50 protein-coding genes, 4 pseudogenes and 1 riboswitch (1 of these 55 only partly in view) are annotated in these 57033 nt (G+C 69.8%); of the genes and pseudogenes, 34 read left to right on the top strand and 20 right to left on the bottom strand.

What is annotated here, in order from left to right:
• Nucleotides 1–1201, top strand: partial view of a sensor histidine kinase gene (locus ACIQAC_RS39455; protein WP_402200340.1) — the 3' portion only. The gene continues 56 nt to the left of window position 1, outside the view; 1201 of the gene's 1257 nt are visible here — the last part of the coding sequence; the start codon falls outside the window, past its left edge; it ends in the stop codon at nucleotides 1199–1201.
• Nucleotides 1191–1826: a response regulator gene (locus ACIQAC_RS39450; RefSeq protein WP_402200339.1), complete on the top strand. Its 636-nt coding sequence runs from the start codon at nucleotides 1191–1193 to the stop codon at nucleotides 1824–1826. The genes ACIQAC_RS39455 and ACIQAC_RS39450 overlap by 11 nt, the downstream gene beginning before the upstream one ends.
• A 39-nt stretch (nucleotides 1827–1865) precedes the next feature.
• Here ACIQAC_RS39450 and glgX read toward each other — a convergent pair whose 3' ends face one another.
• Nucleotides 1866–4112, bottom strand: a complete 2247-nt coding sequence (gene glgX / locus ACIQAC_RS39445) for a glycogen debranching protein GlgX (protein WP_402200337.1) — start codon at nucleotides 4110–4112, stop codon at nucleotides 1866–1868.
• Between the two features lie 154 nt (nucleotides 4113–4266).
• Here glgX and ACIQAC_RS39440 point away from each other — a divergent pair, with 154 nt between their 5' ends.
• From ACIQAC_RS39440 to ACIQAC_RS39420, 5 genes are all read left to right on the top strand, one after another.
• Nucleotides 4267–5511 (top strand): Ig-like domain-containing protein, encoded by a 1245-nt coding sequence (locus ACIQAC_RS39440; RefSeq protein WP_402200334.1) that lies wholly within the window; start codon nucleotides 4267–4269, stop codon nucleotides 5509–5511.
• Between the two features lie 226 nt (nucleotides 5512–5737).
• On the top strand, nucleotides 5738–6991 hold the full coding sequence (locus tag ACIQAC_RS39435; RefSeq protein ID WP_402200333.1) for an Ig-like domain-containing protein: 1254 nt from the start codon (nucleotides 5738–5740) through the stop codon (nucleotides 6989–6991).
• A gap of 81 nt (nucleotides 6992–7072) precedes the next feature.
• Nucleotides 7073–7840 (top strand): enoyl-CoA hydratase/isomerase family protein, encoded by a 768-nt coding sequence (locus tag ACIQAC_RS39430; RefSeq protein ID WP_402200332.1) that lies wholly within the window; start codon nucleotides 7073–7075, stop codon nucleotides 7838–7840.
• Between the two features lie 168 nt (nucleotides 7841–8008).
• A complete protein-coding gene (locus tag ACIQAC_RS39425) occupies nucleotides 8009–8617 on the top strand; it encodes an ATP-binding protein (RefSeq protein ID WP_402200373.1) in 609 nt (202 codons plus the stop codon).
• Between the two features lie 95 nt (nucleotides 8618–8712).
• On the top strand, nucleotides 8713–9345 hold the full coding sequence (locus ACIQAC_RS39420; protein ID WP_402200329.1) for an ADP-ribosyltransferase: 633 nt from the start codon (nucleotides 8713–8715) through the stop codon (nucleotides 9343–9345).
• A gap of 13 nt (nucleotides 9346–9358) precedes the next feature.
• On the opposite strand, the gene ACIQAC_RS39415 is transcribed toward ACIQAC_RS39420, so the two are convergent.
• Nucleotides 9359–10000, bottom strand: a complete 642-nt coding sequence (locus ACIQAC_RS39415) for a GNAT family N-acetyltransferase (RefSeq protein ID WP_402200327.1) — start codon at nucleotides 9998–10000, stop codon at nucleotides 9359–9361.
• 128 nt (nucleotides 10001–10128) lie between these two features.
• On the opposite strand from ACIQAC_RS39415, the gene ACIQAC_RS39410 reads away from it, so the two are divergent.
• On the top strand, nucleotides 10129–10341 hold the full coding sequence (locus ACIQAC_RS39410) for an EF-hand domain-containing protein (RefSeq protein ID WP_402200324.1): 213 nt from the start codon (nucleotides 10129–10131) through the stop codon (nucleotides 10339–10341).
• A 65-nt stretch (nucleotides 10342–10406) separates the two neighbouring features.
• Nucleotides 10407–10853 (top strand): hypothetical protein, encoded by a 447-nt coding sequence (locus tag ACIQAC_RS39405; RefSeq protein WP_402200323.1) that lies wholly within the window; start codon nucleotides 10407–10409, stop codon nucleotides 10851–10853.
• Between the two features lie 21 nt (nucleotides 10854–10874).
• On the opposite strand, the gene ACIQAC_RS39400 is transcribed toward ACIQAC_RS39405, so the two are convergent.
• From ACIQAC_RS39400 to gcvT, 5 genes are all read right to left on the bottom strand, one after another.
• The gene (locus ACIQAC_RS39400) at nucleotides 10875–11432 is read right to left on the bottom strand and encodes a glycoside hydrolase family 25 protein (protein ID WP_402200321.1); all 558 of its coding nucleotides are present in this window, start codon (nucleotides 11430–11432) and stop codon (nucleotides 10875–10877) included.
• A gap of 93 nt (nucleotides 11433–11525) precedes the next feature.
• Nucleotides 11526–12893, bottom strand: coding sequence for an L-serine ammonia-lyase (locus tag ACIQAC_RS39395; protein ID WP_402200319.1), 1368 nt, complete (start codon nucleotides 12891–12893; stop codon nucleotides 11526–11528).
• Nucleotides 12894–13009: 116 nt separating this feature from the next.
• Entirely contained in the window at nucleotides 13010–14269 is a 1260-nt protein-coding gene (gene glyA / locus ACIQAC_RS39390; protein WP_402200317.1) for a serine hydroxymethyltransferase, read from the bottom strand.
• A 12-nt stretch (nucleotides 14270–14281) separates the two neighbouring features.
• Nucleotides 14282–14659: a glycine cleavage system protein GcvH gene (gcvH, locus tag ACIQAC_RS39385; protein WP_402200314.1), complete on the bottom strand. Its 378-nt coding sequence runs from the start codon at nucleotides 14657–14659 to the stop codon at nucleotides 14282–14284.
• 98 nt (nucleotides 14660–14757) lie between these two features.
• The gene (gene gcvT / locus ACIQAC_RS39380) at nucleotides 14758–15876 is read right to left on the bottom strand and encodes a glycine cleavage system aminomethyltransferase GcvT (protein WP_402200312.1); all 1119 of its coding nucleotides are present in this window, start codon (nucleotides 15874–15876) and stop codon (nucleotides 14758–14760) included.
• 146 nt (nucleotides 15877–16022) lie between these two features.
• Nucleotides 16023–16134: riboswitch (glycine riboswitch) on the bottom strand.
• A gap of 221 nt (nucleotides 16135–16355) precedes the next feature.
• Between gcvT and ACIQAC_RS39375 the strand changes: the two genes are divergently transcribed.
• From ACIQAC_RS39375 to ACIQAC_RS39365, 3 genes are all read left to right on the top strand, one after another.
• Nucleotides 16356–17024 (top strand): AAA family ATPase, encoded by a 669-nt coding sequence (locus ACIQAC_RS39375; RefSeq protein WP_402200310.1) that lies wholly within the window; start codon nucleotides 16356–16358, stop codon nucleotides 17022–17024.
• An 80-nt stretch (nucleotides 17025–17104) separates the two neighbouring features.
• A complete protein-coding gene (locus tag ACIQAC_RS39370; protein ID WP_402200308.1) occupies nucleotides 17105–17896 on the top strand; it encodes an enhanced serine sensitivity protein SseB in 792 nt (263 codons plus the stop codon).
• Between the two features lie 216 nt (nucleotides 17897–18112).
• On the top strand, nucleotides 18113–18949 hold the full coding sequence (locus tag ACIQAC_RS39365) for a class I SAM-dependent methyltransferase (RefSeq protein WP_402200306.1): 837 nt from the start codon (nucleotides 18113–18115) through the stop codon (nucleotides 18947–18949).
• 334 nt (nucleotides 18950–19283) lie between these two features.
• Here the strand turns inward: ACIQAC_RS39365 and ACIQAC_RS39360 are convergent, their stop codons facing one another.
• The 7 genes from ACIQAC_RS39360 to ACIQAC_RS39330 are packed head-to-tail and all read right to left on the bottom strand — an operon-like array spanning nucleotide 19284 to nucleotide 26425.
• Nucleotides 19284–20189 carry an aldo/keto reductase gene (locus ACIQAC_RS39360; protein WP_402200371.1) on the bottom strand — a complete coding sequence of 302 codons (906 nt, stop codon included), beginning with the start codon at nucleotides 20187–20189 and terminating at the stop codon, nucleotides 19284–19286.
• Between the two features lie 58 nt (nucleotides 20190–20247).
• The gene (locus ACIQAC_RS39355; protein WP_402200303.1) at nucleotides 20248–22065 is read right to left on the bottom strand and encodes an HAD-IIIC family phosphatase; all 1818 of its coding nucleotides are present in this window, start codon (nucleotides 22063–22065) and stop codon (nucleotides 20248–20250) included.
• Nucleotides 22066–22108: 43 nt separating this feature from the next.
• A complete protein-coding gene (locus tag ACIQAC_RS39350) occupies nucleotides 22109–22393 on the bottom strand; it encodes a MoaD/ThiS family protein (RefSeq protein ID WP_402200301.1) in 285 nt (94 codons plus the stop codon).
• Nucleotides 22383–23294: a formylglycine-generating enzyme family protein gene (locus ACIQAC_RS39345; RefSeq protein WP_402200298.1), complete on the bottom strand. Its 912-nt coding sequence runs from the start codon at nucleotides 23292–23294 to the stop codon at nucleotides 22383–22385. The genes ACIQAC_RS39350 and ACIQAC_RS39345 overlap by 11 nt, the downstream gene beginning before the upstream one ends.
• On the bottom strand, nucleotides 23285–23803 hold the full coding sequence (locus ACIQAC_RS39340; protein WP_402200296.1) for a hypothetical protein: 519 nt from the start codon (nucleotides 23801–23803) through the stop codon (nucleotides 23285–23287). Before ACIQAC_RS39340 ends, ACIQAC_RS39345 begins: the two co-directional genes overlap by 10 nt.
• The gene (locus ACIQAC_RS39335) at nucleotides 23800–25743 is read right to left on the bottom strand and encodes an alpha/beta hydrolase family protein (RefSeq protein WP_402200293.1); all 1944 of its coding nucleotides are present in this window, start codon (nucleotides 25741–25743) and stop codon (nucleotides 23800–23802) included. The genes ACIQAC_RS39340 and ACIQAC_RS39335 overlap by 4 nt, the downstream gene beginning before the upstream one ends.
• Nucleotides 25733–26425, bottom strand: a complete 693-nt coding sequence (locus ACIQAC_RS39330; protein ID WP_402200292.1) for a 2OG-Fe(II) oxygenase — start codon at nucleotides 26423–26425, stop codon at nucleotides 25733–25735. The genes ACIQAC_RS39335 and ACIQAC_RS39330 overlap by 11 nt, the downstream gene beginning before the upstream one ends.
• A gap of 208 nt (nucleotides 26426–26633) precedes the next feature.
• Between ACIQAC_RS39330 and lxmK the strand changes: the two genes are divergently transcribed.
• The 11 genes from lxmK to ACIQAC_RS39275 all read left to right on the top strand — a co-directional run bounded on the left by lxmK (nucleotide 26634) and on the right by ACIQAC_RS39275 (nucleotide 38830).
• A complete protein-coding gene (lxmK, locus tag ACIQAC_RS39325; protein WP_402200289.1) occupies nucleotides 26634–27743 on the top strand; it encodes a class V lanthionine synthetase subunit LxmK in 1110 nt (369 codons plus the stop codon).
• Complete coding sequence (locus ACIQAC_RS39320) at nucleotides 27727–28716, top strand: T3SS effector HopA1 family protein (RefSeq protein WP_402200287.1); 990 nt, start codon at nucleotides 27727–27729, stop codon at nucleotides 28714–28716. Before lxmK ends, ACIQAC_RS39320 begins: the two co-directional genes overlap by 17 nt.
• A gap of 34 nt (nucleotides 28717–28750) precedes the next feature.
• Nucleotides 28751–30025 (top strand): YcaO-like family protein, encoded by a 1275-nt coding sequence (locus ACIQAC_RS39315; RefSeq protein WP_402200286.1) that lies wholly within the window; start codon nucleotides 28751–28753, stop codon nucleotides 30023–30025.
• On the top strand, nucleotides 30004–30645 hold the full coding sequence (locus ACIQAC_RS39310) for a TOMM precursor leader peptide-binding protein (protein WP_402200284.1): 642 nt from the start codon (nucleotides 30004–30006) through the stop codon (nucleotides 30643–30645). Before ACIQAC_RS39315 ends, ACIQAC_RS39310 begins: the two co-directional genes overlap by 22 nt.
• Before the next feature lie 125 nt (nucleotides 30646–30770).
• Entirely contained in the window at nucleotides 30771–32291 is a 1521-nt protein-coding gene (locus tag ACIQAC_RS39305; protein WP_402200281.1) for a hypothetical protein, read from the top strand.
• Nucleotides 32288–32869 (top strand): hypothetical protein, encoded by a 582-nt coding sequence (locus ACIQAC_RS39300; protein WP_402200279.1) that lies wholly within the window; start codon nucleotides 32288–32290, stop codon nucleotides 32867–32869. The genes ACIQAC_RS39305 and ACIQAC_RS39300 overlap by 4 nt, the downstream gene beginning before the upstream one ends.
• Nucleotides 32866–33816: a sulfotransferase family protein gene (locus tag ACIQAC_RS39295; protein WP_402200276.1), complete on the top strand. Its 951-nt coding sequence runs from the start codon at nucleotides 32866–32868 to the stop codon at nucleotides 33814–33816. The genes ACIQAC_RS39300 and ACIQAC_RS39295 overlap by 4 nt, the downstream gene beginning before the upstream one ends.
• 120 nt (nucleotides 33817–33936) lie before the next feature.
• Nucleotides 33937–34107, top strand: a complete 171-nt coding sequence (locus ACIQAC_RS39290; protein WP_402200273.1) for a hypothetical protein — start codon at nucleotides 33937–33939, stop codon at nucleotides 34105–34107.
• Nucleotides 34108–34331: 224 nt separating this feature from the next.
• A complete protein-coding gene (locus ACIQAC_RS39285; RefSeq protein WP_402200271.1) occupies nucleotides 34332–35135 on the top strand; it encodes a BTAD domain-containing putative transcriptional regulator in 804 nt (267 codons plus the stop codon).
• Nucleotides 35136–35159: 24 nt separating this feature from the next.
• Entirely contained in the window at nucleotides 35160–36986 is a 1827-nt protein-coding gene (locus tag ACIQAC_RS39280) for an ABC transporter ATP-binding protein (RefSeq protein WP_402200268.1), read from the top strand.
• On the top strand, nucleotides 36986–38830 hold the full coding sequence (locus tag ACIQAC_RS39275) for an ABC transporter ATP-binding protein (RefSeq protein ID WP_402200265.1): 1845 nt from the start codon (nucleotides 36986–36988) through the stop codon (nucleotides 38828–38830). The genes ACIQAC_RS39280 and ACIQAC_RS39275 overlap by 1 nt, the downstream gene beginning before the upstream one ends.
• Here the strand turns inward: ACIQAC_RS39275 and ACIQAC_RS39270 are convergent.
• The gene (locus ACIQAC_RS39270; protein WP_402200262.1) at nucleotides 38793–40013 is read right to left on the bottom strand and encodes a cytochrome P450; all 1221 of its coding nucleotides are present in this window, start codon (nucleotides 40011–40013) and stop codon (nucleotides 38793–38795) included. The genes ACIQAC_RS39275 and ACIQAC_RS39270 overlap by 38 nt on opposite strands.
• Before the next feature lie 217 nt (nucleotides 40014–40230).
• On the opposite strand from ACIQAC_RS39270, the gene ACIQAC_RS39265 reads away from it, so the two are divergent.
• Nucleotides 40231–42015 carry a carbamoyltransferase gene (locus ACIQAC_RS39265; RefSeq protein ID WP_402200259.1) on the top strand — a complete coding sequence of 595 codons (1785 nt, stop codon included), beginning with the start codon at nucleotides 40231–40233 and terminating at the stop codon, nucleotides 42013–42015.
• Between the two features lie 452 nt (nucleotides 42016–42467).
• On the opposite strand, the gene ACIQAC_RS39260 is transcribed toward ACIQAC_RS39265, so the two are convergent.
• On the bottom strand, nucleotides 42468–44324 hold the full coding sequence (locus ACIQAC_RS39260) for a BTAD domain-containing putative transcriptional regulator (RefSeq protein WP_402200256.1): 1857 nt from the start codon (nucleotides 44322–44324) through the stop codon (nucleotides 42468–42470).
• 510 nt (nucleotides 44325–44834) lie between these two features.
• Here ACIQAC_RS39260 and ACIQAC_RS39255 point away from each other — a divergent pair.
• Nucleotides 44835–46521, top strand: a pseudogene (locus tag ACIQAC_RS39255) (ISAzo13 family transposase).
• A gap of 113 nt (nucleotides 46522–46634) precedes the next feature.
• On the opposite strand, the gene ACIQAC_RS39250 reads toward ACIQAC_RS39255, so the two are convergent.
• A complete protein-coding gene (locus ACIQAC_RS39250; RefSeq protein ID WP_402200254.1) occupies nucleotides 46635–47951 on the bottom strand; it encodes an MFS transporter in 1317 nt (438 codons plus the stop codon).
• A gap of 89 nt (nucleotides 47952–48040) precedes the next feature.
• On the opposite strand from ACIQAC_RS39250, the gene ACIQAC_RS39245 reads away from it, so the two are divergent.
• Entirely contained in the window at nucleotides 48041–49021 is a 981-nt protein-coding gene (locus ACIQAC_RS39245; RefSeq protein WP_402200252.1) for a winged helix-turn-helix domain-containing protein, read from the top strand.
• A 19-nt stretch (nucleotides 49022–49040) separates the two neighbouring features.
• Here the strand turns inward: ACIQAC_RS39245 and ACIQAC_RS39240 are convergent.
• Both ACIQAC_RS39240 and ACIQAC_RS39235 read right to left on the bottom strand, forming a co-directional pair.
• A pseudogene (locus tag ACIQAC_RS39240) lies at nucleotides 49041–49746 on the bottom strand (IS5 family transposase); the annotation flags it as partial.
• Nucleotides 49737–50141, bottom strand: a pseudogene (locus ACIQAC_RS39235) (transposase); the annotation flags it as partial. The pseudogenes ACIQAC_RS39235 and ACIQAC_RS39240, both read right to left, overlap by 10 nt.
• A 353-nt stretch (nucleotides 50142–50494) precedes the next feature.
• Between ACIQAC_RS39235 and ACIQAC_RS39230 the strand changes: the two are divergent.
• The 7 genes and pseudogenes from ACIQAC_RS39230 to ACIQAC_RS39200 form a co-directional block, all read left to right on the top strand.
• Entirely contained in the window at nucleotides 50495–50731 is a 237-nt protein-coding gene (locus ACIQAC_RS39230; RefSeq protein ID WP_402200249.1) for a hypothetical protein, read from the top strand.
• Nucleotides 50732–50956: 225 nt separating this feature from the next.
• Nucleotides 50957–51346, top strand: a complete 390-nt coding sequence (locus tag ACIQAC_RS39225) for a hypothetical protein (RefSeq protein WP_402200246.1) — start codon at nucleotides 50957–50959, stop codon at nucleotides 51344–51346.
• A 332-nt stretch (nucleotides 51347–51678) separates the two neighbouring features.
• On the top strand, nucleotides 51679–52146 hold the full coding sequence (locus tag ACIQAC_RS39220) for a hypothetical protein (RefSeq protein ID WP_402200243.1): 468 nt from the start codon (nucleotides 51679–51681) through the stop codon (nucleotides 52144–52146).
• A 149-nt stretch (nucleotides 52147–52295) separates the two neighbouring features.
• Nucleotides 52296–52802: a hypothetical protein gene (locus ACIQAC_RS39215; RefSeq protein ID WP_402200241.1), complete on the top strand. Its 507-nt coding sequence runs from the start codon at nucleotides 52296–52298 to the stop codon at nucleotides 52800–52802.
• Nucleotides 52803–52973: 171 nt separating this feature from the next.
• Nucleotides 52974–53129, top strand: a complete 156-nt coding sequence (locus tag ACIQAC_RS39210; RefSeq protein WP_402200238.1) for a hypothetical protein — start codon at nucleotides 52974–52976, stop codon at nucleotides 53127–53129.
• A gap of 145 nt (nucleotides 53130–53274) precedes the next feature.
• Nucleotides 53275–54387: a hypothetical protein gene (locus ACIQAC_RS39205; RefSeq protein ID WP_402200237.1), complete on the top strand. Its 1113-nt coding sequence runs from the start codon at nucleotides 53275–53277 to the stop codon at nucleotides 54385–54387.
• Nucleotides 54388–54477: 90 nt separating this feature from the next.
• Nucleotides 54478–55597: pseudogene (locus tag ACIQAC_RS39200) on the top strand (transposase); the annotation flags it as partial.
• Here ACIQAC_RS39200 and ACIQAC_RS39195 read toward each other — a convergent pair.
• Complete coding sequence (locus tag ACIQAC_RS39195) at nucleotides 55484–55777, bottom strand: hypothetical protein (protein WP_402200377.1); 294 nt, start codon at nucleotides 55775–55777, stop codon at nucleotides 55484–55486. The pseudogene ACIQAC_RS39200 and the gene ACIQAC_RS39195 sit on opposite strands and share 114 nt — an antisense overlap.
• A gap of 364 nt (nucleotides 55778–56141) precedes the next feature.
• On the opposite strand from ACIQAC_RS39195, the gene ACIQAC_RS39190 reads away from it, so the two are divergent.
• Nucleotides 56142–56942 (top strand): enhanced serine sensitivity protein SseB C-terminal domain-containing protein, encoded by an 801-nt coding sequence (locus ACIQAC_RS39190; RefSeq protein WP_402200236.1) that lies wholly within the window; start codon nucleotides 56142–56144, stop codon nucleotides 56940–56942.
• Nucleotides 56943–57033: the final 91 nt, after the last annotated feature.

Raw genomic sequence — 57033 nt, 5'->3', positions numbered from 1 at the left:
GCCCTACGGCCTCCTCGCCGTGGCCGCACTGCTGTCCGCCGCCACCGCCGGACTGACGCCGGGCACCACGGAACGGATCACGGCCCTCGCGCTGGTCGCCGCGGGACTCGTCCTCCAGCTGTGGTGGGGCCTGGCGAGCCGCAGCCGCCCCGGCCCGTCCACCGCCGGCACGGTGTACTACTTCGTCCGGTGGGCCATCGGCTTCGCCCTCACCTGGCTCAACCCGTTCTTCGCGTTCTACGCGGTTACCGGCTACTTCGACTCCGACGAGCTGATCCCCGGCCGGCGGCTGCGGCTGATCGGGCCGTTCGCCTGCTCGCTGGCCGTCTCCGGCGCGCAGGCCGGCGGGCTGCCCTTCACGGACCCGGTGCAGTGGGTGGTGTTCGGCGCCCTGGTCGTGGTCAACAACGTGATCCTCACGGTGGTCGGCCACCTCACCTCCCAGCAGGAGGAACGCTCCCGCGCGCGGGCCGAGACCATCGCCGAACTCGAACGCACCAACGCCGCGTTGCAGCGCGCCCTCGACGAGAACGCCGCCCTGCACGCCCAGTTGCTGGTCCAGGCCCGCGAGGCGGGCGTCGCCGACGAGCGGCGCCGCCTCGCCGCCGAGATCCACGACACCCTCGCCCAGGGCCTGACCGGCATCATCGCCCAGCTCCAGGTCGTCGCCAACGCCCCCGACCTCGACCTCGCCCGTACCCACCTGGGCCGCGCCGCCGACCTGGCCCGGCACAGCCTCGGCGAGGCCCGCCGCTCCGTCCACAACCTCGCCCCGGTCGCGCTCACCGACAACGGGCTGCCGGAGGCGCTGAAGAAGACCGTCGCCGAATGGGGCGAACGGACCGGCGTACGCGCCGGGTTCACCGTCACCGGCACCACCGAGCACCTGCACGACGAGGTCTCGGCGACCCTGCTGCGCATCGCCCAGGAGGCCCTCTCCAACGCCGCCCGGCACGCGGCGGCCACCCGGGTCGGCGTCACCCTGTCCTTCATGGGCGACGAGGTCGTCCTCGACATCCGCGACGACGGCCGCGGCTTCGACCCGGCGGAGCCACGCACCCGCACCCGCGCGGGCGGCTTCGGTCTCGACGGCATGCGCGCCCGCGCCGAACGCCTCGCCGGCTCGCTCGCCGTGGAGTCCGAGCCGGGACACGGCACGGCCCTGTCGGCTCGCGTACCGTTGGTCCGCCATGAGCGATGACCCCGCCATCACCCTGCTCGTCGCCGACGACCATCCCGTCGTACGGGACGGGCTGCGCGGCATGTTCGAGTCCGCGCCCGGCTTCACCGTCCTCGGCGAGGCCGCCGACGGTGTGGAGGCCGTTGAAAAGGCCCTCGCCCTCGACCCGGACGTCGTCCTCATGGACCTGCGGATGCCGGGCGGCAGCGGTGTCGACGCCATCGCCGAACTCACCCGGCGCGGCGCCCGCGCCAAGGTGCTGGTCCTGACGACGTACGACACCGACTCCGACACCCTGCCCGCGATCGAGGCCGGCGCGACCGGCTACCTCCTCAAGGACGCGCCCCGCGACGAGCTGTTCACCGCGGTCCGCGCGGCGGCCGAGGGCCGTACGGTCCTCTCCCCGGCCGTCGCCACCCGGCTGGTCTCCGCGGTCCGCGCCCCCGGCAACGAGCCGCTCTCCGCCCGCGAGCGCGAGGTCCTCGCCCTGGTCGCCAAGGGCACCCCCAACCGCGAGATCGCCCGCGTCCTGTTCATCAGCGAGGCCACCGTCAAGACCCACCTCACCCACCTCTACGCCAAGCTCGGCGTCAAGGACCGCGCGGCCGCGGTGGCGGTGGCCTACGACCGCGGGATCCTCGGCTAGGACCTGCCGCCGGACAGGCCCTGGTGCCCGCCGGTTCCGTCACCCCGCCACCCGCAGCAGCAGCACCGCCCGTTCCGGTACCGTCACCGCCGCCCCCGCCGGATGGACCACGCCCGGCGCGGCCGACTGCTCCTCGCGCGAGGTGTCCACCACCACCTCGTACCGCTCCGCCCACGGCGGCCCCGGCAGCACAAAGCTCACCGGCTTCTCCCCGGCGTGCAGCACGGCGAGGAAGCTGTCGTCGACGATCGGCGCCCCCCGCTCGTCCCGGCCCGGGATGTCCCGCCCGGACAGATACATACCGACCGTCGCGGCCGGCGCGTACCAGTCGTCCTCCGTCATCTCCGCACCCCGCGAGGTGAACCAGGCCAGGTCCCGCAGCCCGTCCGCCGAGTGCGCCCGGCCCGAGAAGAACGCCCGCCGGCGCAGCACCGGATGCCGGTGGCGCAGCGCGATCAGCCGCGAGGTCAGCTCGTACAGCGCCGTCCAGCCGGGATCCTCCAGCAGGCTCCAGTCCAGCCAGCTGATCTCGTTGTCCTGGCAGTACGCGTTGTTGCTGCCGCGCTGGGTCCGCCCCAGCTCGTCGCCCGCGACCAGCATCGGCACACCCGTCGAGAGCAGCAGTGTCGTCAGGAGGTTGCGCAGCTGGCGGCGGCGCAGCGCCCGTACCGCCTCGTCGTCGCTCTCGCCCTCCGTGCCGCAGTTCCACGACCGGTTGTCGTCGGTGCCGTCCCGGTTGTTCTCGCCGTTGGCCTCGTTGTGCTTGCGGTCGTACGACACCAGGTCCCGCAGGGTGAAACCGTCGTGCGCGGTGACGAAGTTGACCGACGCGTACGGCCGCCGCCCGCCCCACGCGTACAGGTCGCTCGACCCCGACAGCCGGTAGCCCATCTCCCGCACGTCCGGCAGCGCGTGGCGCCAGAAGTCCCGTACGGCGTTGCGGTAGCGGTCGTTCCACTCCGTCCACAGCGGCGGGAACGCGCCCACCTGGTAGCCGCCCGACCCCACGTCCCACGGCTCGGCGATCAGCTTCACCCGGCGCAGCACCGGGTCCTGGGCGATCACCGCGAGGAACGGCGAGAGCATGTCGACGTCGTGCATCGAGCGGGCCAGCGCCGCCGCGAGGTCGAAACGGAAGCCGTCGACGCCCATCTCGGTCACCCAGTACCGCAGCGAGTCGGTGATCAGGCGGAGCACGTGCGGCTGCACGACGTGCAGGGTGTTGCCGCAGCCGGTGTAGTCGGCGTAGCGGCGCGCGTCCGACTGGAGCCGGTAGTAGCCCCGGTTGTCGATGCCCTTCAGCGACAGCGTCGGACCCAGCTCGCCCGCCTCCGCCGTGTGGTTGTAGACCACGTCGAGGATGACCTCGATACCGGCCGCGTGCAGCGCCCGCACCATCCGCTTGAACTCGCCGACCTGCGCGCCCCGGGTGCCGCTCGCCGCATAGCCCGCGTGCGGGGCGAAGTAGCCGATGGAGTTGTAGCCCCAGTAGTTCTTCAGGCCCCGGCGCAGCAGATGGTCCTCGTGCGCGAACTGGTGCACCGGCAGCAGCTCCACCGCCGTCACGCCCAGGCCGGTGAGGTGCTCGATCGCCGCCGGGTGCGCGAGCCCCGCGTACGTGCCGCGCAGCTCCTCGGGGATCCCCGGGTGCAGCCGGGTGAAGCCGCGCACATGCAACTCGTAGATCACCGAGTCCGCCCACGGCGTCTTCGGACGGTGGTCGTCGGCCCAGTCGTCGTCATCGTGGACGACGACCCCCTTCGGGACGTACGGCGCCGAGTCCCGGTCGTCGCGGACCGTGTCGGCGACCTGCTGCTGCGGCCAGTCGCGGACATGCCCGTACACCTCCGGCGGCAGCCCGAAGTCGCCGTCCACCGCGCGGGCGTACGGGTCGAGCAGCAGCTTCGCCGGGTTCCAGCGGGCGCCGGTCCACGGGTCCCAGCGGCCGTGCACCCGGAAGCCGTACCGCTGACCGGGCATCACCCCCGGCACGAAGCCGTGCCAGATCTCGTGCGTCAGCTCGCTCAGCCGGGCCCGGGTCTCGCGCCCCTGCTCGTCGAAGAGGCACAGCTCGACCGCCTCCGCCCCGCCCGCCCACAGCGCGAAGTTGGTGCCCGCGACCCCGTCGGGGCCGACCCGGTAGCGGGCCCCCAGCGGGGTCGGCGCACCGGGGCGCACCGGCACGCCCGGCGGGCGGTGCCGGGTGCCGTTGACGGCGGCGGCCGGCCGTCCCTCGGCGGCGGCGCGCCGCTCCGCCACCGCCTCCTGCTCGGCTGCGCTGGACACCTGGGCGCCTCCCGCGGCTCATGGCACGACGTGGGCAGCAGGGGGTGCGGCGTCCCGACCGCGGTTCCCGTCACGTCGTCCTCCCCCCTGTTCTGCCCAGAGCTTGCCTCGCACTCACGTTTCCCCAGGGCGGGGCCGGTCGTTGGGCACGTTTGTGAGGCATCGACAAGGGCGCGCGCGGCGCGCGGGGGCCGCACTGGCGGCTCTACTGACATGGGCAGGACTACTGGCCGCGGCCGCCGGCTGCACCGGCGACGGCGCCGCCGGCATGGACCGGATGCTCGGCAAACCACCCGCACCCGAGGACGTCATCCGGATCGTCCCGGACGACCGGACCAGAAACGTCCGCCCCGACGGGGAGCTCTCGGTGCGGGTGCCGAGCGGCCGCCTGGAGTCGGTCCGGGTCGTCAGGTCGCAGGACGCGCAGGAGACCGAGGTCCCGGGCCGGGTCTCGGCCGACGGGCTGCGCTGGGAGCCGGCCGAGGACCGGCTCGCGCTCGCCGCGAAGTACACCGTGGACGCGGTCGCCCTCGACGAGCACGGCCGCCGCTCGGCCCGCCACACCACCTTCACCACCTACGTCCCCGAGGAACGCTTCATCGGCTACGTCGCCCCCGAGAACCGCTCCACGGTCGGCACCGGCATGATCGTCTCCCTGGAGTTCAGCCGCGAGATCGCCCACCGCGCGGCGGTCGAGCGGGCCGTCCGGGTGACCGCGGAACCGGCCGTCGCGATCGAACCGCACTGGTTCGGCTCGACCCGCCTCGACTTCCGGCCCGAGCGGTACTGGAAGCCCGGCACCCGTGTCACCGTCGACCTGCGGCTGCGGGACGTCGAGGGCGCGCCCGGCGTCTACGGCCTCCAGTACAAGACGTTCACCTTCACCGTCGGCCGCAGCCAGGTCTCCCTCGTCGACGCCGCCGAACACACCATGGAGGTCCGGCGCGACGGCGCACTCCTCGCCACCGTCCCGGTCACCGCGGGCGCCCCCAAGTCGACGACGTACAACGGCAAGATGGTCGTCACCGAGATGCTCGAACTGACCCGGATGAACGGCGCGACCGTCGGCTTCCGCAAGTCCGACGGCAAGAGCGAGTACGACATCCCGGACGTCCCGCACGCCATGCGCCTCACCGACTCCGGCACCTTCCTGCACGGCAACTACTGGGCCGACGACTCGATTTTCGGGCGGAGCAACGTCAGCCACGGCTGTGTCGGCCTGCGCGACGTGAAGGGCGGCGGCGCGGACACCCCGGCCGGCTGGTTCTTCGACCGCAGTCTCGTCGGCGACGTTGTGGAAGTGGTGCGGAGCAACGACAAGAAGGTCGCTCCCGACAACGGGCTCGGGGGATGGAACATGGGATGGAAGGAGTGGAGGGCCGGCAGCGCCGTGAAGTGACCCGCCGGGCGGGCGGGCCGGGCGGGCCGGACGGGGACGGTCGCGTGGGTCCGGCCGGGATCGTCGCCCGGGTTCGGTCGGGATCGTCGCCCGGGATCGGTTGGGACCGAACGGTGACAATCTCGTCGCGTCAACCGGCCTGACCATGCGGTTAATATGCGCCAAGCGCGCGTGGGACGCGCCGGCTCGTGGGCCCCGCGGGGCTCCGGGGAGGGGAGAAGGAAACGTGAACGTGCGACCGATATCGGGGGCGTCGGTTGACGCGCGCGGCAGGCGTGGCCGCAGGCGGACGGGGGCCCTCTTCGCGGGCGTCGTCCTGCTGGCCGTCACCGCCTGCGGCGGCGGGGGATCGGAGCCCGGACCAGGCTCCGACGAAGGCAAGGGCAAGGGCCAGGACTCGTCGGCGGCGCAGAGCGGCCAGTCGGAGGCGGTCGTCTCGATCGCCCCGAAGGACGGCGCCAAGTCCGTCGACACCAAGGGGGATCTGAAGGTCACCGCGGACCGCGGCAAGCTGACCGAGGTCGTCGTCAAGGACGGCAAGGGCGCGAAGGTCGACGGCAGGATATCCGCCGACGGGGGCACCTGGACGCCGTCCGCCCATCTGGCCGCGTCCACCAAGTACCAGGTGCACGCGGTCGCGAAGGACGCCGAGGGCCGTACGGCCGCGGAGGACGCGAGCTTCACCACGCTGACCCCGGAGAACTCGTTCATCGGGACGTTCACTCCCGAGGACGGTTCGAAGGTCGGCGTCGGTATGCCGTTCTCGATCCGCTTCGACCGGGGCATCACCAACCCCGCCGACGTCGAGAAGGCCATCAGGATCAAGACCGAGCCGGCCGTCGACGTCGAGGGCCACTGGTTCGGCAACGACCGCCTCGACTTCCGGCCCGAGAACTACTGGAAGGCCGGCACCAAGGTCACGGTGGAACTCGGCCTCGACGGTGTGGAGGGCCGGCCCGGTGTCTACGGCAACCAGGCCAAGACCGTGTCCTTCACGATCGGCCGCAGCCAGGTCTCCACGGTCGACGTCAAGACCAAGACGATGACCGTGAAGCGGGACGGCAGGACCATCAAGACCATCCCGGTGACCACCGGCAAGCCCGGCTACGACACCTGGAACGGCCAGATGGTCATCACCGACCGTCTCGAAGTGACCCGGATGAACGGCGAGACGGTCGGCTACGCGGGCGAGTACGACATCAAGGACGTACCGCACGCCCAGCGTCTGACCACCTCCGGCACCTTCATCCACGGCAACTACTGGGGCGGCGACGCCTTCGGCAACTACAACGCCAGCCACGGCTGCATCGGCCTGAAGGACGTCCGCGGCGGTTACGACGGCAAGGTGGCCGCGGCCTGGTTCTTCAACCAGTCGATGGCCGGTGACGTGGTGGTCGTCAAGAACTCCAACGACCGCGTCGTCGACCCGGACAACGGCCTCAACGGCTGGAACATGTCCTGGGAGAAGTGGAAGGCGTAACCGCCTCCTCGGACGCGGGCCCGGTGCGACTGTGACTCACAGCACCGGGCCCGCACCCGTCCGCCCCCTTAATCTGCTGCCATGACCGTGAATCTCGAAGTCGCCGAAGGCGTCGGCACACTCCGCCTCGACCGTCCGCCGATGAACGCGCTGAACGTCGCCACCCAGGACCGGCTCAGGGAACTCGCCGAGGAGGCCACCCGCCGCGACGACGTCCGTGCCGTGGTGATCTACGGCGGCGAGAAGGTGTTCGCGGCCGGCGCGGACATCAAGGAGATGCAGGACATGGACCACACGGCCATGGTCCTGCGCTCACGCGCCCTCCAGGACTCGTTCACCGCGGTCGCCCGCATCCCCAAGCCGGTCGTCGCGGCCGTCACCGGATACGCGCTCGGCGGCGGCTGCGAACTCGCCCTGTGTGCCGACTACCGGATCGCCGCCGAGGACGCCAAGCTCGGCCAGCCGGAGATCCTGCTCGGGCTGATCCCGGGCGCGGGCGGCACCCAGCGCCTCGCCCGGCTGATCGGCCCCTCCCGCGCCAAGGACCTGATCTTCACCGGCCGGATGGTCAGGGCCGACGAGGCGCTGACCCTCGGTCTGGTCGACCGGGTGGTGCCGGCCGCCGAGGTGTACGAGCAGGCACACGCCTGGGCCACGAAGCTCGCCCAGGGCCCGGCGCTGGCGCTGCGCGCGGCGAAGGAGTCGGTCGACACGGGCCTGGAGACGGACATCGAGACCGGCCTCGCCGTCGAACGCAACTGGTTCGCGGGCCTGTTCGCAACGGAGGACCGGGCGCGAGGGATGCGCAGCTTCGTGGAAGAGGGCCCCGGCAAGGCGAAGTTCCTCTGAACATCCCGCGCAGGGCTTGCAATTGACGCGATGTCTGATCCGGGTCCCTCGATGGGTTGGTTTATGGCAGCCTTAAACCAACCTTAAGTCTGCTGCGTCGAGGGAGCCGGTCCTTTGCCAACTTCCGAGCCTACTCCGCAGGTCAGACAGGGTACGGAGGCACCCGAACTGCCTTTGGCATATGCCGACGGAGCTGCCCGGAATGGTTGCTTCCGGGGGGCGTATTCCGCGGGAACGGCCCCGGAGGCTGCGGTGGGCGGCCATGATGGGGGCATGGCGGGGCTGGAGGGCACGGAACAGCCGCGGGGACACGGCCGTGTGACGGCGGCGCGCTGGTCGCCCGCGGTCGAGGACGAACGGGCGCTGAAGGCCCTGGAGTTGTACGGAAACCCCACGGAGGCGGAGGTCGCGCTTCCGTCCCTCCCCGAGTCCGCCGCCATCGCGAGACGCCTGGCGCAGGTCGTCGTCCTGCGCCACTGGGGATTAACCCCGAAGATGACCGAGGACGCCGTGTTACTCGTGTCGGAGCTGGTGGGGAACGCGGTGCGGCACACCGGGGCACGGGTCTTCGGCCTGCGGATGCGCAGACGGCGCGGCTGGATCCGGATCGAGGTGCGCGACCCCTCACGGGGGCTGCCCTGTCTGATGCCCGTCCAGGAGACCGACATCAGCGGCCGGGGTCTCTTCCTCGTCGACAAACTCGCCGACCGCTGGGGCGTGGACCTGCTGCCCCGCGGCAAGACCACCTGGTTCGAGATGCGCGTGGCCGACCGCTAGGTCATCTCCCCGCCCGGTAAAGCGAGTTGGGCAACACGCCGCCGTACGAGTGATGATCCACGACCATCCTCCGGCGAGCCGCGATCGTAGAGCGCATGATCACAACTTCCCTCCGGCGCCGGGCCGCTGCCGCCGTACTCTCCCTGGCGGCCGTCCTCGCCACCACCGCCGCCACGGCCCCCGCCCAGCCCGCCGCCGCACGGGCCACGGCCTTCGCGAAGGCCGCCGCACCGGCCCCGGCCGACTGCCCGGTCCAGTTCTACGACCCCCTCGTCGCCGCCGCCGACCGCCGCGTCGAGGTCGACAGGATCACCCCCGAACCCGTGTGGCGCACCTCCTGCGGCACCCTCTACCGCAGCGACGGCCGCGGCCCCGCGATCGTCTTCGAGGAGGGCTTCCACCCCCGGGACGTTGTCAACGGGCAGTACGACATCGAGCAGTACGTCCTCGTCAACCAGCCCTCGCCGTACGTGTCCACGACCTACGACCACGACCTGTACAAGAACTGGTGGAAGTCCGGCTACAACTACTACATCGACGCCCCCGGCGGCATCGACGTCAACAAGACCATCGGCGACACCCACCGCTGGGCCGACCAGGTCGAGGTCGCCTTCCCCGGCGGCATCGACCGCAGGTACGTCATCGGCGTCTGCCCCGTCGACAAGGCCACCAAGACCGAGAAGATGAGCGACTGCGAGAGCAACCCGCATTACGAGCCCTGGCACTGAGGCCCACCGCGGCTCATCGGCCGGCGACGAACAGCGCCTCCGAACCCACCGCACGATAGCCGGCCGCCTGGAACGCCCGCAGACTGCGCGCGTTCCCGGCCGAGATCTGCGCCCACACCGGCTCACCCCCGGCCAACTGCCGTGCCGCCGAGGCGAGTCGACGCCCGAGCCCTCGGTGCCGTACCCCCTCCGTCACCTCCACGGCCGCCTCCAGCCGCCCGCCGATCCCACGCCCCAGCACCAGCACACCGCCCTCGGCCGCCGTCCACGCGCGCACCTCGTCACGGCGCCGCATCGAACTCGCCACCCGCGGATGGGTGAGGTCCTCGATCCGCGTCAGCTCCGGGCCCGGCTCGCCCGGCAGCGGCCCGGCCACGGTCATCACGTCCACGGTGTCCGTACGCCGGCCGGTCCGCTCCATGAACGCGTGCAGGAAGTACGGGTTCATGGACGCGGCCAGCGGATCACTCGGGGTCGCGGCCAGCGTCTCGTACACCCACTCCGGATCCTCGTCCGTGAAGACCACGGTGTGCGCGGTGAAGGCGAGGACACCGGCGTCACGCGGACCGTCCTGCGGTACGACGGTGGTCGTGCCGTCCGGCGGCGGGAAGACCCCCCGGGCCGCCCCCTCCAGAATCTCCCGCAGGCTCTCCATCACGCTCCCCGCATCCGCGCCCCACCGAGAGGCCAAGAGTCACACGGACTCCGCCGGGCCGTCCCGCCGGGGCGCCGGATAATGTGACTCCCGCACACACGGAACATGTATGACGAAGGGGCGGATCGGTGGCGGACATCGAGGAAGCGCGCAAGCACTTCGACCGGATCGACACGGACGGCGACGGACAGATCAGCGCTGCCGAGTTCAAGCGCGCGCTGGCCCAGGGCGGTGACTGGAACGTCACCGAGGCCGTCGCCGAGGCCATCATCGCGAGCCGCGACCTCAACGAGGACAAGCTCCTGTCGTTCGACGAGTTCTGGGCACACCTGAACAAGTGACGACCGCGGAGGGGCGCCGGTCCACCACGGGCGGGCGCCTCCTCCCCTCTCCGGGCGGTGACAGCATGACCACGCGCCACCCCTTCGTGGACGAGCACGTGACGACCGTCGGTGCTTCCCCGGACGCCGTGTGGCAGGCGCTGACCGCCACCGTCGAAGCCGCGTACACCAGTGGCCGCGCCGTCCGCTACGCCCGCCTCGTGGGCTGCGACCCCGCGACGGCCTCCGGCCCGCGCCCCCTCGCCGAGGGCTCCACACTCCCCGGCTTCCGCGTGCTCACGGCCGAGCCTCCCGGGGCGCTGGTCCTGGAAGGCAGGCACCGCTTCTCGGCCTACACGCTCGCCTTCCGCATCGACGAACTGACTCCGAACCGCTGCCACGTACGCGCCGAGTCCCGGGCCCTGTTCCCCGGCCCGTCCGGCACCCTCTACCGCCGCCTGGTCATCGGCACCAGCACCCACTCGTACCTGATGCGCCGCATGCTCGCGACGATCCGCAGCCGCGCGGAGTGACCGGGGTCCGGCAGGCGCTGCTCAGGCGCCGTCGGCCCACTTGCGCAGCGCCGCCTTCGACGCGAAGTCACCGACGTTCTTGTCGAGGGGGTTGTCGGTGTACTGGTGGAAGCGCCACGCGGCCTGGATCCGGGGCTTGCCCGCACCGACGTAGTCGGCGATCCACAGACCGTCGCCCGCGTAGGACGTGGTGTCGATGTTGAGCCAAAAGTTCCTGTTGCAGTAGAGAATGACCCGGTTGTCCGGCCTCAGGGACTTCACCTTCTTGATGAAGGTGTCCTTCTCCGCGTTGGAGGCATGGGTGCCGCTGCCCGTGGTTTCCCAGTCGACGGCGAGGATGTCGCCGGGGCGGTCGGGGGCCTTGCTGACGAAGTACTCGGCCTGGGCCGTGAGGTTGCCCGGCCACAGGAAGTGGTAGAAGCCGACGACCAGGCCCGCGTCGCGGCCCCGCTTCGTCTGCGCGCTGAGTTTCGGGTTGACGTAGGAGCGGCCCTCCGTCGCCTTGACGAAGACGAACGAGAGGCCGTCGGTGTCGTAGGAGGACGTCTGGTACGAACTGACGTCGATGCCGTGCAGCACGGGGGACTCCCTGAGTGTCCATGGGGGGAGGGGGAGTTGACGGGACTGGGGGTGCTTATGCCCCGCAATCCCCGTGCTGACTCGGGCCGCCCGTCAGCATTCGATGATGTTCACTGCCAGCCCGCCCCGGGCTGTCTCCTTGTACTTGACCGACATGTCGGCGCCGGTCTCCTTCATGGTCTTGATGACCTTGTCGAGAGACACCTTGTGGCTGCCGTCGCCGCGCATCGCCATCCGGGCCGCCGTGACGGCCTTGACCGCGGCCATGCCGTTCCGTTCGATGCAGGGGATCTGGACGAGGCCGCCGACCGGGTCGCAGGTGAGGCCGAGGTTGTGCTCCATGCCGATCTCCGCGGCGTTCTCCACCTGCTCCGGGCTGCCGCCCAGCACCTCGGCCAGCGCGCCCGCGGCCATCGAGCAGGCCGAGCCGACCTCGCCCTGGCAGCCGACCTCGGCGCCCGAGATGGAGGCGTTCTCCTTGAACAGCATGCCGATCGCGCCGGCCGCGAGCAGGAACCGCACCACGTCGTCCTCGTCGGCGCCGGGCACGAAGTTGACGTAGTAGTGCAGGACCGCCGGGATGATGCCCGCGGCGCCGTTCGTGGGGGCGGTCACGACCCGGCCGCCGGCCGCGTTCTCCTCGTTCACGGCCATCGCGTAGAGGGTGATCCACTCCATCGCGAGGGCCTTCGGGTCGCCCTCGGAGCGCAGCTTGCGGGCCGTGTTCGCCGCCCGGCGGCGGACCTTGAGGCCGCCCGGCAGGATGCCCTCGCGGGCCATGCCGCGCGCGACGCAGCCCTGCATGACCCGCCAGATCTCCAGCAGGCCCGCGCGGATCTCGTCCTCGGTGCGCCAGGCGCGCTCGTTCTCCAGCATCAGGGCGGAGATCGACAGGCCCGTCTCCTGGGTGAGGCGGAGCAGCTCGTCGCCGGTGCGGAAGGGGTATTTGAGGGCCGTGTCGTCGAGTTTGATCCGGTCGGCGCCGACCGCGTCCTCGTCGACGACGAATCCGCCGCCGACCGAGTAGTACGTCTTGGTCAGCAGCTCGGCGCCGGAGGCGTCGTACGCCCACAGGGTCATGCCGTTGGCGTGGTAGGGCAGTGTCTTGCGGCGGTGCAGGATCATGTCGGCGTCGAAGTCGAACGGGATCTCGTGCTCGTCGAGGAGCCGGATCCGGCCCGAGTCCTTGATCGACGCCACCCGGTCGTCCGCCGTCTCGACGTCCACCGAGCGCGGTGAGTCCCCGGCCAGGCCGAGCAGCACCGCCTTGGGGGTGCCGTGGCCGTGGCCGGTGGCGCCGAGGGAGCCGTACAGCTCGCTGCGGACGGCCGCGACCGACTCCAGCAGGCCCTCGTTGCGCAGTCGGCGGACGAAGAGTCCGGCGGCGCGCATCGGGCCGACGGTGTGGGAGCTGGACGGGCCGATGCCGATCGAGAACAGGTCGAAGACCGAGATGGCCACGGGAACTCCTCAGTGCGGGGTGGTGCGAGGGGGTACGGGCGGTGGGGCACCGCGCTCTCGGAAAAAGGGGTGTGTCTTCCAGTGTGCGCGGTGCCCCGGGAAACCCGGGTCCGGGGTTACAGACCGGGGTAGAGGGGGTGCTTGTCGGCCAGGGCCGTGATCCTGGCCTTCAGGGCATCGGCGTCGAAGGCGGGCTTGAGGGCCTGCGCGATCACGTCGGCGACCTCGGCGAAGTCCTCGGCGGTGAAGCCGCGGGTGGCGAGCGCCGGCGTGCCGATGCGCAGGCCGGAGGTGACCATCGGCGGGCGCGGGTCGTTCGGGACGGCGTTGCGGTTGACGGTGATGCCGACCTGGTGGAGGCGGTCCTCGGCCTGCTGGCCGTCCAGCTCGGACTCGCGCAGGTCGACGAGGACGAGGTGGACGTCGGTGCCGCCGCTGGCCACGTTCACCCCGGCCTCGCGGGCGTCCGGCGCGGTGAGCCGCTCGGCGAGGATGCGGGCGCCGTCGATGGTGCGCTGCTGGCGCTCCCTGAACTCCTCGGACGCGGCGACCTTGAAGGAGACCGCCTTGGCCGCGATCACATGCTCCAGGGGGCCGCCCTGGAAGCCGGGGAAGACGGCGGAGTTCAGCTTCTTCGCGAAGGTCTTGTCACGGGACAGGATGATGCCGCCGCGCGGACCGCCGAGCGTCTTGTGCGTGGTGGAGGTGACGACGTCCGCGAAGGGTACGGGGTTCGGGTGCAGCCCCGCCGCGACCAGCCCGGCGAAGTGCGCCATGTCGACCCAGAGCAGTGCCTCGACCTCGTCGGCGATCCGGCGGAACTCGGCGAAGTCCAGCTGCCGCGGGTACGCCGACCAGCCGGCGATGATCACCTTGGGCCGGTGTTCCTTGGCGAGCCGCTCGACCTCGGCCATGTCGACCAGTCCGGCGTTGTCGACGTGGTAGGCGACCACGTTGAACTGCTTGCCGGAGAAGTTGAGGCGCATGCCGTGGGTGAGGTGGCCGCCGTGGGCCAGGTCCAGGCCGAGGATGGTGTCCCCGGGCTGGGCGACGGCGAAGAGCGCGGCCTGGTTGGCGGAGGCGCCCGAGTGCGGCTGGACGTTGGCGTACTCGGCGCCGAACAGCTCCTTGACCCGGTCGATGGCGAGCTGCTCGGTGACGTCGACGTACTCGCAGCCGCCGTAGTAGCGGCGGCCGGGGTAGCCCTCGGCGTACTTGTTGGTCAGGACCGAGCCCTGGGCCTCCATGACCGCGACCGGCGCGAAGTTCTCGGAGGCGATCATCTCCAGCGTGGACTGCTGGCGGCGCAGCTCGGCGTCGACCGCGGCGGCGACCTCGGGGTCGAGGTCGTGCAGGGGGGCGTTGAAGTCGGACATCTGGAGGGCTCCTCAGCCGGCGGAAAAGGCGGTGTACTCGTCGGCGGAGAGCAGGTCGGCCGGCTCGTCACCGACGCGTACCTTGAACAGCCAGCCACCCTCGAAGGGGGCGGAGTTCACCAGCGACGGGTCGTTGACCACGTCCTCGTTGACCTCGGTGATCTCGCCGGAGACCGGGGAGTACAGATCGCTGACCGACTTGGTCGACTCCAGTTCGCCGCAGGTCTCGCCCGCGGTCACGGTGTCACCGACGGCCGGGAGGTCGACGAAGACGACATCGCCGAGCGCGTTGGCCGCGTGCTCCGTGATGCCGACCGTCGAGACGCCCTCCTCGGCGGCCGACAGCCACTCGTGCTCCTTGCTGTAGCGCAGCTGCTGGGGGTTGCTCATGGCCTGAATTCTCCTGTACGCGGGGAGTGCTGGTGAAAGGGGGACTGCGGAAGACGGTCGTGACCTGGGCAGATGTGCCCGACGTCACAGCCCAGTCTCTACTTCTGCCGCTTGTAGAACGGCAGCGCCACGACCTCGTACGGCTCCTGGCTGCCGCGGATGTCGACCGCGATCCCGGAGGTGCCCGGCGTCGCGTGCGCGGCGTCGACGTACGCGATGGCGACCGGCTTTCCCAGGGTGGGGGAGGGGGCGCCGGAGGTGACCTCGCCGATCTCGGTGCCGGCGGCGGTCACCTTGTACCCGGCGCGCGGGACGCGGCGGCCCTCGGCGATCAGGCCGACCAGGACGCGCGGCGGGTTCGACTCGGCCTTCGCGGCGGCCGCGGTGAGCGCCTCGCGCCCCACGAAGTCGCCGTCCTTGTCGAACTTCACGACCCGGCCGAGCCCGGCGTCGAAGGGGGTGAGGGCGGCGGTCAGCTCGTGCCCGTACAGCGGCATGCCCGCCTCCAGGCGCAGGGTGTCGCGGCAGGACAGCCCGCAGGGGACGAGCCCGGCGCCGGCGCCGGCCTCGGTGAGCGCCTGCCACACGGTGACGGCGTGCTCGGGCTTCACGAACAGCTCGAAGCCGTCCTCGCCGGTGTAGCCGGTGCGGGCGATCAGGGCGGGGACGCCGGCGACGGTGCCGGGCAGCCCGGCGTAGTACTTGAGCCCGTCGAGGTCGGCGTCGGTGACCGACTTCAGGATGTCCGGGGACTCCGGGCCCTGGACCGCGATCAGCGCGTAGGCGTCGCGGTCGTCGCGGACCTGGGCGTCGAAGCCGGCGGCCCGCTCGGTGAGGGCGTCCAGGACGACCTGGGCGTTGGAGGCGTTGGCGACGACCATGAACTCGGTCGCGGCGAGCCGGTAGACGATCAGGTCGTCGAGGATGCCGCCGTCGGCCTGGCAGATCATGGTGTAGCGGGCGCGGCCGACACCGACGGCGGCGATGTTGCCGACGAGGGCGAAGTTCAGCAGGGCGGCGGCGTCCGGGCCGGTCACGGTGATCTCGCCCATGTGCGAGAGGTCGAACAGGCCGGCCCGGGTGCGTACGGCGGTGTGCTCGTCGCGCTCGGAGCCGTAGCGCAGGGGCATGTCCCAGCCGGCGAAGTCGGTCATGGTCGCGCCCAGCGAGCGATGCAGGGCATCGAGGGCGGTATGCCGGAGTTCGGCACTGCTCATCGGTCGGTCTCCCAAGGCGTGGGGAAGGGCGAGGTCGTTCCTCCCCATCTGTCATCGGAACCTGAGAGGTTCACCCTGACCGGAGACGATCACGGCTTGCACCTTGGGTGGGGCCACTGCGACAGCGGCCCGCTTTTCAGATGTGCCTCGCCCGCGCGGTACGGGGCCTGAGAGATTCAAGGGAGGGACTTGCTCCTTCGGCGCCCCTGTACCGCGGTCGTTCGACTGCGGCGCCGGGGACTCTCCCGCGCGGATTCAAGCGGCCGGTATGCAGTTGGCGCGGCCATCATTGCACGCATCGGTTCGGCGCGGCAGGGGGAGTCTCTTCGCCGAGGGGGTAGACGTAACGGACATCGGCAGCGCTCTGTAGCGAGCTTGTTGCGCGATGCGAACAGAAAGGCGGGAGACCGCGGATTACCTTCTCTTTACACTCGACGGGGAGGGGACGACGTGAACCGCCCCAGGGGAGGACGATCACGGTGAACAGGACCACGGCGTACGCGACCACCACGGGCCTCGCGCTGCCCGAGCAGCCGGCCGCCCAGGCCAGGGAGGCATGCGGCCCGGTGCCGTCCCCCGTCCTCCGCGATCTGCGCGACCGGGGCGGCCGCAGCCCGCACGCCCTGCTCTTCGGGCCCCGTGACCTGGTCGTGGTGACCGGTCTGCCGGGCAGCGGCAAGTCCACCCTGATGCGGCGCACGGTCAAGGCCGCCCGGATCGACTCGCAGGACACCCGTGACCGCTTCGACCGCCTGGTGCCGGGCTTCCTGCCGTACGCGGTCTACCGCCCGCTCGTCCGTCTCGCGCACTACGTCGGACTGCGCCGCGCGCTGCGCCGGGGCAAGGGCGTGGTGGTGCACGACTGCGGCACCCAGGCCTGGGTGCGCGCCTGGCTGGCCCGCGAGGCCCGCAGGCGCGGCGGCAAGCTGCACGTGCTGCTGCTGGACGTCACCCCGCAGCAGGCCCTGGAGGGACAGCGCGAGCGCGGCCGGGGTGTGTCCCGGTTCGCGTTCCGCCGCCACCGCGGGGTCGCCGCGCGGCTGCTGCGCCGGGTGGAGAAGGGCGACCTGCCGAGCGGCTGCGGTTCGGCGGTGCTGCTGGACCGGGACGCGGCGGACACCCTGCGGCGGATCGGCTTCACCGGTTAGTCACAGGTCGCAGGCGGCTCAAGGGGCGTACCGGTTAGCCTTTTCAGCCACAGCAGAGGTACTCGGCAGGCGGTAGGCAGATGGACTTCCCGGCGGACCTTCCCGCGAACTTTCCGGCGCAGGCGCACCCCCACCCGCACGGTGGCTGGCCCGGCAACGAACTGGAGGAGGTGCTCTCCGCCGCCCTCGGCGTACCGTCGGCCGGCCCGCGCGTCGTCGAGGTGCTGGGCCGCAGCTTCCTGTGGGTGCCGCTGCCCAACGGCGGCGGCCCGCACAGCGGTCCGCTGGACCTGCCCAGCACGGAGATCGACGGCCAGGCGTACGTCCCGGTGTTCAGCTCCGAGGAGCAGCTGCGCCAGGTCGCCGGGCCGCACATGTCGTACACGATCGCGCCCGCCGTGGAGTTCGCGCGCGGGCTGCCGCCGATGGCGGGGCTGGTGCTCAACCCCGGTGGTGTGGTGGGCATGCCGCTGCCGCCGCCGGCGGTCGCCGAGCTGTGCCGGGCGGGGCGCACCCCGCTGGACGGGCCCGCGGGCGGCGGCCGGGTGCGGCTGTTCGAACCCGACTGGCAGGACGACCCGGTGGAGTTCCTGGCCGCCGCGGCCGCCGAATTCGAGGCGCTGGGTGTGGTCCTGACGGCCCGCCGCTGCCTCGCCGCCATCGAGACGGCCGCCCCGGTCATGTTCGTCGGTGTCGAACTCTCCCAGTGGGAGGGCGACTTCAGGGCCCAGCCGCTGGAGGCGCTGGGCCGCGCCCTGGGCTGCATGCCGGTCCAGTGGCCGGTCAACCTGGTACTGCTGGGCGCGGCCCAGGACCCTTTGATCGACTGGATGCGACAGGAGGTCCGTCCCTTCTACCAGCGGCACTTCTGAGTGGTCCCGGCGAAGCCCGGTGCGGTACCGCGCCCGCAAAAGGGCGCGGGGAACCGCGCGACCGGTTCCCACCGGCCCGCGGTTCGGCACAGGCGATCGACCACACACCGTGCCTGCCGGCCCCCGTCGTACGCGACGCGTATGTGCCCTGTATCCGAGCCCTGCAATATTGGCGAGGGTTCATCGGTTTGTGTGCGCTGGTGCAGAGGAGAGCCCGTGACGACGCATGGTTCTCCGGGCCCGCGGATCGGCGACGCGTTCGGACTGCAGCTCTCGGACGCGGTGCGCCTGCGGCGGCCCGTGACCGCGTTCGTCGAGCGCTCGGACGGGCTGATCGTGCCGTCCGGCTCGGCCCAGTGGCTCAGCGGAGAGAACGAGTGGCCCTCTGCGGTCCGGGAGGCGCTGGCGAGAGCCCGGGGCCCTGTGCTCGACGTGGGTGCCGGCAGTGGCAGGCACAGTGCGTATCTTGCCCGCAAGCCGATGCAGGTGACGGCGATGGACACCTCGGAACTGGCCCTGGGCATCTGTCGGGACGCCGGGGTGCAGGAGACCTTGTGCGCGGACGTGACGGAGCTGGAGCGTCGACTGCGGGGGAAGCCGCTGTTCCGGACCGTGCTGTTCCTCGGCAACAACGTCGGGCTGCTCGGTTCCGTCACCCGCGGCACCGAGATCCTTCGGCAGGTGCACGCGGTCACCTCGGACGACGCACTGATCATCGCGGAGGGCAGGCGTCCCGTGGCCGGCACCGCGGAGAACCGCGCCTATGTCGAGGGCAACCTTTCTCGGGGCAGGCTGCCGGGCGCGTTGCTGATGCGGCTGCGCTACGGCACGACGGCAACCCACTGGTTCCCATACCTGTTCTGTGGGCCGGAGGAACTGGAGCGCATCGCGAAGGCCGCCGGCTGGAGCCTGTGCGACGTCCAGGACTTCCACTACCCGGGCGCTCCGTCCGACGCGGCCCCGCTGTCGTACACGGCGGTGCTGGGCAAGCAGGACGGGCGAGACGGATCAGCGCTGGGCGCCGAGGGCATGCCCGGGGGCGGGTACCGGTGAGGGAGACTCGTCGGCCGTGGTGCCCGCGGGGGAAGCAGTCCCAGACGGCATGGTGTTGGACCCAGCGGTTGTCCAGAACACCGGTGTGATTGGCTGCCGGCGGACCCGGTATTGCAGCACGGGAGTGAGAAGGTGTGTTTGACCTCCCCGCTCTCTTCGGGCATCTGTTCCTTGAACACGTCGAGGCCCGATATCTCGGCGCCGAGCGAGGGGCCGGCGGTTAGACGACGATGGCGTCGGAGACATGCCGCGTTCGTGTGGTGACGTGCTGTGGCGTCCGGTGCGGACTGTTCCATGAGTCCTCCACAAGAGAGTGAATGGTCTCGTCGGAATGTCAGTACCGTGGCGCGGACGGCGTCGGAATCGCGTCCAGTGCCTCGACCTCGGCAGGCGTGAGGGTGATGTCCGCCGCGGCGGCATTCTCGACCAAGTGCGTCCGCCGTCTGGTGCCGGCGATGGGCACGATGTGCTCACCCTTGGAAAGGACCCAGGCCAACGCGGCCTGTCCCGGGGTGGCTCCGTGGCGCGCGGCCACGGCTCGCAGCGGTTCGAGGGCCCGCAGCTCCTCCCGCATGGCCGCTTCGGTGAAGCGGGGCAGCCGGAGGCGGCGGTCGTCTTCCTTGAACTGGCTGCGCGACCGGTGCGTACCCGTCAGGAAGCCACGGCCGAGGGGTGCGTAGGCGATGAAGCCGCAACCGTGAGCGGCGCACCACGGCACAATGTCCCGCAGGGCTTCACGGGTCCACAGGGACAATTCACTCTGCACTGACGACACAGGGTGGATGGCATGGGCCCGCCGCAGTTCCCCGACACCGACCTCCGACAGCCCGATGTGCTTCATCAGGCCATCGCCGACCAACTCGGCCAGAGCGCCCCACGACTCGTCCAGGGGGATCCTCGCGTCCACACGGTGCAGCTGATAAAGGTCCAGGTAGTCCGTGCCCAGCCGCTGGAGCGAAGCCTTGGCCGCGGCTTTGAGCCGCTCGGGTCGGCCGTCCGGTACGAGTCCGCCCCTCTCTCCCGCGACGAGGCCACCCTTACTGGCCAGGAACGCCTCGTGCCGACGTCCGCGCAGGGCCTGCCCGATCAGGACTTCGTTGGCGTACGGCCCGTACACGTCCGCTGTGTCGACGAGCGTCACCCCGAGATCGAGGGCGGTGCGCACGACATCCAGGGAAGCCGCGTCGTCCCAGCCCCCCGTCGTGTAGGCGAAGCTCATGCCCATACAGCCGAGTCCCACCGAGCCGACAAGCGACCCGCCGAGTGTGCGCTCATGCACGAAGTCCCCTCCCCGCTGTTCAGGATGTCCGGCAGAGCTGGACCTTGACGAAGTTCCTGCTGCGGGGCTCGTCGACCGCGGGGTCGAACACCACGGTTACGGCCCCGTCGGTCTCCGCCGCCGCTCTCGTCACTGTCGAGAATCCGTGCCCGTGCAGCGCCTCCAGGACCGTGTCATTGCGGCCCGTCGGACACCACGTGACGTGAAGAGGACGCCGGGACCTGCCGATCAGCCAGCCGAACACGGCGGCCTCCAGCGTCCGGTTGAGGACCCGGCAGCTCATCGCGAACTCCCGCAGCCGCACCCGGTCCTTCGCGGTTTCGGTGACGATGACGGCGCAGATACCGTGATCGCCGAACGTGTCGACGAGCCGGGCGGTGAAGACCTGCCTGTCGGGGTCGTCGACAAGCTGCAGCCAGGACGCGTCGTCGAACCGGTGGCCGGTGAGGTGGAAGCGGTTGGCACGGTTGAGGAGCTGCAGACAGCGGTCCGGGGCCTGTTCGGGGCCGACCGGGGCGAGTTCGAGGCGCATGCCCAGCGAGGCGAGGAAGTCGTCGACGGACGTGGCCTTTGCACGGGCGGCCTCCGACCGGTAGCGGAGCCCGTAGTAGTGGGCACGCTCGCGGTCCTCATGGGTCAGCTGGCTGTCACCCACGGCGGTGAGGTCCTGGAGTGTCCGGCACAGCCCCGACCAGTCCTCACCAGGGCCCGGGAAACGGAGTGTGGTGACGTCCGGGTGTGTGGCGGCGACTTCGGCCAGTTCGACCGGGTTGTCGTCCACCAGGACGAACACGTCCGTGGGCAGGTCCAGCGCCTTCGCCATCGCGGCGAGCTGTTCGCTCTTGGGCGCCCAGCTGGTACTGACGGCGGCGAAACCCGCGGGCGGGACGAGCAGTCCGACGTGCTCGCGCAGCGCGGCATCGGTGAACGCCTCCAGTGCGTTTGGGGAGTTCTTGCTGCACACGGCGATGATGAAGCCCTGCCCCCGTGCGCACAGCAGCATCCGCTGCCACCAGCGGTGCGCCGCCTCTCCCGCGACGGCGTGCGAGCGAACGCCCGCCGGGCCGTCCTCGGAGAGGATGCCGCGCCACAGCGTCCCGTCCAGGTCGGTCACCAGCACTTTGGGCTGCCAGACCAGGCGTAGTCGCGTCGCCAGAACGCGAGCGATGAGCGACGCCGCCTCCTCCGACAGGACGGGACCGGGGGTTTGGGGCGCGGTGCCGTCTGCCCAGGCGGCCCGAGCCAGTGTTTCCAGCGCTCGGTCGGTGTCGAGAACGGAGCCGTGGGGGAGGTCCGTGAGGGTCTCCACCAGGGCATCGGTGATGCGCCCGGCCAGCCGGGCCAGTCGGAGTGCCACCGAGCGCTCGGCCACGGGCAGGGGCAGGGGCGGGAAAACGGGCGGCACGACCACGTACCGAGTGGCGTGCAGGGCCAGTTGCCCGCGCAGTCGTGCCGCGAAGTCCGCGATACGACGATCGGCGCCGGCGAGCAGCTCCTGCAGCGCCGCGGCATCCAGCGGTGTGGAGGAGTCCCAGCGGAGTTCGCCGAAGACATCCTCCACGCAGACCGCCGTGACCACGGGACCGGGTTCGCCCGTGAGTTTCCGCAACTCGGCCTCGAGCGTGTCGGCGACGGGTGCGGGGATGCCCACGGGATGCCCCGTGGAGGCGGCGTACGCTCTGACGAACAGAGCCAGGCGACCGGTCCAGGCCGTTCCGAGCAGTCGTACCTGTTCGGCGGACGCGGGTGAGAGGGAGGTATGTTCGGCGGCCTCGCGCAGGGAGAGCGGTGCCGGTGCGGCGGCGTGCGGGAGTTGGTCGACGGCTCCGGCTGTCATGAAGCGGCGTCCTTTCCGGGAAGCGAGAGGGCCCCGGCGGCGGTCAGCCGCCGGCGAACTGGAGCAGGAACTCGATCTCGTCCCCGTCGTCGAAGCTCAGGGCGCCGTACTCCGCCCGTGGTACCAGTTCTCCATTGCGTACGACGATTACGTTGCGGCGCACCGTGCCGCTCTCGTCCCACAGCTGTGCCGCGGTGGGGGAGTGACACGAGCTCAGGACAGTGCGCAACTGCCCGAGGTCGGCAACGCTCAGCCGTTCGCCGTGCCGGGAGAAGGACTCGGCGCCGATGAGGAATTCAGGCACGATGACCTGCACGTCACGGGACATGGCGGGACTGTCCTTTCGGTTCGGCCACCGGTGGTGTGTCCATGGCGCAGCGGAAGCCCAGGTCCGGGGCCCAGTAATCGGCGGGCTCGTGGTAGCGCAGAGTGCTGCGGCACATGTCGTGGAAGCCGTGGAAACTGCCGCCCCGGCAGACGCGGTGCGCCCCCTCTGTCTCGTTGAGCGGATCACGCAGGGGGGAGACGGTGTAGAAGTCCGCGCTGTACGTGTCCTGGCACCACTCCCACACGGATCCCTGCATGTCGTGCAGACCGAACGCGTTGGGCAGCAGGCCCCCGACCGCACGGAGCCGGCCGCCCGCGTTCTCGGCGTGCCACGCGTATCCGGCGAGGTCCGCCGGAGCGGGATCCGTGGCACTGCCGCCGCGCGCCGCGTACTCCCACTCGGCCTCCGTGGGGAGCCGTAGCCCCAGCCGCCGGCCGAACACCACCGCGTCGTACCAGGTGACGCCGGTGACGGGCAGCTGCGGATCCGCGTCGGCGGCGTGCCCGGGACTCCACTGCGCGTACTGTGCGTTGGTGACCGGAGTCCGGCCCAGCAGAAACGGTTTCAGCACGACAGGGTGCGCCGGTTCCTCGCCGTGGTACATGTAGCCGTCCGAGGGGCCGCCGCCCATCTCGAAACGGGCCGGACCGACCGGTACGAGGTCCATGGCGGCCAGCAGTTCCTCCCGGCCGGTGTCGAAGCGGTCGTACATCAGCTCCGCCTCGATGTCCGGCCCCCAGGCCCGGCACGCTTGCCAGGCGCGGTACAGGACCTCGCCCTTGGTCTCCCGGGGCGTACCGTCGGGATGGAGGGCAAGGATCGATCGGACCCGTGCCAGCTCCTCCGGCCGCGGGTTCGTGAACCGTCGCGGCCGTACGCCTTCCTGCGGTGTCACGGACATCCCCGGGCCTCCTCGTACGTGATCACGTCGACTTCGCGGACGCGCTTCCCCCGCTGGACGCGGAACGCGCGCACCTGCGGGTAGCGGGGGTTGCGCAGCATCACGATGAGGTGCCACAAGTCGGGGGACGGGTGCAGATCAGCGTCCACGCTGGTGAGCAGCGCGGGGTGGCGCCGATGACTGTGGAAGACGCCCACCGCGTGGAGTCCTCGCTCGCGGATGTAACGCTGGACGCGGTAGGTCTCCTGGGGGCTGCCGACGAAGCCGGCGTCGGCGTGGTCCTCGAAGTACTGCCCGTAGCGGGAGAAGCGGTCGGTCCAGGTGTCGCGGACGTTGTCGGCCATGAGCACGAACTCCACCGGCGGGTCTCCCGGGCGGGTAGCGAGGAAGTACCCGAACTGCTTGGCAGGGAAGGCCTGTTGGGTCGCCGCGACGAAACGGCGCAGCAGCGGGCGCGCCATGCGTACGTCTCCGGGAACGGCGCGCCCGGGCAAGTCCTCTGCGGTCATGCCGCACGCTCCGCGGCCGCCGGGGCGCCCAGCTCTTCGAGACAGGCGGTCAGCGTCCAGCGGTACCAGGCCCGGACGTTGCAGGGACGAGCCAGCTGGTGGCCCTCTGTGCGGAAGAGCACCAGCTCGCTGCGGACGCCGTCGCGCAGCAGCGCCCGGTGCACGCGCAGGCTCTCGGTCGGAGGCACCCAGCCGTCGTGCAGCCCGTGGGAGAGCAGCACACGGGTGCCGGCGGGTACGGAGTGCGGCTGGACGCTCTCCGCGGCGTACCGGGCGTGCTCGGTGTCCGGCGAGCCGAACTCGCCCGCCCACAGCCAGCTCCCGTCACCGCCGCCGACGATCTGGGCCTGGTCCATGGTGCCGCCGTAGGACACCACCAGCCGGGGGCGCAGTTCCTGGGCGACGGACAGGGCCAGGAGTCCGCCGACGCAGGGGCCGATCACCGCAAGAGGCGTGTCCGCCAGGCCGGTGCGGGCCCGCAGCTGGGCGACCTGACGGGCGGCGACGGCAGCGATACCGGTGCGCCAGCGTCGCCACCCGCTGCTCATTCCGGACGCGTAACCGAGAGACAAGGGGGGCTCCACGAGGATCACCGCGAAGCCCGAGGCGACGAACGGCCACGGATTCCAGCGCCAGTGCCACTCCGACCAGTTGCGGACCGGCCCACCGTGCAGCAGGACGACCGTTCCGCGGGCGGGCCCGTCCTCGGGCGTGCACAGCCATGAGGCGAGGTTTCCCGGTACGTCGGGCAGACGCTGGGGGTGGTGGCTCACTCTACCCGCGGGCAGGGTGAGCCGAGTGGCGGTGACCGGTTCGACGGCCCCGGTCGAGAGGTGGACGACCTCGACGGTCGGCGGGGTGGCGATCGCCGCCACGACGGTGGCCGCCTGCCCGGCGGCGATCTGGGCATGCAGCACGGAGGCGGAGGCTTCCGTGCGTGTCCAGTTCAAGGTGCGCAGATGGTAGGTGTTCAGCACGCTGCGCGGACCCTCGGCGCCCCTGCACACAAGGCGGTCCGGGCCGTCCCAGCCGCAGGGCTGCTGCCAGGTGTCGTCCGGTGCTTTCAGGATCTGCGGTTCCCACGACGGGGCTGCCACCAGGGCCGCGTACTGGACGGGTGCCTCGCCCTCGGTAGGCAGCGAGGCGGCCAGACAGGCAACCGTCAGCCCGTCCGGGCAGGACACGGGTGCCGTGATGTCGTATCCGGTGGGCTGCAGGTGGCGGGAAGATGATCCGTCGTATGCCACGACGAGCAGGCCGAAGCGGCGGCTGCCGTCCGGCCGGTGTTCGCGCGTTCCGAGCACCACCGCCTCGGCCATGCAGGCCGCCTCCCCGGTGAGGGCTGTGCCGGGCGGCAGCGTGAGGCCGACCTGCTGAGCGTCCCCCTCTCCGCCGAGGGGCACCTGCCACAGCTGCCAGTCGCCCACCGGGCGGCGGGCACCTGCCAACGAGGCGTCGGGACCGTCCCACCACACAGCGTCGGAGTCCCGCAGGACGTGCTGCGGATGGTCACCCGGGGCCGAGGGCCCCTCCACTGTATAGACGAGGGTGCCGGTCCCGGGCCGAAGCATGAGCGCGCCCACCATCCCGGGGCGGATGTCGAGGACGCGCTCCGGTGCGGTTTCGGTGCCGGCGCCCGTGTCCGCGCGGAGGGCAACGACTTGGCGGCCGTCCTCACCGCGCCGGACGTACACCAGCCCCGCCGGGACCGGGAGCGCCTGGAACGCGCCGGACACCGACCAGACCGACCGCCATGTGCCCTCGGCGTCCCGCTGGTGACACACCAGCGAAGGGACGAGATGGTCCTGGCCGTCGAGGGCGTCCACCCGCAGTGTCACGCGGTCGGGCGTGTAGGCCGCCACCGCTGCGATGCGTGCCTCGGCCTGCATCGCGTCGACGAAGCGTGTCGCGGCGTCGCCGACCACAACGTCAGGACGCATCGGTCCGGCACAGCCAGCCGTTGATGGCGAACCGGCTGTCCGCGTAGTGGCCGCTGGGGCAGCTGACGGGCCTGACCTCGTGCAGGGCGGAGGGGAGGAAGAATACGACGCTGTTGTGGTCCGGGGCATAGTCCCGGTACGTGCAGTCCTCGCGGGACAGGCCGTCGTGCTCGGCGTTCAGCGGCAGGGCGGAATCGTACATGCGCAGGTCCCCGCCCGTGAAGGCGGCAGGGGAGCGGTGGAGGTAGTACACAAAGGTCACCACGCGCTTGGCGGCACGTACGCCCTTGGCCACGTCGTGGGAGCTGACGTCCTGGTGGGCACGGTAGAAGTCACCGTCGTTGTGCACGTTCAGCGTGAAGGCCGGCCGCGTTCCGGCGCAGGAGACCCCGAGGGCCCTCTCGACCTGGCCGACCACGGCGTCGATCGCGGCGAGCAGTTCAGGAGCGTAGAAGCCGCGGTGGGCGAGGGAACTGCGCATGCGCGTGTCCAGCCGGTTGTCGCGCACGCGTGCGGGGAGCAGGTCGTCCTGTGTGGCCGATGTGGCGCGTCGCAGCAGCTCGTCGGCTGTCGGGGCGGGCAGAAAATCCGTCACGCGGCAGACCTTTGTCGGCGACTGCCATATCGCATGCGCACCCACCGGCACTTCCAGTGCCGCTGTGGTGTCCACCGTCTCGGTCATCGCATTCCTCCGCGCCGTTTCACCTACAGTTGGTCTGTACGTGCAGAACACAGCCGATGGGGGCGAAGTTAGTGAAGTTCCGGAAGGCGCGTCAATTGCTTTCGGGGACGACGTGCGGGGCGCGTATGTTGCTCGTACCCACCGCTGACACGGCATTTACGTGCAGGGCGCGTATGTGCTTCGTGCAAGTGGCGGCAAGACTCGACACATGCTTCCGCCGAACGGTGTGAGAATTCCAGACCTCGCCATAGTCAACCCATTCCTCGAACGGTTGGGCCTGGGCAAGCTGTCGCCTGACCAGGTGGTCACGCATCCGGGGCGGCACCGGAAGTGCTCGGGCATCACCACCACCGGGCGCGGAGTGTTCGTCAAGCAGCTGAACGATTCGCTCGGTTGCCCGGCCCCGGGCGTCGGGAGGGCCAGGTCGTTCGAGGAACTGCGGACGCCGGAGTTGTCCGGGGCCGCGCTTCTGGGCGCGGACGACGACCGCAACCTGCTCGTCTTCGAGCTGATCGAGGATGCCGAGCCGGCCGACCTGCTGGCGCGTGAAGGCCGGTTCGACGCCGGGCTCGCCCGCCGCCTGGGCGAGATGACGGGCGCCCTACACGAACTGCCGGTCGATTCGGCGAACGCCTCCATCGACACCTCTCCCTCGCGGTACCCGCCCCTGGGGTCGCTGGAAGGGCTGACCCTCACCCAGTACCAGGCCGCAAGTTCGGCCGTGCTTCAGGGATGGCGCTTGTTGCAGCAGGACGAGGAAGTCAAGGAGGCACTGCGCGCGTTGCGCCGCGACGAGGACACGGCGTCGAAGGTGCCCACACACGGCGACTTCCGGCTCGATCAGGTCCTCGTCGCCGACGGACGGCGACACATCATCGACTGGGAGGAGTTCCGCCTCGGTGACCCGGCCCACGACGTGGGCATGTTCGTGGGGGAGTGGCTCTACCTGGCGGCGGACCGGGCGGCCCGCGGACTGCACACGGGGCCCGTGGGCGATTCCGGTACCGTGCTCGGCGTTAGCCGCGAGGAGGTCATCGCCCGGACCGCGGTCGAACTGCAGGCGGTGCAACCCATGGTGGGGGAGTTCTGGTCTGGCTACCGGTCCGTGCGCACGACGACCGACCCCGATCTGCCGCGGCGGACCGCCGCATTCGCAGGCTGGCACCTCTACGACCGAATGTTCAGTGTCGTGGCCAAGATGATGGTGCTCAGCATGACTCAGTACGTGGCCAATGGAATCGGACGCAGAGCGCTGCTCAATCCCCATGAGATCGCCGGGATTCTGGAGATGGGGGAGATCGATGCCACACGCAGGTGACCTGTTGCTGCCGGAACTCGAAAGCGCTCTGGGAAAGATCGAGTTGCGGTCCGATGGAATGGTCGCCCATGTCGACGGCCATAAACTGGAGGCGAACAGTCCGAGGCATCTTTCGGTCCTGCTCCGATGGAGTCTCTACGATTTCCTGCATTCCGGGCGCGGGCCGGACACCTACAAATCGAAGGATGTCGTCAGGGACGCCGCTCTGGAAGCCGAACTCGCCCGGGTCATGCCGCACCAGGAGACGATCACCAGCGCCCGGGTGGACGGGCACAGGGACGGTGAGCTGCTGGCCTCCATCGACGGCACCCGGGTATGGGTGCCGGAGCACCGCAAGCTCGCCGACCCCCCGGGGGACGGCGAGGTGGTCTACCTGTCGATGCCGGCCGCGCGTCCCGCTCTCTCGCCCGGCTTCTTTCTCGCCGACGGCAGCCGTGGGCGCTCGGTGCGCAAACCGGTCCTGCGGGTGTACGCGCACGTGCGGAGCATCGACGCCGTGCCGGGTGTCTGGGCGGCGGCGTTGCGCTGTCTGGAGGACAAAGGCGTCCGCTACCGCGCCAAGGTTGCCTCCTCCCCGCTGCTGCTTCCGCGCCGAGACGCGTTGGTGGTCTTCCTGGGCCCGGACGGCTGGGACGCGGCCCCGGACATCGTGGACGCGCTCAACGGCCTGCCGGGACTGGGGGACGAGGTGTCCGTGTTCGCCCGGCGGCTCGCGCCGGGTGTGTCGATGGCGTGGCATCCGTTCGCCCGGCGGTCGCGTGGCCCGGCCGGACTGAGCTTCGGCCAGCATCGGGCTACGGCCGTGGCCCAGGGACTCGTCGACCACGTCATCGGTACCGATGCGAGATCCCGCGCCGAGGCGGTCGCAGACGCGATGCGGGAGGCGGGGATCGACCCTGCCGACCCCTTCCGCCATGACGACTCACCGGAACTGGACTTCGCCCGAAGGGGCCAGCGGTCCGTACTGAGCTGACCGACGGCCCGGAAGGAGCGCAGGAGGGAGGAACGTGGGCGGGTTCTCATCGGAGTTGGCAGCGGGGCTGCGCGCGCTCGTGTCTCCGTACGGTGTTGTCAGCGAGGTGCTGCCCGGAGCGCCGGTCCGGGGCCTGGCGGGGCTGTCCCTCGCCTCGGCCCGGGTGAATGGCGCGCCAGGCGTCGAACGGCCCGAGGAGTTCGGTGGCGCGGGCCGCAGCCTGGCCGGCCCGGACGACGCGCAGCTGATCGCCGTCGCGGAGGCCGCCGAACGCTACGCGGGCGCGGACTTTCCCGGCAGCGGCGAACGGTGGGCAACGCTCGCCGAACTGGACGGGCCGGTGCTGGACATGACGGCCGTGCCGCGCTGCTCGGAGACCGAGTACTCGAGTGGTCACTGCCCGGTCGTCCCCTTCCGGGCCGAGGAACCCATCCGATGGCAGCGAGGGCTCGACATGGCGTCGGGGGAGGCGGTGTGGGTGCCGTCGGTCATGGCGCGGCACGGAATACGCCGCCTCGCCAACGCGGAACGGTTCTGGAACCGCATCTCCACCGGCTACGCGGTGCACTCCGACCCGGCCGAGGCCCTCCTGCGCGGCCTGAGCGAGGTGTGCGAACGGGACTCGGCCGCGCTCGTCTGGCTGCAGATGCTGCCCCTGCCGCGCCTCGGGTTCACACGTCCCACGGCGGCGCTCTCCGCCCTGCTGGACCACTGCGCACGGCACTTCGTCACGACGCACTTCTATGACGCGACGACGGACATCGGAGTGCCTGCCGTCTACTGCGTGCAGGTCGCCGAGTACGACGACTCCTGCCGCCGCTCGGTCAGCTGTGCCGTCGGCCGCGACCTGACCGAGGCGGCGGAGAAGGCCCTGCTCGAAGCCGTTCCCGCGCGTGCGCTGTTCCACCGTGCCGACCCCGGAAGCCACGCCCTGGTCATGGCCGGAGCGCAGTTCATGGGCACGCCGGAGCGGCGGCACGCCTTCGACTTCCTGCTGAAGCAGCGCCGTTCCCGCCGGGCGGAGGACGGTGCGCGGCTGCCCCGGGACGCCGGGGAGGCCCTGGCGCGGGTGGTCGGTGCCCTTGCGGAGCGGGGCATGCAGGCCGTGGCCGTGGACCGGACCACGCGCGAGTTGGCGGCGGCAGGACTGACCGCCGTATGCGTCGTCGTACCGGGGCTGCAGCCCCTGACGTTTCACAGATACGGGCAGTATCGGGCTCATCCGCGCCTGTATTCGGTGCCCGTCGCCATGGGATACCCCAGCCGGCCGGAGGAGGAGTTGAATCCGTGGCCCCAGCCCTTCCAGTGATCGCCACGGGAGCCTTCGGCGAGCGGGTCGGCCGGCTGCTGGCGGAGAACCGGCCCGGAACCGAAGTGCTCTCCGTGTCCCGGCTCGCCCACGCGTTCAGCGAGTTCAGTGGGCCTGTCATCCTGGCCTCCTGGCGGCCCGAGCTCGCTCTCTGCGAGGAGATCGACGCGCTGGCACATGACACCGGACGGCCCTGGCTCCCGGTCGTCCTGGAGACGGCGGCCGTCCGGGTCGGCCCTCTGATCCGCCCCCCGGACGCCCCCTGTTTCCGCTGCTACCGGCTCAGGCGCAGCCAGCATGACCTCCAGGCACGGACGACCTCGCTCCTGACGCGCCGTTACGACCGGGATGAGCACTGCGGCCCTGGTGGGTTCCTGCCCCACCACGTCAGGGCCGCCGCCGCCGTCGCCGCGGCCTACGCGGACGGCGCGCCCGGTACCGGTGCGGGGCAGGTGAGCACGGTTCGCCTCCGTCGGTGGGACGTCGAGGCACACGGGGTCGTGCCGTGTCACGGGTGTACGCGGTGCGGCGACCGCGGAACCCCGGACCCGGAGCTGAACCGCCTCAGAGCGGCTCTGCCGGCCCTGCCGCCGCGTCGCGACCCCTTGGAGGTGCGGTGACAAGCCAGGGTGTGTCGGCTTTGAGAGCTGTGCTGGACCGTGACCGGGCACGGCCTGCCCTGTGTCGTGGGCTGGTGCTTGTGGAAGTTCCCGGTGGGCTTGTGGTCGAAGGCGGCCCGCATCGGATGTTGTTGAGCGGCGAGGCGGCCGCCGGGTTCCTTCCGGCGCTGCTGCGCCTGCTGGACGGACGGCATGACATGGACGAACTGTGTTCTCTGCTCGCCGCCGAGCCCGCCGACGTCACCCAGGCGCTGGAGCTGCTGGACGACTGGGGCGTACTGGAACCGGGCAGCCCCACGGAGGAGGGACGGAGAGAGGGCGTGCCGGAAGAGACCCTCGCGTACTACTCCCGTACGGCCGCCCTCATGGGTGGACATGCGTCGGCCGAGTCCGTGCTGGCCGAGCTCTCCCGGTCTCATGTCCTGCTGGTCGCCGAGCAGCCGCTGATCCGGATGCTGACGGAGGATCTGACCGTCAGCGGGGTGGGCAGGGTGTCCAGCGGACGCGGCGGAGGCGGAGTACCGAAGGACTGCGACCTTGTCGTGGTGGCCGACCGGCCTGGTGCTCCGGGGCACCTGGCGGACTGGGTGGCCGCAGCCTGGGCGGACCGCGTCCCTGTCCTGCGGCTCGCGACGGGAGACGGCGCGGTCGAGGTGGGACCGCTGTTCTGGCCGGGTGGGTCGGCATGCGTCGACTGCTTCCGCCGCGGCGGCGGGCCCGTGGGCGTCGCGGGTGGCGATCAGACGCTGCTGGCCTCAGCCGCGGTCATGGAAGTGCTGGCCGTTCTCGCACGGACCACACCGGTGACGACCCTTGGCACTCGAGTGTGCACCGCGACCGGGGGCGACCGTACGGAGCGTCACCTCTTCGCGCCCGACCCCTCGTGCACCGTATGCGGGGACGGCCGTGACGGGGCCGTCGACGACGCCCTATGGCTCATCGAGGCGTATGAGTGGCACCTGGCGCTCCCGCCCGGTCGACTGACCCGCATGCCGCGCCTGCTCGCTCCCCAACGTCATCAGGTGCGTCAGGCGTTGCGGCGCCGCGTCCTGCCGTACACGTCACCCGCGGTGCGGCTGCCGGGCCCCTCACAGTCCGACCGGCACGGCGGACATCCCGACCTGGCCGGGCCGGTCATGGCGCTCGCGGGGATCCTGCCGCACACGGCGGGCCCGACCGCCGCGTACGACGCAGGCCGCGGCCAGGACGAGAACGGCCCGGTCTCCGTCGATACGTACGTCCTGACGGATCTGGTCGGCCAGGAATTGCCCGGTCAGGTCTTCCGGTACGACGACGTCGGCCACCGGCTGTTGTCCTTGCGGGCCGACTCCCCGCTGTGGAGACGGGCAGTGCTGTCCTCCGTCCTGGATGTCGCCGACTTGGACGCGGTGATCGTTCTCGTCGCGGACGCCGGTCCGCTCGCCGCGGAGTTCGGGGACAGCGCCTGGCGGCTGGCGCATCTGGACGTCGGCGTCGCGGCGATGCGACTGGCCCGCGCGGCCCAGGAGGATCAGATTCCGCTCGCCTTCGGACTCGGCTGGAGCGAGTACCTGTCGGCGGTCCTCGAACTCGACCCGACGAGAGAGAGCGTGGGCACGGTGGCCGGACTGGTGGGCGGTTCGAGACCACAGGAGGTGCAGGTATGACGCCCCCTTCGATGGCCGACGCGGTCGCCGCGGTGGAACACGCATGCCGTGGCGACCGACCCGCCCAGCGCGCGGAGCCGGAGCGCCGGCCCAGGGCAATGGAGGCCTCCGGCGCCGCGAGGGAGGTTGCGGCCCTGCTGGACATTGCGTTCCTGTCCCAGCGGCTCGCCGTCCCGGACCAGACCCCGTACGCGGTCCTCGCGGTGACGGGCCACGCCGGACCGGGTACGGCGCATGCCGTGTTCGCCATGGCCGACACCGTGGTGCCGTTCGAGGCGGAGCTCTCCTGGACGGGCGTGCTCGCCGAGGCGTACCCGGATGTGGGCCGGCTCTTCCTCGTCTGCGCCGATCTCGGGAGAGCACCCGGGCCGTGGGCCGGTGCGGCCTACCCGGAATCGCTGGTAGGGGCCGGAGCCCTCGCGCACAGTCTGCGGCTCGCGGCCTCTCACCCGTGGCCCGGTGCCCGGATCCACATCGGCAGCCACACCGCCGTGACTTCGGCCGTCCGAAGACGGTACCCGGGGATGCGCCACCTGGTCACTGTCTCCGCCGGCCCTCTCGATGGGAGCTCCACATGACCGCGACGGTTTCCGCAGGCGGAGTGCCCCAGGGTGCCGAACCCGCCGGCGCCGGACACCCAGATCCCCTCTTCATCCTCTCCCCACCCCGTTCGTTCTCCACGATCACCCTGGCTCTTCTGGCCGGACACCCGCGGATCTTCGGCTTTCCCGAGATGCTGGTCTTTGCCAACGACACGGTGGGCGACCTCGTCGGAGAGGATGGCGCGGAGGCGGAGCGGTTCCCGCCGGCGTACCGCAGGACTCGCCTGAGCGGGGTCTGCCGCGCACTCGCCCAGGTCCACGAGGGAGAACAGACGGCGGACGCTGTTGCCCGGGCCGAGGAGTGGCTGAGGAAGCGCCCCGACTGGCCGATGCCCTGGGTCTTGGATCACCTGTTGGACCTGGTCAGTCCGCTGATCGGAGTGGAGAAGACGCCCGACACGGTGGCCACGGACGAGTCCCTCGACCAGTGCCTGCGCAGCTATCCGAACGCCCGGTACATCCACTTGACGCGGCATCCCGTGACAACTCAGCGCTCGATGCACAGCCAGAACGAGCAGTACCTGACGCACCGGAAGGTGCGCGTGGTCGGAGCTGCCTCCTCCTGGTACCTGTCGCACCGGCGAATCATGCGGACGCTCGGCGAACTCCCCCAGCGGCAATGGATGCGGATCCGCGGCGAGGACCTGGTCAACGAGCCCCGGGTGTGGCTGCGCCGGATCCTCGACTGGCTCGAACTGGACAGTGACGAGGCGGTCCTCGACCGCATGGTGCACCCCGAGTCGTGGCCGTTCGCCAACAACGGCCCTGAGGGAGGGCTGTTCGGCGGCGACCACAAGTTCTTCAGCGCGCCCGAGCTCAGGCCGGTCCCGGATCCCGGGCCGGTTGAATTCGACCTGGGGTGGGACTTGCCAGACGAGATGTACAAGCGAATGGCAGCGCTGGCACACGAATTGGGCTACTGAGCTCGCTCGCCAGAGAAAGGAAATATCGGATGAAGTCCCGGCGCTCTTTGCCGGTCAGGTCTCCGCCCGGCGGCGGGATCGGACCGGTCCGAGAAGAAAAGACTGGAAAGGGGAATTTCTGTGGGTAAGTTCACGATCCGTGATGTGTCCGAGTCCGGCTGGGAGTCGCTCGTGGTGACCGCCCTGACGGGCATCGAGGACAGTCCTGGCTGGACCGACTGCTGGCCGACCGGTGGCACCAGCGGTGCGTGCTGCACGACATCGCCGGCTGCGCCCGAGCCAGGCGTCTGAGCGACCATGCACTGAATAGGGGCGGTATTCCGGATTTCATGGGATCTGGAATACCGCGCTCCGCTGTGTTGTTCACGGTGCCGTGGCAAGGGGACGGCAAGCCGACGGCTAGAGCGTGCTGCCAGCATTGCGGCCGTTGAATCTATTTGCCGAATCGGCGTGTTGAGCGCTTCGGAACGGCAGGGCGTGCAGACCGTTTCGCGAACAGCGGGGAGGTTTTTTCGGTGTCAAGGAACTTGACGTTCGAGATTCTTGGTGTGGTCGAAGCGCGGATCGGCGCTGATTTCGTCCGGCTCAGCGGGAAACAGCGGTCTCTTCTGGCCGTGTTGTTGCTGCAGGCCAACTGTACGGTGACCAACACGCGCCTCATGGACGCCGTCTGGGGCCGACCGCTGCCTGTGGCCCCGGAGACACGGGTGCGCACCCTCGTCTCCGAACTGCGGCGAGCACTGTCCCGCCACGGGTTCGACGGGATCCAGACCAAGCCCTCGGGATACGTGATCCGCGTCGAGGAGGGCCAACTCGACCTGAGCGTCTTCCTCGCGAAGGTCCGGCAGGCGCGGGAGGAAGCGAGCAACGGGGTTCCGGACGCCGCCCTCCACGCGTACGACGAGGCCCTGGCGCTGTGGCACGGTACCGCCCTCACCGGGGCGAGCGGTCCCTTCGTCGACGCCGAGACGGCTCGTCTGGAAGAAGTCCGGATGACCGTGATGGAAGAACGCTTCGGTGCTCTGCTCCAACTCGGGCGCCCCGCCGAAGTGGTGACCGACCTGAGCCGACTCGTCCTCCTCCATCCCTTGCGCGAGGGCCTGCATGCCCAACTCATGACCGCCCTCTACCACTGTGGACGCCGCAGTGAGGCGCTGGATCTGTACCGCTCGCTGCGCAGACGGCTGGTGCGGGAACTGGGCATGGAGCCCCTGGCGGAACTGCGCGACCTGCAACAGCACATGCTCAGCAGTGCACCGGTCCCGCACCCGGCACTGCACGACCACCTCACCGGTCCGGTACACGCGCGGCGGCGCTGAGGGCGGAGAGGGCGGAACAGCGCTGTGTTGACGAGCCTGCTGTACACCCCAGTCCGCCGACGCCTCCCTTCGCTCGCCCTGATCCTGGCGCTCCAGCTGACCCAGACCACGGCCGCCCTGTTGCTGCCGACCCTCAACGCCGACCTGCTCGACCGGGGTGTGGTGCCCGGTGACGTCGGCCACATCCTGCGCACCGGGGCTTGGATGGCCGCTGCCACTGTGTTGCAACTGGTGGCTTCCGTCGGTGCCGCCGGGCTCAGCGCCCGTGCCGCCCTGGACATCGGCAGGGAGCTGCGCGCGGCAGTCTTCGGCCGGGCCCTGGCCGGCGCCGCGCACGAGGTGGACCGCATCGGTGTGTCCTCCCTCGTCATGCGCACCACCAGTGACGTCCAGCAGGTCCAGATGTTCTGCCTCACCGCGTGCACGGTCATGGTCACGGCACCCCTGATGTGCATCGGCGGGATCGTGATGGCATTGCGGCAGGACGTGGCGCTGTCCGGGGTCGTAGCGGTGGTGGCACCGCTGCTGGCACTGGCGGTGGCGTTGACCGTGCGTCGGACCCGCCCGCTCTTCCGGGATCTGCAGTACCGCCTCGACGTCACTCACCGCCTCCTGCGCGAGCAGATCACCGGCGTGCGGGTGATCCGGGCCTTCGTCCGGGAGGACCACGAGCGCGCGAGATTCGACCGGGCCAACACCGGCCTGCTGGACGCGGCGCTGCGGACTGGGCGTCTCATGGCGGTCCTGCTCCCCGTCGTCCAGCTGGTAGTCAACGCCTCCACCGTCGTCGTGGTCTGGGCCGGCGGACACCGCATAGCCGACGGCACCCTGCGGGTCGGCGCCCTGACCGCCTTCCTCACCTACCTTGCCCAGATCCTGACCTCGGTGATGGCGGCGGGTTCCTTGTTCGTCCTGCTGCCCCGTGCCGAGGTCAGTGCCGAACGGATACGGGAGGTACTGGACCTGGCACCAGGCCCGTCCCAGACCGCCGGACCCGGCACACGGCTCCCGCGGACCGGACCGCGAGGGCCGGTTCCCCCTGCCGCGTCGGACCGCATCGCCCCGCCCGGCGCCGGGCATCGTAAGGCTCGGGACCACCCTCCTACCGGGCACACGACACAGGCTCTGGAGCTGGGCGGCGTCGGATTCCGCTATCCAGGTGCCGAGGAGCCGGTGCTTCGGGACGTCACGCTGAGCGTGCGGCCCGGCGAAGTGATCGCCGTCACCGGATCCGCCGGGGCCGGCAAAACCACGCTGCTCGGCCTGATGGTGCGCACGTTCGACCCGACATCCGGCGCCGTCAGGCTCGGCGGCACGGACGTCCGTGCTCTCGGCCGGGCGGAGTTGGCGGGCGCCGTCGGCTATGCGCCGCAGCAGCCCCACCTCTTCTCGGGCACAGTCGCCTCGAATCTCCGGTACGCCAAGCCCGACGCCGGCGACGAGGAACTGTGGCGGGCGCTGCGCACGGCCTGCGCCGACGCCTTCGTGACCGGGCTGCAGGGCGGCCTCGACGCCCCGGTGCTCCAGGGCGGGACCAACCTCTCAAGGGGACAGCGGCAGCGGCTGGTCGTCGCCCGGGCGCTGGTGCACCGGCCGGCTGTCTGCCTCCTCGACGACCCCTTCTCGGCGCTCGACCAGGCCACGGAGGCGCGGCTGCGGACGGCCCTGGCCGGTGAGGCGATGACCGCAGTGGTTGTCACTCAGCGGGTCTCGGCTCTGCGGGCGGCCGACCGCGTCGCGGTGCTCGACGAGGGCCGGCTCGTCGGCGTCGGCCCGCATGGCGACCTGCTCGACTCCTGCCCGACGTACCGAGAGATCGTGCTGGCCTCGACGAGCGGGGAGGCCGTCTAGTGGCCGCTGGCAGCGACGGTTCCCGCTTCCGAGCGGCGGGGCAGGCGTCGTCCCCCACGTTCCGGCGGACCGCCATCCGCCTGCTCGGCCTGCTCGCGCTGCGGCGACGGCCGGTGCTGCTCGTGCTGGTCCTCGGTGCCGCCACGGCCGGATTCACTGCGCTCGGACCGAGGCTTCTCGGACATGCCACCGACCTCGTCGTCGACGGATCGTTCGGTGCCCAGGCTGCCGTCGGCGTCCCGTTCGGGTCTGTGGTCCGGATCTTGGGCTGGGCGCTTCTCGTCCATGCCGCCGCCGCGGTCTGCGCGCTGCTGCAGGCCCGGGTCGGCGTCCGGATCATCGGCCACCTCGTGCACGACCTGCGCGCCCGCGTGGAACGCAAGACGGCGCACCTGCCGCTGAGCCACCACGACGGTCGGCTGCGCGGAGACACCCTCAGCCGGGCCGCCCACGACGTCGACAACATCGCACAATCCCTGCAGCAGACGCTCGGACAGTTCGTCGGGTCCACCCTGACAGCGGTGGGTGTCGTCGTCATGATGGCTTGGACGTCGCCGTTGCTCACCCTCGTAGCCCTCGTCACGGTGCCGCTCTCCGCGACCGTCGTGGCACGCTTGGCCCGGCGCGCCCAGCGGCAGTTCAAGGCTCAGCGCGCCGCCATGGGCGCGCTGACCGCGTACGCCGAGGAGACGTACTCGGGACACGCTCTGGTCACCGTCTTCGACCGCCGAGAACAGGCAGAGCGGCGATTCGCCCGGCACAACGCGGACTTCCACCGGGCCGGCCTGAAGGCCCAGTACGTTTCGGGCCTGATCCCGGTGGCGATGGCCGCGGCAGGGAGCCTCACCTTCGTCGCCGTCGCCGTGGTGGGCGGGCTGCGGGTGGCCGCCGGTGCCCTCACCATCGGCACGGTCCAGGCGTGCGTACAGTACGCCCGGCTGCTGGGCCAGCCGCTCGGCCAGTCCGCCGGCACGGCCAATCTCGTGCAGTCGGCGGTGGCCTCGGCCGAGCGGGTCTTCGAACTGCTCGACGCCGAGGAGGAGCTGCCTGATCCGCGGCCGGCGGCCCTGCCCCGGCGGCCGGTGCGCGGCCACGTGGTCTTCGACCGTGTCACCTTCTCCTACGACCCCGCACGCCCCCTCATCCAGGACCTCTCCCTGACGGCCGAACCGGGCACCACGACCGCCCTGGTCGGGCCCACCGGAGCCGGCAAGAGCACCCTGGTTGACCTGCTCCTGCGCTTCCATGAGGTGCACGACGGGCGCATCCTTCTTGACGGGACGGACACCTCGCGGATGCCGCGCGGCGAACTGCGCGGGCACATCTGCACGGTCCCGCAGGACACCTGGCTGTTCACCGGGACTATCGCCGAGAACATCGCGTACGGCGGCCCGCGCGAGGTTACCCGGGAGCAGGTGGTCGCGGCGGCCCGCGCCGCCTGCCTGGACCGGCTCGTGCGCACCCTGCCGCGCGGTTACGACACGCTGATCAGCGAGCACGCCACACAGCTCAGCGCGGGAGAGAAACAGCTCATCACCATCGCCCGCGCTTTCCTGGCCGACGCCCCCGTTCTGGTCCTGGACGAGGCGACCAGCGCCCTTGACGCGCGCACCGAGGCGCTGGTCCAAGAGGCGATGCGAGAACTGCGCGCGGGACGCACGAGTCTGATCGTCGCGCACCGCCTCGCTACGGTCCGCGCCGCCGACACCGTCCTGGTGATGACGGACGGCCGTATCGTCGAACGGGGCCGGCACGCCGAACTGCTGGCCGCGGGGGGCGTCTATGCGGGCCTGTACGAGGCCGGGTTCAGTCCTTCAGGACACAGCGCACCGGAAAACGCTTGAGCCCTCCGGAGAACGTCGTCGTCAGCCGTACCGGCGGGCCCGCGACGGTGGCCGACACCATGCGGGGGAGCAGGGCGGCGAAGAACTCCTCGATCTCCAGCCGGGCCAGCGAGGCCCCGAGGCAGTGGTGTACGCCGTATCCGAAGGCGAGTTGCCGGTTCGGCGTCCGGTGCACATCGAACCGGTGGGGATCGGGGAAGACCGACTCGTCGCGGTTCGCGGACGGATAGGACAGCAGTACGGCCTCGCCCGCGCGGATCAGCACGCCGTGAAGGGAGTGGTCCACCCGCGCCGTACGCATGAACGCCTTGACGGGGGTGACCCAGCGGATCATCTCCTCGACGGCGTCGGGCAGCCGGGCCGCACCGTGGCGCAGCGCATTCAGCTGACCGGGGTGCTCGGTCAGGGCCAGCAGTCCACCGGCGACGGTGACGCTCGCCGTGTCGTGCCCGGCCATGAGGAGGATGACGAACTGCGACAGCACCTCGTGGTCGTCGAGCAGCCGTCCGTCCACCCGTGCGTTGGCGATGACCGACGCCAGATCGTCCCTGGGGCGCGCGCGTCGGTCCGCCGTCAGAGCCAGGAAGTAGGTGTAGAACTCGCGCATGGCCGCGGTGCGTTGCTCCTGTGCCATGGACCGGCGTGCCGCGGGAGTGAAGCGGCGTACCGTGGCGGCCTCGGAGTCGTCCAGCCCTAGCAGGACGAGCAGCACGCCGAGTGCGTAGACGTCCGCGACCTCGCCGACGAACTCGCAGACCTCCCCCTGCCGCCCTGCCATCCGGTCCACAACCCCCCGGGCCAGGTCCCGGATCTGTGGCCGCAACGCGGCGACGGCCTGCGGGGTGAACCTGGACACGGTGACCGCGCGCATCGCTTGGTGCTCGGGCTCGTCCAGGTACGCCAACGGGCGCAGCAGCTCCTTCCGCCCGCCTCCGGTGCCGGAGGCGACGGCTCGGGCCGGGGCCAGCATCGGCCGGGGCCCGTTCAGGAAGACATCACTGCGTCGCTCCACCTCTCGGATGTCGGCATGGCGGGTGACGGACCAGAAGGGGTGGTAGCCGGGAGCCGTCACCCAGTGGACCGGGGCCTCTCGGCGCAGCAGGTCCAGAGCCTGATGCAGACGGTCCTCGTCGGCGTAGGCGGTCGGGTCGGCGAGGGCCACGCCGGCTTCGGCGACGGACATCGGCACCGGAATTCTCCCCTGAGCGTCGAGAAGCAGCGGCCCGGACTCCTGACGTACGGAATGCGCGACCGTGACAGGTCACCTTACTATGTCAGGCCGGATGCGCCTCAGAAATGGCGACATTTCCTTTCGATACCTCTTTCGTATGCGCCACGTACATCACGTGAAGAGAATTGGGGGAACGTGCCGTCAGGGGTCCGAGAGGGGGCGGAATTCGGTGATCGTGGTCGGCTACAACGGATTCACGAGGAGCGCGGAACTCTTCGCGAAGCTGTACGAAGCCACAGGCGTGGACCGCCACCAGCTGATCGGACACGATGCCTCCGCTGCCCTCGTGGTGGACGGCGAGGTGGTGGCAGCTGTCGAGGAGGAGCGGATCAGCCGTGCCAAAAAGACCTCCGATTTTCCCGTCCACGCGATCCGCTGGTGCCTGAAGCAGGCCGGAATCGGCCTCGACGACGTCGATGTCTTCGCCTTCCCGTGGCGGTTCGCCCCGGAGGTCGTCGACCGGATGATCCGGGACATCGCGGACGGTGGAATGCCTGTCGTGGCTAAGCTCGACCAGCTCGGCCGGGTCGGGGAGCTCTACACGGGGATGCTCGGCCGGGCTGCCGTGCACGCCGACTTCATGAGGCGGATGGACTACCCGCTCGACCCGAACCGTCTCGCCTTGGTCCCGCACCACACGGCGCACCTGATGTGCGGCGCCTACCTGGCCGCCGTGCGCGACGCGGCCTTCCTGATCAGTGACGGCCGGGCCGAGACCCACTCCGCGGTCATGGGTGAGTTGCGAGGCGGCGTCATGCGCGTCTTCGAACGGGGCTCCGTCGGCATGGACGATTCCCTCGCCATGGCCTACGGAAAAATCACCCGTTACCTGGGTTTCGTCCCCAACAATGACGAATACAAGGTGATGGGGCTCGCGGCCTACGCACCCCCGCCGACCCACAATCCCCTCCTGGTGAACGCGGTACAACTGAACGAGGACGGCTCCTACCGCATATTCATCCCGGGGGATAAGGAAGTGTACTATTCCTTCTTCGACGCCCTCTTCGGAGGCGACAGCGAAAAACGCGAGGATTTCGAATTCCGAGTCAAGGTGGCCGGGCTCGCCCAGCACATGGTCGAGGCCGTGACGGCGCACCAGGTCAGGGTGCTCGGGGCGGCCACGGAGTTCGACACGCTGCTCTTCGAGGGCGGCCTCGCCCTCAACTGCGTCGCCGGCACGAAGATGCTGCAGAGATCGTCCTTCGCGGCGATAGAAGTCGGCTTCGGTGCCAGCGATCCGGGCGTGTCCATCGGCGCGGCGGTGCACGTGGCGGGCCTGCCGGAGCATTCCGCGGCCACCCGCACCCCCTATCTCGGCCCCTCGTACGACGACACGGAGATCCTTGCCGCTCTAGCCGAGCACCACGACGATGTCGAATGGGCCGAGCTGGACGTGGCGCAGCTGACCGCGCGGACGGTCGAGCTGCTGACCGGGAAGAAGGTTGTGGCCTGGTTCCAGGGGCGCACGGAGTACGGGCCACGCGCGCTGGGCAACCGCAGCATCCTCGCCGACCCGCGGTTCCCCGACATCAAGGACGTCATCAATCTCAGGGTCAAGCACCGCGAGCCGTTCCGGCCCTTTGCTCCCGTCGTGCTCGCATCCGAGGCCTCGCGCCTCTTCGACCTGGGCAAGAAGACCGTGTCCCCGTACATGACCTTCGTCTTCCCCGTACGGGCCGAGTACCGGGACCGCATCCCTGGCGCCTGTCACGTGGACGGCACCGCTCGCATCCAGACCGTCGACGACGCCGCCAACCCCGAACTCGCGGCCCTGTTGCACGCCTTCTCCGCGAGCACCGGTGTGCCGTGTCTGCTCAATACGTCGTTCAACGTCGCCGGGGAACCGATCGTCTGCTCTCCGCGGGACGCGCTGCGATGCTTCCTGAAAACGGAGATCGACCACTTGGTCATGGGCCACTTCATGGTCGCGAAGAGGAGTGGCCGGGATAGCTGAACACCGCGACCCCTGGACCGTGTTCTCCGGCTCCCGGCCCGCGCCTGCGCAACGCGACCGGCGAGACCACCTGGTTCAACGGGGCACAGTACTCCGATCACGGGCCGGGCCCCGGACTCCCGGGCGAGCCCCGCACGGTGCTCGACGGAAGCGGACGCGACACCAGGCGCCTGGCGGTCCGCGGCGCCCATTCGGTGGATGTGGGCTTCTCCCCTGTTCTGATCGGCGAGACCCGTGAGCGCTGGGGCGACGTATCCGGCGTGCGCGGGCCACCAGGGCGGGCAGGCCGCACCGTTCGGTCAGCCGGGTCATGGGGATGAGCCCGGCGTGCGCGATCAGATCGGATCATCGAACGCGTCGAACAGTTCCATGGGCTGCGGGACACTTTCACTTCACCCATCATCACAGGTCAGCGGCCACCTCTTCTTGTTACTCCGTCCACAGTCCCACCATCATGCGGTGGATCGAGGCTGAACACCGGGTGATGCAAGCTGCCCGGGATCAGGTTGTACGGTCCGGATCCCCCTGGCCGTATGGGTGTCGTCCGTGGCGAGGAGCCGCGCGTACTGCCAGGTCAGTTCGTCCAGATGGAAACGGCCTGCTCCGTCGACATGCACCAGGTGTTCCGCGAAGAGGAGGTCGAGCAGGTCAGACACCCGCCCCCGGGGCAGACCCGTCAGCTGCTCCAACGCCGACCGGTCGGCCACCGGAGCGGACAGCGATCCGAGGGCGCGGAAGCACACTTGTGCCTCGTACCCGAGCCGTCGAAAGGACAGGTCGAGTGAAGACCCCACCGACAATTCCCGGTCGCCGGTGATCGCCAGACACCCCAGGCGGTTGTCGGTCCGCAGCGCCCAGGCATGGTCCGCGATCCGGCACCGTGGGTGCATCAGCAGGTTGGTCGCGGCGATGCGCAGCGCGAGCGGCGAATGCCCGCACAGCGAGGCAAGGGCCGCGGTGGCCTGGGGCTCCGCCTCGGTACGGTCGGCACCGATGACGTGTCGGAGCAGCTGGTGTGCGTCGCCGGGTGGCAGCGGGCCGAGTTGAACCATCCCTACGTCGGCTGTCACCAGTAGGCTGCTGAGCCGGTTGCGGCTCGTGACCAGGGCGAGGGAACCGGGAGCAAGGGGCAGTAAGGACAGCGCCTGCTGCGCGGAGACAGCGTTGTCGAGGATGAGCAGACTCGGACTGCCCGACAGCTTGCTGTGATAAAGCGATGTCAACTCGGTCATACCATGGGGTATCCGGTCGGGGGGCATCCCGCGCCGGGTCAGCAGGGTGCGCAGGGCCTCGGCCGGGGAGAGGACGGGGCGGGTCGAGTAGCCTTGCAGGTCGACGATCTCCAGCCCGCCCGGGTAGCGGCCCTGGTGTCGGCGGGCCCACTCCAGGGTGAGTGCCGTCTTGCCGTGCCCGGCGGCGCCCACGATCGCGACCGCGGAGACAGAGTGCCGGGCGCCTTGCGACAGTTCCAGGATCCGGTGCAGCTCGGCTTCCCGGCCGGTGAACCCCGCAGCCGAGGACGGGAGGAACGGGACGGGCGGTGCCGCGTCGGCTGTCGTCGGGTGTCTGCTCCGCTCCGCAGACATGGTGACCGTCTGCCGCCACCGAGCACCGATCAGACCGCGCAGCCAATCCTCCGGTGTCCCGTCTGCCAGCAGGATCATTTCCTGCGCGTGCCGCAGGTCGGGACCGGGTTCCAGCCCGAGATCGGTGGCCAGCCGGGCTCTGGTCTCCTCGTAGACACCCAACGCCTCGCTCCGCCGCCCGGAGCGGTACAGCGCCCCCATGCGTAACAGGGCGATGCTCTCGTTGTGCGGGTGTTCCTGCACCAGCTGGGCCAGGTCCTCCAGCAGGCCGCTGTGCTGACCCAGCGTCAGCCTTGCCTCCGCCCGCAGAGTGACCGCCGACAAATACATGTCGTTCAGCCCCCTCCCCAGACGGTTCACCAGCTCCTGCGGCCCGTCGCTACCCAAGATGGGGCCCTGCCACTCGCCGAGGGCGCGGTCGAGGAGCGCGGTGCATTCCGCAGCGCTGGACGCGAGGTCTGCACGGCGAGCGAGAGATCGGAAACGGTGGACATCGACGCGCTGGAGATCGCCGTGCAGCGCGTACCCGGAACCCTCGGACACGATGGTCGGTTCCTGGGTGTCGGCTTTGATCCCTTGGAATAGTCCGCGCAGCCGTGAGACGTGTGCGTGGAGACTGGCCCTGGCGCTGGTCGGCACCACTTCACCGCTCCACAGCAGTTCGATCAGCCGGCGCGTCGGGACGGAGTGTCCCATGTCGAGGAGGAGCAGCCCGAGCAGCAAGCGCTCCCGCCGCCGACCGATCTTGACTGGCACACCATCTAGGCGGACGTCTATCCGCCCTAGTAGTTTGAAGTCTCCCCGGCTAAGATCCATTTGGCGATCATGGCCCGTCAAGTGATCATTCGCAAGGGCATGCACGAGCAGCCGGGGCATTTTGAACCGAAAATTAAGGGGCTCTATTCGAGGATTTAGCGAACGTATGTGCCGCAGAAATAGCCGTGGACGATGTACGGCTGTCATCGGCGGCGAAAGAGCCCGCGGGTTTCGAAGGCGTGTCGGCCGGGCCGCGGGTCCGCATGTGTATTCGGAGGGCCGCGTTTGAGGGGGAAGCTGGCCAGTTTCTTCGGGGATTCGGTTCAGGCAAGTGCGACGGCAGGAGGACAGCTCGATGCGGTCGCGGCGACCGGCGAGCATGGCACGGACCGTGCGGGCCCGGTACGCGGAGTGGCTACCTTAGGGCGTGCAGATCTTTAACTCGTAGCTTTCCGCTCGGTGGTTCGTTGGTCTGGCATGAGCGAGTTGGAGGGGCAACGGGCCGTGCTGGCAGGCAAGTTCGGGGCGATTCTGCCGCACCTCGACGAGCGGCAGCGTCGTCTGTTGATAGGGGCGGAGGCCCAGTCCCTCGGTCACGGCGGGATCAGAGCGGTCGCCCGTGCCGCCGGTGTCCGTGAGGCCACAGTGTCTGCGGGAATGCGGGAACTCGACTCCGGGAGAGGCTCCGTTGGGACGCATTCGCCGGCCCGGCGCCGGCCGTAAACGCGTCGTCGACCGGAACCCAGCCGTTCGGGAGGCACTCCTCACGCTGGTCGAGCCCGATGTCCGTAGAGATCCCATGTCGCCGCTGCGCTGGACCACCATATCCATGCGCAAGCTCGCCGAGCGGCTGACCCGGCAGGGCCACCGGATCTGCGCGGATATGGTGGGCGATCTCCTGCGCGAGGAGGGCTTCAGCCTGCAGAGCAAGGCCAAGACCCTGGAGGGCAAGCAGCACCCCGACCGGGACGCACAGTTCCACTACCTCAATGAGCAGGCCAGGGATCACCAGGACGGCAGGGATCCGGTGATCAGCGTGGACACGAAGAAGAAGGAACTGGTCGGCTCCTTCAAAAACAGCGGCCGTGAATGGGAGCCGAGAGGCGAGCCGGTGCGGGTCGACACCCCACGACTTCCCCGACGGCCAGCTGGGCAGGGCGGTGCCCTATGGCATCTACGACGTCGCCGCAAACACCGGCTGGGTCAACGTGGGCACCGACCACGACACCGGCGCGTTCGCTGTCGAGTCAATCCGGTGCTGGTGGAACGGAGCCGGGCAGGCCGCCTATCCCGCGGCTGGCCGGCTGCTGATCACCGCCGATGCGGGCGGCTCCAACGGGTATCGCACCCGCACCTGGAAGATCGAACTCGCCCGGTTCGCCACCGAGGCCCACCTGGCGCTCACCGTCTGCCACCTGCCTCCCGGCACTTCGAAGTGGAACCGGATCGAGCACCGGCTGTTCTCCCACATCACTATGAACTGGCGTGGCAGGTCCCTGACCAGCCACGAAGTCATCGCCGAGAGCATCGCCGCGACCACCACCAAAACCGGCCTGACCGTGCACGCCGAACTCGACACCAATCCCTACCCCACCGGCATTCAGATCAGTGACGACGAGATCGCTGCCCTGCACCCGGCACCGCTTCCACGGCGACTGGAACTACACCCACCACCCCCAGCATCCGCTGGACGCGACGGCGGCCAACTCCACGTCAGACCAGGCCCCGGCGAACAGGCCGCATCGCCTCACGAAGCGTTCGCTGCAGGACCCTGAACTCACTGGGATGACCCGCCAACAGCTCAGCGAGCTCATCGACGCTGACTCCCGCGCTGGAGGTTCAACGCGAGTGTGTGCTCCGCGCGCGTCGCGGTCACGAGCGTCTGGTGGCCCCCGGCACAGGCGCCAAAGCCAAGCTCACCCCAGCCGACCGGATCCTGGCAACCGCGCTCCACCTGCGTAAACTCGCCACCATGGACCTCCTCGGCCAACTCTTCGGCGCCACCGCGATGACCATCAGCCGCGCGAAACAGGAGGTCCGCCCACTCCTGGAAGCACACGGCCAACACATCAACCCCTCAACCGCCCGCTTCCGCACACCAGCCGACATCGCGACGTTCCACGCTTCCGACCCCACCCAAACCAAGGCCAAAAAGACGAGTTAAAGATCTGCACGCCCTTAGGACTCTCAACGCAATGAGCTATCGGGAATGGCTGCCTGTCAGAGAGACGTAAGGGTGGCGTGCGTGACGACTCGCGGCCGACCCGCTTGCGACGGTTACTGCGCAGGAGAACCACAGGCATGCTGTTCGGTGCCGTTCTCTGATCCCTTTGAGTAGTTCGGGACGGGGACCGGGGAGGCGGGTGGGTGCCAGGTGAGAATCCAGCTGGCGGTCAGCGCCGCCGCGCCACCTGCGAGGGCGATCGCGCCGCCTGTTCCGATACCTGCGGCCACCGCGCCGAAGCAGGCCGGCCCGACGCCCTGCAGCGTCATGCTGCCGGAGCCGAGCAGACCGAAGGCCTGGCCTTGGCCATCCTGCGGCAGGGCGTCCAGGAACGGCCGTTGCAGGCCGAGACCGTAGGCGAATCCGAAGCCGCAGAGCAGCAGCAGACAGGACGAGACGCCCACTCCGGGCTCGGCAGCGAAGCCGACCAACGGCAGTCCCATCAGCGCAATCAACGGGACTACCAGTCGCTCCCGGGTGGGCGGCCGTAGCAGTCGACCCACCAGAAGGTCACCGACAAGCATGCCGACCGGCAGACTTCCCATCAGCACCGCGTACCAGCCGGGCGCGAAGTGGCGTCCTCCCGCGTAGGCGACGAGCAGGCCTTCCGCGCCCGCTACGAAAGCGGGCGGTAGCCACTGCGCCAGCATCAGTCGTCGCACCGTGCGTCCGCGCAGTAGCAGGCCGGCACCGTGCAGGCTTGCCCGGACGGCCCCGTCATCGCCCCGAGCGCTGCCGGGTGTGCCGCCGAACTCTCCCAGCTGCAGCCGGGGTAGCCGGATGCGGATAGCGAGCGCGCAGCCGAGGTAGAGGGCGGCGCTTACCGCGAGCGCTCGGTGCGGGCCGAGTACCGCGACGACCGCACCTCCCAGCGCCAGACCGAACAATTGCGCGCCGGAGGCAGCGATGTTGTTCAGTGAACGGCCCAGTACATAGGCGTCGCCCTCCAGCGACTGCGCGACCAGCCGACTCGATGCGCCGTGAAACACCGGTGTAGCGAGGGCGACCAGCGCCACGACACTGAGGCTTGCCGCGATCGGCATCCGCACCAGGGCGAGCAGCAGGGCGGCGGCGCACGTCAAGGTGTAGCCGCCGGTGATGAGCTCGCGGGGCGGCAGTTGGTCGGCCAGTGAGCCCAGCAGCAGCGAGCCGAACAGCTGCGGGATGAAGCTGATGCCGAAGGCCAGTGCGCTCAGCAGCACGGAGCCGGTGGCCGAGAAGACCAGCACTGAGAACGTGGTGATCCGCAGCGCATCCGCAGTGATCGCGACTATGCGGGTTGAGAAGAGCAGCCGGAATCGTGGCTCGGCCAGCACCTCCCGGTAGGTGGCACGGTGGTTGCCCTGCGCGGGTTCGGCGGTTGGGGTCATGACGCTCAGCCTCGCCGTGCGCCCACACCACTCACCAATGATTCGTCGCTCGACGAATCGGAAGGGACGTCCTGCGGTAACGTCGCAGGGTGCTCCGCTTAGATGTCTCCGTCGAGGCCCTGCTGCGCAGCCGCTTCGCACTCTCCCCCGCGATGGACCTCTGTTTCCTGCTGCGCTCGCTCGCCGGCCAAGACCGGCCACTGCCGCGAGCCTGGGCCACCCGGCTCCTACCGGCCTTCGAACGGCTTCGCCGCGAGACCGAACTCAACGCCGTCCTCGCCCTGCACAGCCCCCAATCCGGACCGAACTTCGTCGCCCCGCCCCCGCGCGGCCTCAACCAGACCTGGGCAGACGACCTGGCCATGATCCGGGCCACACCGCTGGAAGCGGCCCGCCACGAATTCGTCACCACTGCAACCGGCCCGTCCGCCCGCGATCCACGCGTACGCGCAGTGCTGGACTCAACGGACGCCGTCTCCAGGATCGCCGAGGCGATGGACCAGGCGTGGCACGAGCTGCTCGCCACGGACTGGCCGCAACTGCGCGCGATCTGTGAGCGCGACGTCGTGCACCGGGTGGGGGTGATCGGCGAACACGGATGGGTCACGACCATCGAGAGCCTGCACCCGAGCATCGCCTGGCAAGCCGGCGGTATCGAGATCGTCCACTTCCCCCAAGTCGGAACAGTTCGCCTTGCCGACGACGGGCTCCTGCTGATCCCTTCGGTCTTCGTCGCGAATATCGCCGCCCACCTGGAAGACCCCTGGCCCAGGACCTTGATCTATCGTGCCCGCGGCACCGCCGCCCTGTGGGGCGAACAGGAGAGCGTCCCCCGACCGGATGCGCTGACCGCCCTGGTCGGCCGGGCCCGAGCCCGGCTGCTGTTGGCGCTGGACGCCCCGGCCAGTACCAGCCACCTCGCCCGAAGCCTCGCCATGACACCCGGTGCGGTAGGAGACCACTTGGCCATCCTGCGAGGCGCGGGACTGCTCGTCCGCGCCCGGTCCGGACGGTCGGTGCTCTACCGGCGCACCCCGCTCGGCGAGGCACTGGTCGGCGGTACGGGCTGAGGGCTGAGATCAGCACTGTTTTTTTAAGGCGCCGCCAGCAGATGACTGCGCAGCCGAGGGTGAGGAAGGCCTGGTGGATGTCGGCGCGGATTTTCCAGCGGACACGCAGTCGGCGAAACCAGCGCAGAAGTGCGAAGGCCGCTTCGACGACCCAGCGGTTCTTGCCCAGGCCGCTTCCGTGCTCGGTGCCGCGCCGGGCGATGAGCGGGCGGATGTCCAGCTCACGGACCTGACGGCGGGAGACGTTGTGGTCGTAACCGCGGTCGGCGTAGAGGATGGCCGGGCGCTGGCGGGGACGTCCGCGCTTGCCGCGGATGGGGGCGGTACGGCAGGGGCAGGAGCTGGGTGACGTCGTTGCGGTTGCCACCGGTCACGGTGGCGGCCAGGGGTATGCCGTAGACGTCGACAATGACGTGGTGCTTGCTGCCCGTCTTGCCCCGGTCCACTGGCGAGGGCCCGGTGGCGTCCCCCCTTCAGGTTCCGAAGGTGGGAGCCGTCGACGGAGGAGCGGGACAGGTCCAAGGCGTCGCCAGCTCGGAGCTCGGAGCTCGGAGCTCGGAGCTGGCGAGTAGGAGATCGCGCAACCGCTGCCACACGCCGGCCTCCTTCCAGTCGCGCAGCCGACGCCAGCAGGTCATCCCGGAGCCGAAGCCCAGCTCCTGCGGCAGGATCGCCCACCGGATCCCCGTGTACAGCACGAACAAGATCCCGCACACCTGCCGTCGGCGGCTGGACTGTCCGCACCGGCCAACTCCCAGACTCGGGTCCGTACTTCGGCTCGCGCTGCGCGGATCGCGGGGAGCGCCTTCGGCCCGGCTGCGGCGAGGGCGTCGATGAGCCGGGAGACCGTCGAGTCGGATGCCACCGGGCCGAACACGTCGGGCTCGGCCGGCAGCATGGCGACATCGGCGAGGCAGTCCCCGCCCAGAGCCGTCGCGAGCGCGATATCCAGCAGGACCTTGCCCGAGTCGTGCACCGTCCGCGGCTTGCGCCATGGCGTCAGCGCCGCGGATATCGCAGTGTCCAGGCCGGACTTGCGGACTGTCTCGACCAGCAGCACCGACCCGGCCTGTGAGACCACTCCGCTGCCACCGCCCTCGACGCGGACACGCGGGTACATCCCGATACGCTTACTCACCTGGCGAGTGCTTCTTTCCGTGCAGCCAACAGTATTCTAGACAAGTCACATCGTTGCATTTCAGAGGCAGTCTCCGCTTATTTGATCAAGAGTGGACGGGCACGCTCATGAAAGCGCGAGTTTAGATCCGTGCTTGTGCTCGTGAGCGTGCGCCAGCGAAATAGTCCCTGGTAACCCCGTTTGACTGACGGCCGATCACGGGTTGTGTTGCTTGGCCTCGGCGAAGCAGATCCAGGGCATTGCCTGATTTTGATTAGTCCGGTTCGCTGGCCTTGTGAGTGACGTGGCGTTATATCCGTTGCGCGGCAGGGGTCCGGGAACGCAGAGCAGGCACGGTGCTGGAGCAACTGGGCTCCGCGACTGCTCCTCTTACCTCACACGATGTCGCTGAACTGCGACGTTTCCTGATCCTGGCCGTCGAATCCCGCGATGCGCGAGGACTGTGGGGTTCGGCGCTCGCAGTACTGTGCGCAGCCGTCTCGGCGCTGTTGACCGGAGCTCGCTCGCTCATCGCGATCAAAGAGTGGATCACGGACGCCGGCTTCGCTGCCGATCCACTCACCGGTCTGTGACCGGTGCCGCACGCCGCGACCGTGCGTGCCTGCTGCAGCATGTGGACGGTGACGCGCTGGACGCGGCCATCAGCTCGTATCTGCAGGCCGGAACTCCCCGGCCGAGCCGGAGGCTCAGAAAAAGCCAGTACGACGGGAGATCACGGGCGACGGTAACCGGGTCTGCGGATCGCGACCCCGGGCGGTCGTGGCGATCCAACTGCTGGCGGTGATGGACCACCCGGCGTGGTCCTGGCCCAGTGGCAGGGCGCTCCCAAGAGCAACGAGATCCCCGCCTTTGCGCTGCTGCTGGGCGGCCTCGAGCTGGAGAACGCAGTGGTGATCGCCGATGCCCTGCACACCCAGCACGGTCGCGGGGCTTATCTGACCAGTCGCGGCGCGCACTACGTGGCCCTCGTGAAGAAGAACCATCCAGGTCTGTACGCCAAAGTCAGGAAGCTGCCGGGCGGGACATCCCACTCGGGCACCGCTCTCGCGAGCACGCTCAGCACCGGTGATGAGATCCGCCGGCTCAAGGTCGCCGCGTTCAGCCAACTGGACTACACCGCCGCCCGTCAGACGACCCAAGTCGTACGCTGGCGGCGCGACGTGAGCACCGGGAAAGCTGACCATTGAGCGCGTCTACCTGATCACCAGCCCGAGCGGTTTCGACGCCACCTGCACCGAGCTCACCACCTGGATCAGAGGCCACTGGGGTATCGGGAACCTCACCACGTGCGGGGCCGCACGTTCCGCGAGGCCCACTCCGAGGTCCGCCCTGACACCCCGCGCCGCGCCATGGCCTCCCTGCGCAACCCCGCCATCAGCGTGCAATGAACGTCGCCCTCCGGATACGAACGGCATACGCTTTCCGTACTCGGTTCGCAAATCTGATAGACAGTCGTCTGGTGGCTCGGATAGCTTCGAACTCGATTGCGTATGCGGACAAGGAATGGTCCGGAAATTGCGTGAACAAGTATGAGGGAATGTGGATGGCCGAGGGGGTTGGGATCATGGCGGCGCGGGGAGTGCGAATGGACCCGGACGTGATATGGCAGTCATTGACGAAGGTCTGCCGAATCACGAATCTCCTGCCCTCGAAGGCGGACCACGAACTGTTGGAGCGCGCCATTTCCGCCATTCGGGGCGACTGGCTCCCGGCGGGTTTGGGTGGAAACCAGCTCGATGCGCACACGCGCCGCTCACCTGCCCGCCAAAGCTTTTCGGCTCCGGAATTGCTGGCCGCCATTGGTGACGTCGTGGGCCAGATCGAAGGAGCACGCGGTGTTAGCTGCGCGAATACCGAACCCTCGCACACGCTGAATGTCCACAACGACGGTGACTTCTACCGGGCGAGGCAACAGGACTGCACCTACCGGGACTTCAGCCCCGGAGCGCAACGGCATCGTCTTCCTCCTGCCTCACACGCTGCATGAGGTCAGACACATCGTCCGCCTCAGTGGTGGCTATTCCGAGAGCCGGTTCGCCATCAACGGCTGGCTGCGCCGGACCAGTGCATCCTGAGGTCACGGTCCCGGAGAGGGGCCGCACGCGGGCCGAGGCGGCCGGAGCCCTTGACGCGGCGGTGCCTTTCGTCGACGCGATGCAGGCCTACGGCGCCATGGCGACCGTGTTCGGCCGGGTGACGACAGCATGGGCCGGCGGAGATATCGTCGGCACCGGAATCACCGGACGCCGTATCTCCGAACGGCGCACCGCGCGGGCGGCCGTGCTCACCGCCTTAGTAGTGGCAACGGCGCTGCTTGCCATCGCCGCAATCGATAATCTGTCCGGCTTCTTCGTCCTGACCTCCCTGGCCCGTGCCGCCGAAAGGGAGTTCAGCGTCACCCGCCAGACCACTCTCGGGCCCGTCATCGACCACGCCGGCCAGGGGAGTGCGGCAGCCGCGCAATGCGTGCTTCTGAACACCGCCACCGTCTTGGCACTGAATGAGCGCGGGCCTCGTCGCCACGCTGGTACAGGCCCGCACCGTCTACGCCCTCGCCGGTCGCCTACTCCTGCTGGCCCTGGTGGCTCCATGGCAGGGCCGAATCCGCCCAGATGCTGGCATCCGATGCCGAGCGCGGCGTGACGGGGCTTCCCGCCGCGCTCCTGCCCACAGACTGATCCGCCGCTCCCAGGCCGCGGATCACGGCAGACCTGACACCACAGCCTCATCTGTGGCTCTGAAAGGACCTGCCTGTACCACTGCACACCCCGCACCATTCCGTATTAATCAACCCATGAATAAGGGGAGTTTGTCATGACGACTCTGGAAATGCGTCTGCAGGCCTTGAATGAGGAATTGGCAAAGGCCGAGCCGAGCGCGATCCACCAAGACCTGGCGCTCACGGGTGGGGACATCCTGTCCGACGACAACCTGCCGGGCTTGTGGCAGATCCCGCCGGCCGCCTGCTGACGCAGCCGTACACCCGGGGGTGGGGGGGGGGGGCGGCCCCCCCCCCCCCCCCCCCCCCCCCCCCCCCCCCCCCGGGGGGGGGCCCGCCCCCCCCCCCCCCCACCCCCGGGATGCACCACACACCCCGAGCCCAAAGGAGTCACACGTGACGACCGCATCTCCCGAGACAACCATCGACGCTGGCGTCCTGAAGGGCGTGGACACTCTCCTCGACGGCTACGCTCAGCTCACCTCCACCGACACCCTGCTGGTCATTTACACCCCGGACTGCCGGGAACAAGCGTCTCTTCTCGTTCTCGCCGCCCGCGACCGAGGGGTGGCCACCACGGCACTCGGCATGGCTCCCATCGAGGACCCCGGCTTCCACGAGCGCCTCAAGGCCGCCCTGCCGTCCCGCGACAGCCTGACCGGCCGCCTGGTCATCATCACCATCGAACGCGACACCATGTCGCACGCCCCCATCCTGCGCCACGAGGTCGACGCCTACGGCGACCAGGTCCTGCCAATCCGCATCATCAACGGCGGCTGGGACTTCTTCCGCCTCGCCCTTGGCCCGGACCCCGCGGAACTCAGCGCCATCAATGCCGGCTTGCTCCACCGCTTTCTCGCCGCCAAGCACCTCGCGGTTACCACCAGCTCCGGCAGCGAACTCGAAATCACCCTGGACAACGACCGCTACCGCTGGCTGAGCAACCGCGGCGTCTGGCGCCCCGGCCACTTCGTCATCCTCCCCGCCGGCGAGGTCGCCACCTACCCGGCCTCGGTCACCGGCCGCCTCGTCGCCGACGGAGCATTCAACGTCAACAAGGCCGTCCAACTCGATGCACGCCTAGGTGAGAACCCGCTCACCGTCGACCTCAAGGACAGCAACGTCGTCTCCTATTCTTGTGCGGACGAGAAGATCGCCAAGCTCTTCGAACGCTGCATCCAGATCGACCATGGAAACCACGTCGGTGAACTCGGTTTCGGTACGAACACTGGCATCGACGACTTCATCGGCATGAATTCCCATATCAACGAGCGTCATCCCGGTATCCACCTCGGATTCGGCCAGCACGGTCAGCCCCTCGATGTCGTGGACTACTACGCCGACATCCATTTGGACCTCATCACCACCGACGTCACCATTCACGTCGACGGCGACCCCGTCCCCCTCACGTCCCACACGCTGGCGCCCAGCACTCTTCCGCACCCCACCAACGTGAGCGACGAGGACATCGACAGCAACTGCTGCGGTGCCCGAACTCCCCATGAGTGAACGGCGTTCCAGCTACTACGCCATCTCTTGACTTGTAGCGATGGGGCTTTTCTAGGGTCCTGGTCGTCGCGGGGAGGTAGCTCCCTCCAGGTGTGGAGGCGTGTCGGGTTCTACCCGGGTGTCCGTACCGACGGCGGTGGGCGTGGGGCGGTCTCCCGGGCCGGGCGGTGTGCTGGTGGTGGAGACGATCCGTAAGGCCGGTCTGGATCAGGCGATTTCGGTGGCATGGGGCCGTGACGCAAGCCGCGTGCGGTGCATGATCCGGGCAAGATCCTGCTGGATGTCGTGCTTGCGGTCGTGTTCGGCGGGGACTGCATGGCCGATGTGTGCATGCTGCGGGCCGAACTGGCCGTGTCCGGGCCGGTGGCCTCCGATCTGTCGGTCACGGGTGGTCGACGCGTCGGCAGCCTCGGGAACCGTGCGCTGACCGGACTGGGCCAGGCCCGCGCTCAAGTGCGCGAAACGTGTGGGCGTTGGCTGGTGACGCGGCGCTGGCGCGGCCGGGCAGGCGGTTGTGGAGCTGAACGGGGTGCTGTTGATCGCGCACTCCGAGCAGCAGGATGCGGCCGCAACCTGGAAGGAGACGTTCGGGCACCATCCGCTGATGGGATTTGTCGACCACGGCCGGGGTGGGCTCCGGGAGCCGGTGGTCGCCCTGCTGCGGCCCGGGAACCCGGGCAGCAGCAACGCTGCCGACCACATCGAGGCCGCCCAACTCGTCCTGAAGTAGCTGCCGCACAAGTACCGGCGCGGACGACGGAGGTTGATCCGCACCAACTCGGGCGGGGCACCCACGAACTCGTCGACTAGCCGTCCGCCCGCGGCCGGTGGCCGCCTTACTCGGTCGGAACGACCATCCCCACCCTATTCGCCAGACGGTCCTCAAGGTCCCGGCATCGGCCTGGTCGCGGCTGATGCGCTGATCGTGCGGAAGGGACGGTCGCACCCGGTGCCCCGTTGTGCTTGACCGACACCGACGGGATGCGGCTGACCTGCTCGCCACCAATACCGAAAACGTTCCGATCCCGGCACTGGGACTCCGGCACCGCCGGCGGGCCCGTGCCGAGGATCCATCCGCGCCGCCTGCGCCACCGGCCTACGCACTCCCCTCCACGACGCCGCACAGAACCAGATCTGGCTGGAAAGCGTCTGGACCGCCCTCGATCTGCTCGGCTGGATGCCCATGGTCGCCCTGACCGGCCAAGCCCGCCGGTTGGGTGCGTGCCGGGGTCAGGTCCCGCAGGGCGAGGTCGGCGTTCGTCGTCGCATCCCAGGTGGTGGTCTCGGTGGGGAACGTCCCGCGTTGCTTCATGCTCGAGGTGCGGACGCAGGCTTTCGCGTCCTTCTTGCTGATGTCCAGCCCGGCGCATCGTTCGTGCGGCACGTCCATGGCCTTGCTCCCTCCCGCAATGCCGGACGGTCAAGCAGTACGCCGTTCCGGGAGGGCCAGGGGGGAACAGGATTCTGACGCCTCAGCTCACGGCAACACTCCACGGTTCCCGTGGGCGGCCCTCACTACCCTGCTGACCCGCGAGCTCACCGTCATCACAGAAGCCTGGGTTGCGGCCGGGCCGAAACCCACCAGCCTCACGGCCCGGCATCAGCCCACGTCAGGGCTCACAAGGAGCACCTCGGTGCACGCCACGGGATTTACCACGACCCAGGCGGGCTCGCGACGGCGAACCACCCCGAGCTCTCCGGCCCTTAAGCTGGTTTCATATCTGGGGCAACCATCAAGAGGGGGGCGGCACAACGTGAGCGCCAGCGGAACCGGCACCGCGACCGGCACGGTCGAGCACATGCTGCGTCAGGTGACGCCGGGGCGCTACGACGCCTTCGAGGCGCTGCTGCGCGCGCTGGCAACACCGTCCGCCGGTCAGATCTGGATGCTGCTGTGGCACGGTCAGGCCGGCTCGCCCGACGCCCAGTACGGGAACATGGAGGTCGACGGCTTCTCGTACGCCCCGTGCGTCACCTCCGCCCAAGAGCTGTCGGCGAGCGGCTGGAACCGGTCCTACGAAGTGGTCGACGCGCTCGACGTGGCCCGCACCCTCTACCCCGACCACTACGGCCTGTGGCTCAACCCGCACGCGCCGGGCGGCGGTGTCGGCATCCCCTGGCTGGATCTGCGCCGCATCGCCACCGGCCTGGACCGCCAGCCGGCCGGTCCGCTGCGGCTCGGCGAGCCCGCCATCGAGATCCCGCAGTTCTACGCCCTGCTCGCGCAGAACGCGCACCGCACGCCCGCGCTGCGCTCGCTGCGCCGCGCCTGGGTGCAGCCCGCGCTCGGGGCGCCGTATCTCGCCATCGGCCTGGACGTCTACGACACCTCGCCGACCGCCGTCGACGCGGTGCGCGCGATGATGCAGCAGTCGATCGGGGCGTGCCCGGACGGGCTGCCGGTCTCGACGGTCGCGATGTCCGACGAGTACTGCCCCGTGGCGATGTGGATGCGGGCGAACGCCCGCCCCTTCTACGACCGTGAGGCCCATGCACCGGCCCCGGCGCAAGCACCCGGGGTCGGCTATGGGTATCCCGACCCGGGCGCCTTCTAGTGTTCTGAGTCGGGAATTCTGTTCATATGTGTAGGCTTGCCGCATGGCACGTACGGGGCGGCCGATGGCCGAGTTGACGCTGTCGGATGAG

Origin of the sequence: Streptomyces sp. NPDC088387 (genome assembly GCF_044753385.1) — a bacterium.
Classification (GTDB): Bacteria; Actinomycetota; Actinomycetes; order Streptomycetales; family Streptomycetaceae; genus Streptomyces.
The sequence above is the reverse complement of the archived record's forward strand: the minus strand, read 5'-3'. Positions and strand labels throughout refer to the sequence as shown.

Bases quoted from the DNA above. Each gene is read 5' to 3' on its own strand.
- ACIQAC_RS39450 (WP_402200339.1), top strand. From the start codon at position 1,191: ATGAGCGATGACCCCGCCATCACCCTGCTCGTCGCCGACGACCATCCC.
- ACIQAC_RS39430 (WP_402200332.1), top strand. From the start codon at position 7,073: ATGACCGTGAATCTCGAAGTCGCCGAAGGCGTCGGCACACTCCGCCTC.
- ACIQAC_RS39420 (WP_402200329.1), top strand. From the start codon at position 8,713: ATGATCACAACTTCCCTCCGGCGCCGGGCCGCTGCCGCCGTACTCTCC.
- ACIQAC_RS39415 (WP_402200327.1), bottom strand. From the start codon at position 10,000: ATGGAGAGCCTGCGGGAGATTCTGGAGGGGGCGGCCCGGGGGGTCTTC.
- ACIQAC_RS39405 (WP_402200323.1), top strand. From the start codon at position 10,407: ATGACCACGCGCCACCCCTTCGTGGACGAGCACGTGACGACCGTCGGT.
- glyA (WP_402200317.1), bottom strand. From the start codon at position 14,269: ATGTCCGACTTCAACGCCCCCCTGCACGACCTCGACCCCGAGGTCGCC.
- gcvH (WP_402200314.1), bottom strand. From the start codon at position 14,659: ATGAGCAACCCCCAGCAGCTGCGCTACAGCAAGGAGCACGAGTGGCTG.
- gcvT (WP_402200312.1), bottom strand. From the start codon at position 15,876: ATGAGCAGTGCCGAACTCCGGCATACCGCCCTCGATGCCCTGCATCGC.
- ACIQAC_RS39370 (WP_402200308.1), top strand. From the start codon at position 17,105: ATGGACTTCCCGGCGGACCTTCCCGCGAACTTTCCGGCGCAGGCGCAC.
- ACIQAC_RS39355 (WP_402200303.1), bottom strand. From the start codon at position 22,065: ATGACAGCCGGAGCCGTCGACCAACTCCCGCACGCCGCCGCACCGGCA.
- ACIQAC_RS39350 (WP_402200301.1), bottom strand. From the start codon at position 22,393: ATGTCCCGTGACGTGCAGGTCATCGTGCCTGAATTCCTCATCGGCGCC.
- ACIQAC_RS39345 (WP_402200298.1), bottom strand. From the start codon at position 23,294: ATGTCCGTGACACCGCAGGAAGGCGTACGGCCGCGACGGTTCACGAAC.
- ACIQAC_RS39340 (WP_402200296.1), bottom strand. From the start codon at position 23,803: ATGACCGCAGAGGACTTGCCCGGGCGCGCCGTTCCCGGAGACGTACGC.
- ACIQAC_RS39335 (WP_402200293.1), bottom strand. From the start codon at position 25,743: ATGCGTCCTGACGTTGTGGTCGGCGACGCCGCGACACGCTTCGTCGAC.
- ACIQAC_RS39330 (WP_402200292.1), bottom strand. From the start codon at position 26,425: ATGACCGAGACGGTGGACACCACAGCGGCACTGGAAGTGCCGGTGGGT.
- lxmK (WP_402200289.1), top strand. From the start codon at position 26,634: ATGCTTCCGCCGAACGGTGTGAGAATTCCAGACCTCGCCATAGTCAAC.
- ACIQAC_RS39320 (WP_402200287.1), top strand. From the start codon at position 27,727: ATGCCACACGCAGGTGACCTGTTGCTGCCGGAACTCGAAAGCGCTCTG.
- ACIQAC_RS39305 (WP_402200281.1), top strand. From the start codon at position 30,771: ATGTTGTTGAGCGGCGAGGCGGCCGCCGGGTTCCTTCCGGCGCTGCTG.
- ACIQAC_RS39300 (WP_402200279.1), top strand. From the start codon at position 32,288: ATGACGCCCCCTTCGATGGCCGACGCGGTCGCCGCGGTGGAACACGCA.
- ACIQAC_RS39295 (WP_402200276.1), top strand. From the start codon at position 32,866: ATGACCGCGACGGTTTCCGCAGGCGGAGTGCCCCAGGGTGCCGAACCC.
- ACIQAC_RS39270 (WP_402200262.1), bottom strand. From the start codon at position 40,013: ATGTCCGTCGCCGAAGCCGGCGTGGCCCTCGCCGACCCGACCGCCTAC.
- ACIQAC_RS39250 (WP_402200254.1), bottom strand. From the start codon at position 47,951: ATGACCCCAACCGCCGAACCCGCGCAGGGCAACCACCGTGCCACCTAC.
- ACIQAC_RS39210 (WP_402200238.1), top strand. From the start codon at position 52,974: ATGACGACTCTGGAAATGCGTCTGCAGGCCTTGAATGAGGAATTGGCA.
- ACIQAC_RS39195 (WP_402200377.1), bottom strand. From the start codon at position 55,777: ATGGACGTGCCGCACGAACGATGCGCCGGGCTGGACATCAGCAAGAAG.